General features: G+C 50.9%; 45 protein-coding genes and 1 pseudogene (1 of these 46 cut by a window edge). 15 read left to right on the forward strand and 31 right to left on the reverse strand.

Annotated elements, in window-relative coordinates; all coding sequences use genetic code 11:
* Window positions 1–234: the end of a hypothetical protein gene (locus KNP79_RS11665; protein ID WP_214763130.1), read on the forward strand. Its footprint begins 744 nt before the window's first position; 234 of the gene's 978 nt are visible here — the last part of the coding sequence; its start codon lies beyond the left edge, outside the window; its stop codon occupies window positions 232–234.
* Window positions 235–283: 49 nt separating this feature from the next.
* On the opposite strand, the gene cls is transcribed toward KNP79_RS11665, so the two are convergent.
* Together cls and KNP79_RS11675 are read right to left on the reverse strand one after the other, a co-directional pair.
* Entirely contained in the window at window positions 284–1,750 is a 1,467-nt protein-coding gene (gene cls, locus KNP79_RS11670) for a cardiolipin synthase (RefSeq protein WP_052090124.1), read from the reverse strand.
* 122 nt (window positions 1,751–1,872) lie between these two features.
* Entirely contained in the window at window positions 1,873–2,655 is a 783-nt protein-coding gene (locus tag KNP79_RS11675) for a LysM peptidoglycan-binding and 3D domain-containing protein (protein WP_034777617.1), read from the reverse strand.
* Window positions 2,656–2,863: 208 nt separating this feature from the next.
* Between KNP79_RS11675 and KNP79_RS11680 the strand changes: the two genes are divergently transcribed.
* Window positions 2,864–3,124, forward strand: coding sequence for a DUF1294 domain-containing protein (locus KNP79_RS11680; protein ID WP_232939616.1), 261 nt, complete (start codon window positions 2,864–2,866; stop codon window positions 3,122–3,124).
* 140 nt (window positions 3,125–3,264) lie between these two features.
* Window positions 3,265–4,065 (forward strand): AraC family transcriptional regulator, encoded by an 801-nt coding sequence (locus tag KNP79_RS11685; RefSeq protein WP_214763129.1) that lies wholly within the window; start codon window positions 3,265–3,267, stop codon window positions 4,063–4,065.
* 32 nt (window positions 4,066–4,097) lie between these two features.
* Here the strand turns inward: KNP79_RS11685 and KNP79_RS11690 are convergent.
* Window positions 4,098–4,857 (reverse strand): annotated as a pseudogene (locus KNP79_RS11690) (glucose 1-dehydrogenase).
* Window positions 4,858–5,051: 194 nt separating this feature from the next.
* On the opposite strand from KNP79_RS11690, the gene KNP79_RS11695 reads away from it, so the two are divergent.
* Both KNP79_RS11695 and KNP79_RS11700 read left to right on the forward strand, forming a co-directional pair.
* Window positions 5,052–5,912, forward strand: coding sequence for an alpha/beta fold hydrolase (locus KNP79_RS11695; protein WP_214763128.1), 861 nt, complete (start codon window positions 5,052–5,054; stop codon window positions 5,910–5,912).
* Window positions 5,909–6,448: a hypothetical protein gene (locus KNP79_RS11700; RefSeq protein ID WP_214763127.1), complete on the forward strand. Its 540-nt coding sequence runs from the start codon at window positions 5,909–5,911 to the stop codon at window positions 6,446–6,448. The genes KNP79_RS11695 and KNP79_RS11700 overlap by 4 nt, the downstream gene beginning before the upstream one ends.
* 34 nt (window positions 6,449–6,482) lie before the next feature.
* Here the strand turns inward: KNP79_RS11700 and KNP79_RS15750 are convergent, their stop codons facing one another.
* Window positions 6,483–6,635, reverse strand: coding sequence for an excalibur calcium-binding domain-containing protein (locus KNP79_RS15750; protein ID WP_251130076.1), 153 nt, complete (start codon window positions 6,633–6,635; stop codon window positions 6,483–6,485).
* A 594-nt stretch (window positions 6,636–7,229) separates the two neighbouring features.
* Between KNP79_RS15750 and KNP79_RS11710 the strand changes: the two genes are divergently transcribed.
* A complete protein-coding gene (locus KNP79_RS11710; protein ID WP_214711388.1) occupies window positions 7,230–7,445 on the forward strand; it encodes a hypothetical protein in 216 nt (71 codons plus the stop codon).
* Window positions 7,446–7,534: 89 nt separating this feature from the next.
* On the forward strand, window positions 7,535–8,392 hold the full coding sequence (locus tag KNP79_RS11715; RefSeq protein ID WP_214763125.1) for an AraC family transcriptional regulator: 858 nt from the start codon (window positions 7,535–7,537) through the stop codon (window positions 8,390–8,392).
* Between the two features lie 139 nt (window positions 8,393–8,531).
* On the opposite strand, the gene KNP79_RS11720 is transcribed toward KNP79_RS11715, so the two are convergent.
* The 4 genes from KNP79_RS11720 to KNP79_RS11735 form a co-directional block, all read right to left on the reverse strand.
* Window positions 8,532–9,152 (reverse strand): hypothetical protein, encoded by a 621-nt coding sequence (locus KNP79_RS11720; RefSeq protein ID WP_214763124.1) that lies wholly within the window; start codon window positions 9,150–9,152, stop codon window positions 8,532–8,534.
* A gap of 108 nt (window positions 9,153–9,260) precedes the next feature.
* Window positions 9,261–9,926, reverse strand: a complete 666-nt coding sequence (locus KNP79_RS11725) for a hypothetical protein (protein ID WP_215192454.1) — start codon at window positions 9,924–9,926, stop codon at window positions 9,261–9,263.
* Window positions 9,927–10,103: 177 nt separating this feature from the next.
* On the reverse strand, window positions 10,104–11,558 hold the full coding sequence (gene bglA, locus KNP79_RS11730) for a 6-phospho-beta-glucosidase (protein ID WP_214763122.1): 1,455 nt from the start codon (window positions 11,556–11,558) through the stop codon (window positions 10,104–10,106).
* Window positions 11,559–11,570: 12 nt separating this feature from the next.
* Window positions 11,571–13,460 carry a beta-glucoside-specific PTS transporter subunit IIABC gene (locus KNP79_RS11735; RefSeq protein ID WP_214763121.1) on the reverse strand — a complete coding sequence of 630 codons (1,890 nt, stop codon included), beginning with the start codon at window positions 13,458–13,460 and terminating at the stop codon, window positions 11,571–11,573.
* Window positions 13,461–13,622: 162 nt separating this feature from the next.
* On the opposite strand from KNP79_RS11735, the gene KNP79_RS11740 reads away from it, so the two are divergent.
* Window positions 13,623–14,333: a GntR family transcriptional regulator gene (locus KNP79_RS11740; protein ID WP_214763120.1), complete on the forward strand. Its 711-nt coding sequence runs from the start codon at window positions 13,623–13,625 to the stop codon at window positions 14,331–14,333.
* 92 nt (window positions 14,334–14,425) lie between these two features.
* Here the strand turns inward: KNP79_RS11740 and KNP79_RS11745 are convergent, their stop codons facing one another.
* From KNP79_RS11745 to KNP79_RS11780, 8 genes are all read right to left on the reverse strand, one after another.
* On the reverse strand, window positions 14,426–15,127 hold the full coding sequence (locus tag KNP79_RS11745; protein WP_214763119.1) for a hypothetical protein: 702 nt from the start codon (window positions 15,125–15,127) through the stop codon (window positions 14,426–14,428).
* Between the two features lie 14 nt (window positions 15,128–15,141).
* Complete coding sequence (locus KNP79_RS11750) at window positions 15,142–16,203, reverse strand: DUF58 domain-containing protein (RefSeq protein ID WP_251130048.1); 1,062 nt, start codon at window positions 16,201–16,203, stop codon at window positions 15,142–15,144.
* A gap of 2 nt (window positions 16,204–16,205) precedes the next feature.
* Window positions 16,206–17,129, reverse strand: coding sequence for an AAA family ATPase (locus tag KNP79_RS11755; RefSeq protein WP_214716248.1), 924 nt, complete (start codon window positions 17,127–17,129; stop codon window positions 16,206–16,208).
* A complete protein-coding gene (locus KNP79_RS15755) occupies window positions 17,126–17,353 on the reverse strand; it encodes a hypothetical protein (RefSeq protein WP_251132955.1) in 228 nt (75 codons plus the stop codon). Before KNP79_RS15755 ends, KNP79_RS11755 begins: the two co-directional genes overlap by 4 nt.
* A gap of 653 nt (window positions 17,354–18,006) precedes the next feature.
* Window positions 18,007–18,435 carry a DUF3916 domain-containing protein gene (locus KNP79_RS11765; RefSeq protein ID WP_214763573.1) on the reverse strand — a complete coding sequence of 143 codons (429 nt, stop codon included), beginning with the start codon at window positions 18,433–18,435 and terminating at the stop codon, window positions 18,007–18,009.
* 116 nt (window positions 18,436–18,551) lie between these two features.
* Window positions 18,552–19,040, reverse strand: coding sequence for a DinB family protein (locus KNP79_RS11770; RefSeq protein ID WP_128122488.1), 489 nt, complete (start codon window positions 19,038–19,040; stop codon window positions 18,552–18,554).
* Window positions 19,041–19,149: 109 nt separating this feature from the next.
* Entirely contained in the window at window positions 19,150–19,743 is a 594-nt protein-coding gene (locus KNP79_RS11775; RefSeq protein ID WP_214716246.1) for an Imm64 family immunity protein, read from the reverse strand.
* A gap of 63 nt (window positions 19,744–19,806) precedes the next feature.
* The gene (locus KNP79_RS11780) at window positions 19,807–21,069 is read right to left on the reverse strand and encodes an NCS2 family permease (RefSeq protein WP_214716244.1); all 1,263 of its coding nucleotides are present in this window, start codon (window positions 21,067–21,069) and stop codon (window positions 19,807–19,809) included.
* 286 nt (window positions 21,070–21,355) lie between these two features.
* Here KNP79_RS11780 and KNP79_RS15830 point away from each other — a divergent pair, with 286 nt between their 5' ends.
* From KNP79_RS15830 to KNP79_RS11795, 4 genes are all read left to right on the forward strand, one after another.
* Entirely contained in the window at window positions 21,356–21,478 is a 123-nt protein-coding gene (locus KNP79_RS15830; protein WP_255417482.1) for a hypothetical protein, read from the forward strand.
* A gap of 369 nt (window positions 21,479–21,847) precedes the next feature.
* Window positions 21,848–22,408, forward strand: coding sequence for a VanZ family protein (locus KNP79_RS11785; protein ID WP_214763118.1), 561 nt, complete (start codon window positions 21,848–21,850; stop codon window positions 22,406–22,408).
* Between the two features lie 20 nt (window positions 22,409–22,428).
* Window positions 22,429–23,109 carry a response regulator transcription factor gene (locus KNP79_RS11790; RefSeq protein WP_021067428.1) on the forward strand — a complete coding sequence of 227 codons (681 nt, stop codon included), beginning with the start codon at window positions 22,429–22,431 and terminating at the stop codon, window positions 23,107–23,109.
* Between the two features lie 28 nt (window positions 23,110–23,137).
* Window positions 23,138–24,241 (forward strand): sensor histidine kinase, encoded by a 1,104-nt coding sequence (locus KNP79_RS11795; protein WP_251132956.1) that lies wholly within the window; start codon window positions 23,138–23,140, stop codon window positions 24,239–24,241.
* Window positions 24,242–24,386: 145 nt separating this feature from the next.
* Here the strand turns inward: KNP79_RS11795 and KNP79_RS11800 are convergent, their stop codons facing one another.
* From KNP79_RS11800 to KNP79_RS11820, 5 genes are all read right to left on the reverse strand, one after another.
* On the reverse strand, window positions 24,387–25,892 hold the full coding sequence (locus tag KNP79_RS11800) for a PH domain-containing protein (protein WP_214716238.1): 1,506 nt from the start codon (window positions 25,890–25,892) through the stop codon (window positions 24,387–24,389).
* Window positions 25,889–26,398: a PH domain-containing protein gene (locus KNP79_RS11805; RefSeq protein ID WP_214716230.1), complete on the reverse strand. Its 510-nt coding sequence runs from the start codon at window positions 26,396–26,398 to the stop codon at window positions 25,889–25,891. Before KNP79_RS11805 ends, KNP79_RS11800 begins: the two co-directional genes overlap by 4 nt.
* A gap of 74 nt (window positions 26,399–26,472) precedes the next feature.
* Window positions 26,473–27,144 carry a WGR domain-containing protein gene (locus KNP79_RS11810; protein WP_215192456.1) on the reverse strand — a complete coding sequence of 224 codons (672 nt, stop codon included), beginning with the start codon at window positions 27,142–27,144 and terminating at the stop codon, window positions 26,473–26,475.
* 26 nt (window positions 27,145–27,170) lie between these two features.
* Window positions 27,171–27,596, reverse strand: coding sequence for a hypothetical protein (locus KNP79_RS11815; RefSeq protein ID WP_214716218.1), 426 nt, complete (start codon window positions 27,594–27,596; stop codon window positions 27,171–27,173).
* A gap of 110 nt (window positions 27,597–27,706) precedes the next feature.
* Window positions 27,707–28,798, reverse strand: a complete 1,092-nt coding sequence (locus tag KNP79_RS11820) for an FUSC family protein (RefSeq protein WP_214716211.1) — start codon at window positions 28,796–28,798, stop codon at window positions 27,707–27,709.
* Window positions 28,799–28,970: 172 nt separating this feature from the next.
* Here KNP79_RS11820 and KNP79_RS11825 point away from each other — a divergent pair, with 172 nt between their 5' ends.
* Both KNP79_RS11825 and KNP79_RS11830 read left to right on the forward strand, forming a co-directional pair.
* Window positions 28,971–29,591 (forward strand): NAD(P)-dependent oxidoreductase, encoded by a 621-nt coding sequence (locus KNP79_RS11825; RefSeq protein ID WP_131472727.1) that lies wholly within the window; start codon window positions 28,971–28,973, stop codon window positions 29,589–29,591.
* Between the two features lie 17 nt (window positions 29,592–29,608).
* Complete coding sequence (locus KNP79_RS11830; protein ID WP_215192458.1) at window positions 29,609–32,989, forward strand: dynamin family protein; 3,381 nt, start codon at window positions 29,609–29,611, stop codon at window positions 32,987–32,989.
* 160 nt (window positions 32,990–33,149) lie between these two features.
* Here KNP79_RS11830 and KNP79_RS11835 read toward each other — a convergent pair whose 3' ends face one another.
* On the reverse strand, window positions 33,150–33,716 hold the full coding sequence (locus KNP79_RS11835; protein WP_215192460.1) for a histidine phosphatase family protein: 567 nt from the start codon (window positions 33,714–33,716) through the stop codon (window positions 33,150–33,152).
* Window positions 33,717–33,933: 217 nt separating this feature from the next.
* Between KNP79_RS11835 and KNP79_RS11840 the strand changes: the two genes are divergently transcribed.
* Window positions 33,934–34,404, forward strand: a complete 471-nt coding sequence (locus tag KNP79_RS11840) for a P-loop NTPase family protein (protein WP_215192462.1) — start codon at window positions 33,934–33,936, stop codon at window positions 34,402–34,404.
* Between the two features lie 42 nt (window positions 34,405–34,446).
* Here the strand turns inward: KNP79_RS11840 and KNP79_RS11845 are convergent, their stop codons facing one another.
* From KNP79_RS11845 to KNP79_RS11885, 9 genes are all read right to left on the reverse strand, one after another.
* Window positions 34,447–35,427, reverse strand: a complete 981-nt coding sequence (locus KNP79_RS11845) for a Gfo/Idh/MocA family protein (RefSeq protein WP_215192464.1) — start codon at window positions 35,425–35,427, stop codon at window positions 34,447–34,449.
* Between the two features lie 19 nt (window positions 35,428–35,446).
* The gene (locus KNP79_RS11850; RefSeq protein ID WP_215192466.1) at window positions 35,447–35,923 is read right to left on the reverse strand and encodes a GNAT family N-acetyltransferase; all 477 of its coding nucleotides are present in this window, start codon (window positions 35,921–35,923) and stop codon (window positions 35,447–35,449) included.
* Between the two features lie 6 nt (window positions 35,924–35,929).
* Entirely contained in the window at window positions 35,930–36,412 is a 483-nt protein-coding gene (locus tag KNP79_RS11855) for an SRPBCC family protein (protein WP_215192469.1), read from the reverse strand.
* A 43-nt stretch (window positions 36,413–36,455) separates the two neighbouring features.
* Window positions 36,456–36,965 carry a GNAT family N-acetyltransferase gene (locus tag KNP79_RS11860; protein ID WP_215192471.1) on the reverse strand — a complete coding sequence of 170 codons (510 nt, stop codon included), beginning with the start codon at window positions 36,963–36,965 and terminating at the stop codon, window positions 36,456–36,458.
* A 25-nt stretch (window positions 36,966–36,990) separates the two neighbouring features.
* A complete protein-coding gene (locus KNP79_RS11865; protein ID WP_215192473.1) occupies window positions 36,991–37,752 on the reverse strand; it encodes a hypothetical protein in 762 nt (253 codons plus the stop codon).
* A 144-nt stretch (window positions 37,753–37,896) separates the two neighbouring features.
* On the reverse strand, window positions 37,897–38,544 hold the full coding sequence (locus tag KNP79_RS11870) for a DUF2750 domain-containing protein (RefSeq protein WP_131472743.1): 648 nt from the start codon (window positions 38,542–38,544) through the stop codon (window positions 37,897–37,899).
* Window positions 38,545–38,828: 284 nt separating this feature from the next.
* Entirely contained in the window at window positions 38,829–39,605 is a 777-nt protein-coding gene (locus tag KNP79_RS11875) for a hypothetical protein (protein WP_131472745.1), read from the reverse strand.
* 71 nt (window positions 39,606–39,676) lie between these two features.
* Window positions 39,677–40,360, reverse strand: a complete 684-nt coding sequence (locus tag KNP79_RS11880; protein WP_131472747.1) for a hypothetical protein — start codon at window positions 40,358–40,360, stop codon at window positions 39,677–39,679.
* Between the two features lie 92 nt (window positions 40,361–40,452).
* Window positions 40,453–40,887: a hypothetical protein gene (locus tag KNP79_RS11885; RefSeq protein ID WP_051627722.1), complete on the reverse strand. Its 435-nt coding sequence runs from the start codon at window positions 40,885–40,887 to the stop codon at window positions 40,453–40,455.
* Window positions 40,888–41,121 lie beyond the last annotated feature (234 nt).

Consider the following 41,121-nt stretch of genomic DNA (forward strand, 5'->3'; position numbering starts at 1 on the left):
CGCTCGACACGGGCCCCACGGCACGTCCGTCTGCTTGATGCCGGGAGACGTCTCGAACAGGCCCATCCCCGCCAGCGCGAAGAGACTGTTTCGGAATGGTTCGAACGAATCGGATTTACCGAAGGAAGTCGCTTTGCCACATGGCTGGAGGCGGCCGAGTACGGAGAGAAAGAAGCGCCGGCTCCAATCGTCGAGGCGTTCGAACGACATGTCACCCAGACGCTCAAAAAATAAGAGACCAGTCAGTTCGCCGGGCACTCCCGGACGGTCTGACTGGTCTTTTTTAAAGAATTGGGCTGAGCAAGCGTGACACGCTCTCTTTGAAACGGATCCATTTCGTTCGTGTCTCATAACGCTCAATCGTTAACCTGTCGGCACATGCGAGGTCGCGATCGAATGCATCGATGACAGACTGGGCCACGACCTCATCATAGACGAGCGCCGAGATCTCGAAATTGAGTCGGAAACTGCGGGCGTCGATGTTCGTCGTGCCGATCGAGGCGACCTCGCCATCGATGACGAGCGTCTTCGCGTGCAAAAAGCCGCCTTCATACGTATATACCTCGGCCCCGTAGCGGACGAGCTCGGCCGCATTCGTATACGTCGCCCAGTAGACAAACATGTGATCCGGCTTGTTCGGGATCATCAGGCGGATTTTCGTCCCGGACATGAGCGCATTGCGGCAGGCGTCGAGGAAGCTGGCGTCAGGGATGAAATAAGGGGTCTGGATGTAAATCGTCTCTTTCGCCTCGGTGATCATCTTGACGAGCATGTTTTTCAAGTGCTCGGTCGATGAGTTCGGGCCCGATGTGACGATTTGCACCGGTGATTGGGCCGTCTCAATAAGGATGGACGGCCAAATGAAATCCTCTTTCTCGGCTCGATGCTTCGTCGGTACGGCACGGTTCCAATCGAGGAGGAAACGCTCGAGCAGTTCTCGGACCGCCTCCCCTCTCATCCGTAGATGCACATCGCGCCAATAGCCGAACTGACGATTCGTCCCGAGGTATTCATTCCCGACGTTGAAACCACCGATATAGCCGATCTCCCCATCGATGATACATAGCTTTCGGTGATTCCGGTTATTGACGCGGAAGTTGATACCGAGACGTGACGGGAAGAACGATTTGACCTCGCCGCCATGCGCGAGCAGTTGTTTAAAATGGGAACGTCGCAATCCGCGGGAGCCGACGGCGTCATAGAGTAGACGGACCTTGACCCCTTCCTTGGCCCGTCGCGTCAAGGCCGAGATGAGAGCCTGACCGAGCGAGTCGTTTTGGATGATATAGTATTGGATGTTGATTTCCTTTGTTGCCACCTCGATGTCATGGAACAACGCCTCGAACTTCTGCTCGCCGTCATGGATGACTTGAATTGCATTATGATACGTCACGAGCGCATTCGTGGAGGATAAGTTCAAGCGGGCGAGGCGACGATACTTGGATAAGAGCGGATCACTGGCAAACAAGCCGCCATGGGCGTCGAGCTCAGTCAACTGGTTATGGACGTGTTCCGCGTATTCATGCCGTCGTTCCTCGTCGACTTGGTAGAAGTTATTCGATTTGATTAATCGTCCGAAGAAGATATAGATGAAGAATCCGAGCAGCGGCACGAAGAATAAAACAAGTAGCCAGGCCCACGTCGACCCGATATCGCGCCGTTCGAAGAAGATAATGGTGACCGCAAACGTCACGTTGAGGATGACCAATACGATACCGAGTATGCCTAGAATGAATTCTGTCGTGACCATCTCGATCTCCTCCTTTTGTCTCTTGTTTACCCATTCTTCGTAAGAATGAAATGCTCGTTTACAGGTAAAGGGATAGACACACAAAAAAACACCGCGCCTGCGGTGTTTTTAGGGAAAATCGATTAGTTTAAGACTTTGATTGTGATTGATTTACGACCGAAGTTGAGCGCTTGCTCTCGTGTCGGCATCAAGATATCGATTTTGTTACCTTTGATGGCGCCACCAGTATCTCCAGCGATTGCTTCGCCGTAGCCTTCAACCCATACTTTAGAGCCGAGTGGGATGACTGAAGGGTCAACCGCGATGACTTTTTGGTTCGGGTTCGAGCGGACGTCGATTCCTGTTGCCGTGATTCCTGAGCATCCTGCACAGTATGGTGTGTAAGCCGTTGCTTCCACAGTCATCGTCTTACCTGAAGCCGGAGCTTGGGTTTGCGTTGTAGACGTAGACTGTTTCGTCACTGGTGCAGATGTTGATGCTTTTGGTTTAGCGGCTGGTGCGCTGTTCGCAACCGATGCTGCTTTAGCACCTTTTACAGAGAATTGTTGACCAGGGAAAATGAGATCTGAATTAAGACCGTTCCATGTCATCAACTGTTTGACAGATACGCCGTTGTTTGTCGCGATGCGATACAACGTGTCACCTGATTTTACTGTATACGTTTTTGAAGCGCTTGAAGCTTTAGCTTCTGACTTCGCAAGCTTCAATACTTGGTTTGGATAAATCATATTAGAGTTTAAGCCGTTCGCTTGTTTGATGTCATTAACTGATACACCGTTGTTCACGGCGATACGGTAAAGTGTATCTCCAGACTGAACTGTGTGTGTTGATGCTGCCGAAGCTGGAGCAGCGACTCCTAAACTAAGGCCAGCGAGTGCCGTTAGTGTCAATAGTGGTTTTTTCATAAGAATATTCCTCCCTTTTCTAACGCCCCCTTACTGTAACACCTGTATATTTCACTGCCGTTACAGGCTGATATGAGAGTGATATCAGTTCAGTTACAGAAGCTTTCAGCGAGATGAGAGGAATCTGAATTTTTACAATCCAAATACAAATGGCTTAGTTGAGCCATTTTCAGCTATACTAAAGAGAAGAGAAAGGAGGTTTTAGTCTTTGGAACTATTACTGCTATATTACATTGTGACTAATTTCCTAGCGTTTATGTCATTTTACCTCGATAAACGTCGTGCTAAATCTGGGGAATGGCGCATTTCGGAACAAACGTTACTCATTCTCGTTTGGATCGGTGGCGCATTCGGGGCCTATCTCGCGATGCGGTTCTTCCGTCATAAGACATTGAAACCGAAATTCCGCATTGGTGTTCCAATCGCCATCTTAGTGCATGCGGGTGTCACCGGTTGGTTCATCTTTTGACGCCATTATATAGAAGGAACTTGTTCAATCGCCACGTAGAAAATTCCGATGAAATGTCTTGATAGACGCTTCGTGGTGAAAAAGAAGTGTGTCCATCCGGTGTTAAAACGAAATAAATGTTCAATTATTGAGGTGTTCGGATGAAGGTTGAAGGAAATCTGATTGATATCCAAGAGTGGACTGAAACGACGATTGAGACGACGATCAAAGTGAATCCGCTGTTTCAAATCTGGTTAATCACGAACGGACAACTCGACCTGCTCGTCAATGGGACACGGTCTCGGCTCCGCTCCGGGATGGCGTTGATCTTAGACCGTGGACAAATCGTGAAAGTTGAACCGAAAGGAGAGCCATTTCGTTTGGTCGTGATCTCCGTCGAGCCGTTAGACCTATTCTCTCCGTCGCTTGCGGAGTTGTACGTGACACCGCACGCCGAGACGTCGCGTAGTAAAGTGTTGCATCCCGGTGAACCAGGAGATAAGCCCGTCCTCGACATAATCGACAAAGTGATTCGCAGCCTGAAGAAGAAGTCCTCGTTCGCGTTGCTCGATGCGAGCTTACAGCTCGCAGTCATTTGGCGCTATTGGATTCAACAGCCGCAAAGCAGAACGAAACATCATGTTCAGGAACGGATGCGTCTCATGCTCGCCTACATACATGACCATGACACGATGAAACTGACGCTCGAAGACATCGCAGCAACGGGTGGTCTGAGCCGGGCGGAATGTTGCCGCTACTTTACAAAATGGGGCGACACATCGCCGCTCGCCTACGTCCAGAACGTCCGCATGCATCGTGCGGCGCGCCTCGTCGAGGAGTCGAAGGAACCGATCGCCGATCTAGCGCATCGTCTCGGCTACACGAGCGTGAGCCATTTCGTGCAATCGTTTAAAAAAGTCCATGCGGTGACACCATTGGCGTACCGAAAGCGACAGACATAACAAAAGCCGACAATCGTGTCGGCTTTTTCTCGTTAACGGGCGGTCCAACCGCCGTCTGCTTTCAAGACGTCTCCATTGACGAAACTCGAATCGTCGGAGGCGAGGAACAACGCGACCTTGGCAATTTGCTCCGGTTCACCCATCGGAGCCTCCCCTGCCCCTTGGATGGCTCGCATCCCGAGTTCGCTCGGCGCGGTGATGGTGGCGCCGATATTCGTATTGACCCCGCCCGGTGCGATGGCGTTGGCCCGAATCTTGTTGAACGTACCGTATGTGGCGGCGATATTTTTCGTCAGGCCGATGAGCGCGTGCTTCGAGGCGACGTACGAGGCACCGCCGCGTGTCCCGAACAGGCCACCGACCGAGGCGTTATTGATGATGACGCCGCCCGTTTCTTGCTTGTCCATGATGTTGATCGCGGCCCGGGCCAGTTTCATCGGTCCGGTCAAATTGACGGCGATGACGCGGTCCCACACCTCTTCGGTCACTTCGCCGACGGTCAAAAAGTTGTCCATGATGCCGGCATTGTTGACCAAGATGTCGAGCGAACCGAACGTGCTCGTCGCCGTCTCGACCATCTTGTCGATATCTTCCTGCTTTGTGACGTTCCCGGCGACGCCGACGGCTTCCCCGCCGCTCGCTTTAATCTCTGAGGCGACCGCTTCGACTGAGTCCCCGTTCATGTCGATGGCGACGACGCGTGCCCCCTTCCTCGGCAAACAGTTTGGCGATGGCCCGACCCATCCCTGACCCGGCCCCGGTGACAATTGCCGTTCTACCCGATAATTTCACACCGCATTCCTCCTTGTTGAGACAACTCAAGAGCGACAGAGAAAACGACAAGTGCAACCTGCTCACGTGTCATTAGTCTATACCTGGATTTGGGTGAAAACGTATCTCCGTTTGAAAGAATCTGCTTCTGTTCCAATCACTAGTCACGTACAATGGAAAGATACAGATATTGGGAGTTGGAAGGTGGGATTCAATTGAATCGTTATCATGCAGAAGTGATGGGAAGCGGGACACCCGTTATATTTTTACCGGCTGGAGGATTCACCGGAGAAGAAGGTCGTTCACTCGCTGAGGTGCTATGCGACGACTTCGAGGTGCATTTGCTGGATTTGCCAGGGTTCGGGCGAAGTGAAGGGATTAAGCAGGTCGTGACGTCCGAACAGTTGGCGGATTGGGTCAACGACTACGTCATCACACATCGAATCGGACCCGTCCATGTGATCGCGCATTCACTTGGAGGTGCGATCGCTCTCGCTTTCGCCACGCATTATCCCGAGCACGTGGAGCGGCTCGTCTTGCTCGATCAAGGCCATAAGGCGTTCCCTTGCGTTCCGTTGAGAGAGTATGGCGTGTTTGGCCTTGCCGTCCCGCTCCTGAGCGGACTTTATCGTCTGTTCGGACCTCGACTCGTCCCCAAAATCGAGACGAAGGTCATTTCAGATGAAGGTACATCTCCAGTTACAGAGGAACAGGTTAAGACTTTCTGCGCACAGACAGGCCTCTCTGAACGAAACGAGATTCGGCGCGCGTTGAACGACCCGGCTAAACTCGGACGAGGCGGATTGAATCTGCTGTTCGGCTTCTATCACCTTGACGTGCCGCAGCTTATGCGTTCACTTCAAGTCCCGACGTTACTTATTTACGGCGATTTTGTCGGACTGGACGACAAAGAAGTCCGATTGACGAAGTCAGCCATTCTGGACCTGCAACGGCATGAGCTGCCGATCACTTACATACGAATGACAGGCGGCCACTTCGTCCATTGGAACCCGGCGTTCCCGCTTGAACAGGTACGACAGTTTTTACAAGTTGAGAAAGCGAGCGGTCTGTTATGAAGCGTCAGCAAAAGATTGTCCTCATTCTTGTGTGCTTATTGTTGGTATCAGCCGGAGTGGCCTGGGCATTTGATTCGACGAAGCAGACACAATTGCCCGAGGGAGCGGAACCGATTCTCACCTACCCTGTTGATGACCGTAATATGAGTCTTCGCTTTTTCACGAACAGTTACATCGTCGAGGAATGGAGTGAAGAGCCGGTTGCGCAAGGCATAGGTCTTGAACTTACTGTCGACAATCAGGTTCAGTCAATTACATCTGAATCGCTGTCCGAGGCAGGGCTCACGTGGGCCACTTTCGGCCAATCGTGCGGGGATCGGTCAGAATGCTCCCCCTACGACATCCTTTATGGGATGAACCACGGTGATACGACCCGAGTCGTCGTCGAGTTGAACGGAGACAAATTCGAACCGGAACTGTTGAAGACAAAGGCCGGGAATGACGTCTGGTTCGTGCTCGTCGACCAAATCGAGTCGATTGAGTCCATCATCGGCTACGATGCTGCGGGAGACATATCCTACCGCTTCAACAACTAAAAAAAGAGACGGAGGACGGCTGTCCTCTCATCTCTTAGCGCTCGCAAGCGATGCCGTCCTTGTCTCGATCTTTTGATTTGTTCGCTTCGTATAACGAACTGTTGGCATAAGGCTTGTACTTCGTCTTACCACCTTTGTTTTTCGTCGTCTTCGTTTTGGCGACACCGCCCTTGTACGTCTTATTCAGTTCGGTGCAGCGTCCGCGGTTTCTGACGGCGCGATGCTCAGCGTGAACAACGCGATGCCGGCGATGGTCGCACGAAGTAGTTTCTTCATGATTGTTTCCTCCTTGATCACAAACGATATGCGTTACCATTCTCGTTCATTATAGGAGGGATTAGGATAACTAACCTGATTTATAAAATGTTCAAATGAAAGGACCATCACATTGACCTTATCACCGTTTCATATCGACAATAATAATGAACAAGTTTATCAAGGGAATTTGCTTGTCTCGGAACACGAGATAGTTGAACCGCTTACTTTGGAGTTCATCGAACGGTTGGTGTTTGGTCCTGAGGCCATCAAGTGTTTGATCACCCGACACCATTCTTCGCGGCGGATCCAGTTAGAAGAACAGCCACTCGACCAACTACAGACATTGTGGGACAAGACATTCAAACACCAGATCACCTTTGATCATGCGTTTTCTCTTGACGACTTTCCGAACGGATCTTGTTGGACGATACGCGTCTGGCAAGGATACGACTGTTGGTATCTCGTCTTTACCGAGCATCACTGATTTCATTGTTAACAAACCCGCAAAGAAAGGGAATTAGTTATGGACTTACTTATGTTGATACAGGACCGGGCTCTCCCGTTACTGCTGCTCGCACTATTTCTCATTTTGAACGTCGTGTTCGTCATCGGGATTTGGAAACGACGACGCCACTTCTCCAAAGGTTTTCTCGTGTTCGCGAGCTCGCTTGCGTTTCTACTCATGACGTCATCGATCATTCTCATCATGTTCACGATGTTCATCGGCTACAACCAGTGATGCCTTCTATCCGATGATATCCGTATCAAAATCATCGAGTGCCCCTACGACGTTCGAAGTATGATGAATGCAGAAAGGAGGGAATGCTGATGCTTGAATCATTGAACCGATTGATGGACCACATCGATCAACATTTAACAGAAGACATCACGAGTGAGGATATCACACGCATCGTCGGGGTATCCGACTATCATTTTCGACGCATGTTTTCCTACATGGCCGGGATGACGCTCAATGAATATATCCGAAATCGTCGGCTGTCAGAAGCGAACAAGGACTTGATTCATGGGAAATCGGTCACGGACGTGGCGTATACGTATGGATACCAATCCGTCGACGGGTTCTCGCGAGCGTTTCGAGACTGGTGTGGCTTTTTACCGTCTGAAGTGATCAAGAACAAGATTCAAAAGTCATTCCCGAAATTCACTTTCTACATCGACATCAAAGGAGGAATTTCAATGGAATTCAAATTAGAACATAAACCTTCATTCAACGTCGTCGGCGTGTCCAAACGCGTCCCGATTCAATTTGAAGGTGTGAACAATGCAATCGTCGAGTTGGCGCAATCAATCACGTCGCAACAGCGAAGCGAGATGCATCAGTTGGCGGACCTCTATCCGCATCAAGTGCTCAACGTGTCGTACGACTTCGATGAAGGCTATTTGGACGAAACGGGTTCACTCACGCACATGATTGGCTTCGCGACCACACAAGATAATCCGTACGAGGATCTTGAACAGATTACGATCGAGTCGAACCTGTGGGCCGTTTTCCCGAATGCCGGCCCGTTCCCGGAGACGCTCCAGGAGACGATGGCCAAAACGTATGCCGAATGGCTACCGACGTCTGGGTACGAACTGGCCGACTTGCCGAGCATCTCGTTCACGAAGCATGACGGACCATCGGACAACGTCTATAGCGAAGTGTGGGTAGCGGTGAAAGAATAAACAGTCTCCTAGTCAAAAACGCCCTCTCTAGAGTTAATATCTAGGGGGGCGTTTTCGACTCGTTTATAATTCATTCGTTAGAGTAGTTCATTGGTTTTGTGTGTTATAAATCCTGAATTGTCTACTTCAAGTCGTGTTTTCAATCCATTTCTTTAAGTTCAATCATTCGATCTTTTAAAGTCATAAATTCTGATTCGTAATCGCCTAAAAGCAATTCCACTTCAGAGAAAGGACAGAATGCAGCACCATTACTAAAGAAAATTACTAAATGATTTGTAATGTCATGTTTCTTTTTCTTAAAGACTCCCCATTCGGCACCATCTATTCTTTGCCTCAAACACTCGCCAAAATATAAACCTAAATCCATTAATAATTTGTAATCGTGAATGTCTATCATATTTATAGCGGCGTGATTCTCATTTTTTATTTTTAGCAACGAGGCTAGAAATTTCCTTTTTGATAATTCGTATGGCGCAGCATTTTCAAGGTTACAGTTTAATAGTTCTTCCTCCGTATATTCTGAGAGTTTTCTGATTTCCAGATTTTCTATGGCCCAATCAAATACTTCATCCATGACTTGATCACTAAATATTTCTTTATGCTCTACTACGCGGTTTAGTGTTGTTTGTTTTATTAAAACCCATATTCTAGTTTCTAGATTAGTCATCATGTATTCGAAATATTGATTTAACAATTTTGGAGTAAGTTCTTCATATCTTACACTAAAAAAAATTGGAGTTTTAAGTACAGGGTATTCCACTTGATGTCCCTCCCGTTATGAATGGTGATTGGCTTAGAGTTATTCATACAATGACAGTTACTGTCGTTTAGTCATAGCGTTCTATATCTCCGAGATGGCTTTGCTTCCTTAGTCCCTTATTTGTTTATAAATGTCGATTGTTCCATTCAGGACATCAACTCGCGCATTCCAATTTCGAACTTTGGAATGGATCGTGAACACGTCATCGGACTCCCAACTACTCGTTCCGAAATATAATGAGAACGAATTAGGGTTCGCGATTTCTTCAATCACTTTTGCTTGGAATAACCTCATGTCTTTTTCATAAACTTCAATCCAAAACGTAGCACCTGTCACAGAGACAATCAATTTAAAAACAGCTATCCGATTTCGTTTTTTATTTGATTTTGGAGTTTTATTTGGCAAAATGACCAACTTGTAGTCATTCATTTCGATTTGCCTCAAACATTGTTCGATGATGTCAGAAATCGCTTCTCTCTTACTGAACGTATGTACTTCTAATAGTGGTACGAGCACTTCACGAACGAGCTCAGCGAAATGACGAAACTTCTCTTTCTCGTCAAGAATCATTAAATAATTCTCATAGTTGAACGTTTTACTCGTGAACTCATGGACCAGCACCTGATTGTCTGTCTCATCAAACGTATGGTGCATATATGACTTCGTCTCATGTGCCACTAGAAGCTCTATCCCAACGAGTTCGTCGGATGTGAATCGGACCTCGTCTTGCTCGATGAATCGAGACAGATAATTCGCAAGCAATTCTTCAAACACGTATGACGAGTGAATCTCGGTGATGTGTCGCTTCCTCCAGTTCCGATCATGTGGTTGATTAAGAGTTGTACCTAAACGAATTGAGATATGTCTCATGGAGTGCCCCCATTTCTTTCTACTTACCATCATACAAAAACTCCCTTTGACTATCACTTAGAAAGTCAAAAGGAGTCATTTTTATTTTGTCACTTTGTATTCCAACGCTTCCCCGTTCGTCTCGATCACATGCTTGTACCAATCGAACGAGTCTTTCTTCATCCGCTCCATCGAGCCGTTGCCTTCATTGTCACGGTCGACATAAATCATGCCGTACCGTTTCTTCATCTCGCCCGTCGTGAACGAGACGATGTCGATGATGCCCCATGGCGTGTAGCCGATCAAGTCGACGCCGTCATAGACGACCGCTTGTTTCAACTGTTCGATATGCGCCTTCAAGTAGTCGATGCGTGCCGCATCATGGATTTTCCCGTCGACAATCTCGTCGACGGCGCCGAACCCGTTCTCGACGATGAAGAGCGGGATTTGATAACGGTCATACAACCGGTTGAGCACGTAGCGGAGGCCGACCGGGTCGATTGCCCAGCCCCAGTCGCTCGACTTGATATATGGGTTCTCGACGCCGTTCGGCAGACCGCCATTGACGATGTCACCACTGTTGTCGGCGACGACGTCACTCTTCACGGTCGTCGACATGTAGTAACTGAAGCCAAGGTAGTCGACGGTTCCGTTCTTCAAGATTTCCTCGTCCCCTTCAAGGAACGGGATTGTGTACCCTTCCCGCTCGAATTCGTTCAAGGCGTAGCTCGGGTACACCCCGCGCACTTGCACGTCCGGGAAGAAGTAACGCTGACGCATCATCTCTTCAGCAAGCATGACGTCGTCCGGGTTTGACGAGAACGGATAGATCGGCACGTGTGATACCATCGCCCCGATCTCGAAGTCCGGGTTGATCGCTTTCCCTTTCGCGACGGCGAGCGCGCTCGCAATCAACTCATGGTGCCCCGTCTGATACATCACTTCACGGGCGTTCTCCCCGTCTTCGACGATGACGCCAGAGTTCGTCCATAAGAAGAGCGGGTTGTTGACGTCCATCTTGTTGTTGATCTCGTTGAACGTCATCCAGTATTTGACCTTGTCTTTATAGCGGTCGAAACACACCTCGGCGAAGCGGACGAAATGGTCGACGACGGCACGGTTGCGGAACCCGCCGTACTCACGTGCGAGGTGGAGCGGCATCTCGAAGTGGGACAACGTGATGATCGGCTCGATGTCGTGCTTCAACAGCTCGTCGAACAAGTCGTCATAAAATTGGAGCCCTGCCTCGTTCGGCTCCGCATCGTCCCCGTTCGGGAAGATCCGGCTCCAACCGATTGACGTGCGGAGACACTTCAAGCCCATCTCAGCGAAGAGCGCGACGTCTTCTTTATAACGGTGATAGAAGTCGATTGCTTCATGGTTCGGATAAAATTCGTCCGGCTCGACCTTGTCCGTGATCCGACGCGCGACGCCGTGAGCGCCGGCCGTCAACACGTCGACGACGCTCGGCCCTTTGCCGTCGGCGTCCCAGCCGCCTTCAAATTGGTGGGCGGCAAGCGCGCCGCCCCATAGAAAGTCTTTTGGTAATGTCTTCATGGTAGTTCCTCCTTATTGATTAACAATCGTGAGCATTGGTGTCGTCGTGTCTGTCTGATTACTTGCTTGGACGAGTACGTCGGCGTATGTCGCGCTGTTCGTCACGATGACAGGTGTGATGCTTGAAATATTATGTGCAGCGATCATGTCACGGTCGAACGTCGTCAACACATCGCCCGCTTTAAAGCCGTCGCCGTCTTTGACGTGCACGGTGAACGGTTTCCCATCGAGCGTCACCGTATCGAGACCAACGTGGATCAAGAGTTCAACCCCAGTGTTCGAACGGAGACCGATCGCATGTTTCGTTGGTGCGACCATGACGACCGTCCCGTCAAACGGTGCAATGACCTTATTCCCGTCTGGCTCGACGGCATAACCTTTCCCCATCGCTCCGGAGGCGAATACGTCGTCCGGAACATCGTTCAAGGCGATGACTTTTCCAGAGAGCGGTGAAGCAATCGTCTCTTCCTGGACGAGCGTCGCACTCGCTTCTGCCGTCGCAGGTGTTTCCGTCACTTCTGTCACTTGTTTGGCCGTGTCTTCTCCGAAACCGAAGATTTGAATCAAGACGACCGGAAGGATGATGGCGATCGCTGTCCCGATTAACAATCCCCAAATCGAGGTCGGTACGTCTTCACTGATTCCGTTCACAAGGGTGAGCGGACCTGGGAGACCAGCGTAAGCGAAGTAATACGGGTTGAAGAAACTGGCCACGATGGCTCCGATGGCCCCTGAGATACATCCAAAGATGAACGGTTTCTTGAAGCGGAGTGTCACCCCGTAAATGGCAGGCTCTGTGATTCCGAATAGTCCAGTAATCCCAGCCGAGACACCGACTTTTTTGATTTCTTGGCTCTTCGCCTTCAAGATGACACCGAGGACGGCACCGACTTGGGCGATGACGGCGATCGTCTGATATGCCTGGAACGAGTCACGGCCATACAAGTCGAAGTTTGCGAGCACCATCGGCGTCACACCCCAATGGACCCCGAAGATGACGATGACTTGCCAGAGACCACCGATAATCGCGCCAGCGAGCATCGGCGCGTTTTCCGCCAAGAAGTTGTAGCCGTTGGCGATTCCGACCGCACCCATCGTCGTGATCGGTCCGACGACGAGAATCGTGAGCGGCACCATGAGCACCAAACTGAAGAACGGTACGAACAGAGGGCGAATGACCTCGTTCATGTGTCGGTTCAAGAACCGCTCGACGTAAGATAAGATCCAGACGAGGAAGAGCGGTGGTAATACCGATGACGTATACGTCGTACCTGACAAGGCGAGGCCGAGGAAACTGATCGTCTCCCCTGACGTGATGCGAGCCGCCATCTCGGCCCATGTCGGACTGACCAACGCCGCACTGGCTGCGACGGAGATGAACGTGTTCGTCTTAAAGTGTTTCGATGCCGTGATGGCGATGAAAATCGGTAAGAACGTGAACGGTGCCCATGAGATGAAGCTGAACACTTCGTACGTCCCCGTCTTGGCGAAACCGTCGAACAACAATGTCGTGATGATGAGTACCCCTTGCAAAATCCCGGCTGCGGCCAAGATATAGATGAACGGTGCGAATACGGCGGACATCGTTGCGATGATGCGGTTGAGGACGGTCCCCTTGTTTCCGTCTTCGACCTCCGTCCCTTCGATCTGTACCAGTTTCGTGAACTCATCGAACACTTCCCCGACATGCTGCCCGATGACGACCTGGAACTGGCCACCCGTCTCGACGACCGTGATGACACCTGGCATCGCCATGACTTGTTCTTTCGCTTGCGGATTCGACCGCTTCAAGACGAGGCGGAGTCGCGTCGCACAGCGGGCCGCATTGATGACGTTGTCTTCCCCTCCGACGGCCTCTAAAATATCCCGAGCCAGTTTTGAATAATCCCGAACTTTACTCAACTGAAAACCCTCCTTTGATGTAACGCTTACATTTTGTACACTCTTACTATAATTGTACCGGTACAATTAATCAATAGCGATACAATAAATAGTTTGTGAACGTTTCGTAGACATGTGTGTGGTATAATGAAGGCAACATTTTCAAGTAGATGAGGGATGAGCGTGCTTAAATATCAACAAGTGGCAGCAGAGATTGAACAGTACATCAATCAACATGATTTGAAGCAAGGAGATAAACTGCCCGTCCTCGAGCAGTTGATGAGCCAATATGCCGTCAGCAAGAGTACGATCACGAAAGCGCTCGAGTTGCTGGAACGGAAAGGCGTCATCTTTCAATTGCGGGGGAGCGGCATCTTCGTCCGGCGCCACAACCGTCCGGGCTATATGAGCCTGTTCTCGACACAAGGGTTCAAGAGCAACCTTGGTGACCGGGTGTTGACGTCGGACGTGCTCGACGTCTCGGTCACGAAACCGGACGCGATGGTCGCACAGAACCTTGGCATCGACGTGACGGATGACGTCTATCGCGTCGAGCGGGTCCGCTTCGTCGACGGCGAGGTGTTCTGTTACGAGGAGTCGTACTATGTGAAGGCGATTGTCCCGTATTTGAACCGAGAGATCGTCGCCGACTCGATCTTCGATTACGTACAAGGCGCACTCGGCGTCACCATCGGCTTTTCGGACATGTACATGCAGGTCGGGCGATTGACCGAGACGGAATCCGGCTATCTAGGTTTACAGACGGAGGACCCGACGCTCCGCATCGAGACGATTTTCCATCTTTCGAACGGGAAGCCGTTCGATTATTCACGCATCACGTATCATTACGAACACTCACAGTTCGTCGTCCAAGCGAACGGACCATACATGTGAAAACACCGCTCTACGCGATTTGCGTGGAGCGGTGTTTTTGTATGGCTCAGACGAGCGGTTTTCGCTTTAAATCAATCACTGACGTTTACATTTCACTTTCTCCATCGCCTTCGGAAAAAAAGATAAGCGAGCGGGAGCACCGCCAACAACGCGAGTCCGAGCATCCGATATGATGTTGGTTCTGTTGTCTGAACGTCACCTGAACCACCAGTAAGCGCATCCCCTGGCTGCGCTTCGGTGTTGGATTGTGTCTCGACCAAGCGTTTCTGATACATCTCGAGCGTGATCCTGTCTCCTTCGATGAACCGTTTCGCATCGGTCGTCAAGGCGGTCAACTTCTTTCCATCATAGTCAAACCAGGCATTCTCTCGCGAGGAATGGACCAATGTACCGGACACATCAGCTAAGGCAATGGCCAACTCGTCACCATACCCGAACGTGGAGAAGGCGAAGAGGCCCGGTTCCTGCTCGTACGTGCCGATGACATTTCTCGGCTCTCCATCTTGTAGGACGGCTGATACGTACTCCTTGCTCGAGACAAACGTACACATTTCGTCCGACGAATAACAGGATTGCGCGGCAATCATCACTTCATGGAGCGAACCGAACGAGATGGCGCGACTTTCCGTCAAATGATAGTTACTCGGGTCGTCACCTTCGATATGGTCGAGGACGATTGACTCGAAATGTTTTTCAGCAAAACGCTCCGCGGATCGTTCAGTCGGCGCGGCAGCTGCTGACGTAGCAACGAGCGTGAAGGCCCCAGCTAGGGCGAATGTTGTGAGGTGGCGCAACATGTTTTCTCCTTTCAACTGATAGACATCTGTTTGAGCAGTGACGCGTCAATCCGAATCACTTCCGCATGCGGATGATTCTGTCGCTCGATGATTTGATTGAACCGTTTCGAAGCGACGAATCGATCGGATTCATGGACCCACGCCAGACGTACGAGGGCGAGGCGCAATTGCTTGCGACCGTCACTCATTCGCAGGTGGTCGATATGATTCTCAGCATCGAGCCGATTGATGAACAGCTCGACTTTACAATCTTCCTTCACTAAATAGGATACCAGATAAGCGGCCTGTTGAATCAACTCTTCATAGCGCGCATGAAGGCCATTCCCTAGCGGACCGCTCAAGTCGAGCACGAGCGTGAATGTATCGAGGTTTTGGCGTTGATACACTTTCGCCTGAAGTTTTCCTGTCTTGGCTGTCGCGATCCAGTCAATCTGTTTGACCGGCTCTTGCTCATACCGTTTTGTGCTTTGAATCATCAACGGGTCGTTGAGCGGTGAATGTTTAACGAGTCGGTCCCCCATCCGTACCAGGCGTGAGTCAAATCTGTTCTGTCTCGTGATGGATGGGAGTATGATCCAGGATGGAAGCGTATGATTTGTGACGAAGATGGTGCCAAGCCAAAATGGGAGTCTGAACTGAAGTGTACATTCATTGACTTGGACGGGCCCGCGCTGTTTCGCATGAATTGGAAGCGAATAGGTCGATTCCTCACGAAGTTGAATGACATGTACGCGCTGATCTTCGTCAAACGTCAAGCCGTGTCCCGTGACCAGGCGGACCGATGTCGGGATTCCGAGTTCTTGGAGACGTTCTACACCTGTCACCTCCATTCTTAGCGAGACACGATCATTTACGAACAACAACTGCTCTTTCTGGTGGAACGATAAACGTGTCCCTTCGACAATTTTCTGCGTCAGCCATTTCCGAATCAGCATCAATCCTAGTAATGCGCCAGACAGATAGGCGAGCGGCCACACATATGGGAACCATATGAACAGAAGTAGGATTCCGGTATAGGCCGGCCATAGCTTGTCGTCTAAAAGTGACGGTGTGCTCACTTCGACTTGTCGCATCTTCACACCTTCTCGACCGGTACATCGACTCGCTCCAAAATATCAGCGAGAACTTCCCGTTTCGTCGATTTCACGTCCCCTTCGAGCGTGAGCGTCAAGCGGTGTGCCAGAACATGCGTCGCGACGGCTTGGACATCTTCCGGGGTCACGAATTGACGGTCTTCGATATAAGCGTAAGCTTGAGACGCCTTGACGAGGGCGAGCGTCGCGCGAGGACTGGCTCCGACTTCGACGAGCGGATGAAGTCGTGTCTCTTGGATGAGGGCGAGCAGATAGGTGACGACGTCGTCATGGATACGGACCTCCTCAACTGCTCGCTGCGCTGCTAAAAACGTTTCGGACGACATGAGGGCATGAACGATGTGGCGTGTCTTAGAAATTGTCTGAAGAATCAACTGTCGCTCCTCTCCTGCTTCAGGATATCCGACTTGAAGGGACATCAAGAAACGGTCGAGTTGAGCGTCGGGCAAGGCGAACGTCCCTGCCGATTCGATCGGGTTTTGCGTCGCGATAACGAAGAACGGTTCCGGCAGTTGATACGTGACTCCGCCGATCGAGACTTGCCGCTCTTCCATCGCCTCGAGCAAGGCGGATTGTGTCCGGGGGACGGCTCGGTTCACTTCATCAATCAATAAGATGTTGGTAAAGATCGGTCCTGTCCGATTTTCGAACGTCTGTGTCTGCACGTTGAAGAAGTCAGAACCGATGATATCGGTCGGAAGCAAATCGGCCGTGAATTGGATGCGCGTGAAATCAGCTTCAAAACTCTTGGCAATACTTTTGGCAAGTAACGTTTTCCCGGTACCCGGGACGTCCTCTAACAAGATGTGCCCGTTCGCGAGTAGCGCCGTGCAGCAGAGGCGCGTGATTTCAGGTTTTCCGAGATAGATTTGGTCCAATTGTTCCAATACACGTTTGATGGTCATAAGGGTGGCTCCTTTTCTAAACGAAGTAAATAGGCATCAAGCTGTTGTTTGAACGCTTCTTCACGTTGTGGCGTGATCTCGACTTTGTCATAACGGGTCTCTAAATAGCTCCGAAGCGAGGCGTCGAGTTGAATGCGGCTCGCCCAGGCGGATAACGTCTCGAACGTCCGTCGACGTTTTTCTGGCGGTAGCGCTTGTTCGAATTGAATCAAATGTTGCCGCAACGGGGAATCTGGTAGCGGATGAGCGGAGCGTTTTGCCTCTTCGAACGTTTCGTCTGTCTCTTGCCTTGAGTGGATCCTCTCGTCTATCGGAACGGCTTCCCTCCCCTTTTTGTGGAAGGGTCTACGCCACATCCATACACCAATCAAAAGAAGGAGGAAAGCGCTGACAGTGTAAGGCAACAGGGAAAGGCGATCGGATTCGCTTGTAGATGGTGTACCATATGACGGAGACGAGTTATTCTCATCTTCCCTTGGTGTGCCGCCTTCATCATCTGATGGCCCAACAACCGCTCCTGCTTCAGAAATACCGGGACCGGGATCTGCGTCACTACCATCTCCACACCAAACATCCGTATCGACGACCTCAATTATCCCAAACAACTTTCGCTTGTCATGACAATCCGTGACCCAACTTGTGATGGGGCTCCCTGAAATGTCCAACCCTTTGAAGTAGGTATAAGCAAGTTGACCTGAAAATGAAATAAGTGCGACAACCAGTAAAGAAATCAAGACTGCTGATACAAACAGAACTTTGGCTTTTCTCATGTAACGACCCGTATGTGAATATGTAGATTCGACTGCATCCCATTCAACGACTCCTTTCATTCATCGATTCCATTTAATCCTTTTTTTGGAAAATGGATTTGAAAGGATTATAGCATACGGATTAATGGAATATTCAGTTTTTTAGCAAAAAAAGTTGCCCGCTTATTGTACACGAGCAACCAGACTTCTCCACTATGCATATAATCTTCATCTTGAATCAGTTCGTGAAACCGATGCACCTCGACGTTCGCCGGAAGCATGAATCGCTGTAGGCACACAGAGCCCACTGGCAAGCGCGTCCATGTCTGCTCAGACGTATCGCGTTCCATGAACGCCTTTAGTCGTGCGTCGCTTTCAAACACGAGAAGTTCGGACTGCCAGAGCGTCGGCAAATCGAGTAAGACGACGACCTGGTATCGCTCCTCTTCTCGGTTATGCACTAGACGTGAGGCCCCTTCCATCATCACCTCGATAATCGCACGTTGAATCCGGCTGTTCTCCTGTACAGACGATAAGAACGATTGATCAATCGGGATTTTGTTATGCTAATACCCGTCGTGAAACGTCGTCGGGAACGAATAGGTCTGTTCGTCGACATCCATGCGCAACCGTTTCAGTCTTCGTCTAACACCGCGTACTTTCGCTCGTCTCTTCAAGACGTTTTCCCCAAGATGCTGTCGACTTGTTGCTGATGGTGCCGGTCGTGTTCGATGAACTCGGTGACGATATAGGCAAGTGTGTACGGAACACCGTCATGCGGAGAATGGGTCGTTCCGTTTGCCATCGTGTGAGAAGTCAGCGTCTCTTGACGTAATGACCGAAGCGTTTCTATAAGCAAGCTCCGACTCGTTTTGGCTAACTGGAACACGTTTTCTCCCGAAAGACGTTTCGCTTTTTGGGTCGCTCGCGCGTTAAATGAGTCGAATTCAGGGAAAATCATGGCTTCCCCGGTCTTGACGGCCGGGACGATGACGTTCAACAGATGATTGTCCCAATGGGCGATGTGAAGGACGATTGCTTTGATTGACCATTTGTCGGTTGCAATCGATTTTTCCCACATCGATTCATCCAATCCCGACAATGTGTTTAACCAGTCTATATAGGATGCAAACTCGTCGATGACATCTGAGGTTTTCGTCATAAAAGTATCCTCCTTCGGTTATAAGCTAAGAAAATTGTATCATGTTCCGGCCGCTTAGCACTGAGCTTCGTCAATCAAGGAATGCTTGATTGAGGTGATTGAGCCTCACTTATGCATATAACGGGATAGACCTCTTCATATTGGTTTGAGGAGTCATCCCGTCGATTGAAATTGAACCGTAAGTTACCATCACGCCTTGTGGTGACGGGACCATAAAAAGAGGGAACGTATCCAACCAGTCCGCTGATGTCGGAAACGCATCAGGTGCCCAGTCGAGCTCAAGTTCGTGCCCGGCAAGCGCGTACGAGAATGGCATATGGCGATACACGTCAACGAGCAGTCGTTCGATTTTCTGTGTGAACACGGGTCTCGATGCAGGGTGTGAGACGATATCATTCCACTTTATATCGATGAGAATCCCGACATAGGTGTCCATCTCTTGAAGGGACACGGTCATCGTCATGTCCACGTCTCCAAAATAGTTGCTTCGTAAATGGATAGATCCGTAATGCCCAACCTGAGCAAAGTCGGTACCTGTCGTTGTCGTCCAACTAGTGCCCGCCTTATCCTGACTGTATGTCACGTTTATGATTTCGCCACCGCTACTTAACAGTTCCACACATACATTTTGAGCAAGTTCAGGTAACGGATAATGGCTCGGATAAGCCATCCCGATGGAAATGAATCCGCCTGCTTGATCCATTCAAACACCTCCTTTGTCTCATCATACAAAAAAGCGGCACCGTCTACACGGTACCGCCCTATCTTACAGCCAGACTGGTAAAGAAAAGAAAACCAAGAACAATACGGTCAAGACACCGACGACCGGACTGAGCGACCGATAGCCCTTCTTGAACAAGACGATCATCGTGTAGGCGATGAATCCGAGCCCGATGCCATCGACGATGGAATACGTGAACGGAATCATGATGATGACGAGAATCGCCGGGAAGGCATGCTCCCAATTGTCGAGCGGGAGATGCTTCACGTTCTGGAACATCATCATGCCGATAATGATCAACACCGGCGCAATCGCCGTCACCGGAATAATCGCGAACAACGGCAACAACAAGAGCGAGACGACGTACAGGCCTGACGTCACGAACGAGGCGATGCCGCCCCGAGCGCCGACCGAGATGCCGGCCGCGACCTCGACCGTCGAGACGGTCGGGCTCGAGCCGAATAGGGCACCGGCCATCGTCGATAACCCTTGGGCGACGAGCCCTTTCGGGGCATCCGCATCCTTGCTGATGGCGCGCGTCTGATTCTGGATCAGGCTGATGTTCTCGATCAGCAAGACGAGCGTCAATACGCCGACGGCGACCAAGAAAATTGGTGACGCCGACTCAGCGAACGAGACGTTGCCGAACACGGTCCCGAACGACTCGAAGAACGGCGTGAGCGCGAACTCACCGGTCCAGTCGAGCGTACCCATGACGGCGCTTAAACCGACCCCGAACGCGATTGTCCATAAGAAACTGCTCGGTCCCATCTTCAAGAAGAGCAGGATGGCGACGAAGAGCGACAGGAACGCGACCTGTACCGGCCGTTCCCCGAGGTCTCCGATATGAAGCAGTGCCCCACCACCGCCCGAGACGATCCCCGCCGCCTCGAGTCCGATCAAGATAAGGAACAGGCCGAGCCCGACCGTCAATCCGTCATGAATGATCGGCGGAAAAGCGTTCGCGAGTTTCCTCGCCACTTTCGTTACCGTCAATAGGACGACGAGCGCTCCTGAGACGAACGAGACGGCGAGCGCGCCTTGCCAGCTCAGCCCCATCTGCAGGACGAGCGTGTACGTGAACAACGCGTTGATGCCCATCCCTGGTAACAGGAGCAGCGGCAAGTTGAACAGCCCTGCGATGAACGTTCCGATGACGCTTGTCAAAATCGCTCCGACGAGCGCTCCCTCGAACGGGAGTCCGGCTTGTGTCAAGATTGCCGCGTGAACGGCCGGGATGTATGCTGTCGCCAGAAAGTTCAGCACGCCCCCGTATGTTTCTGTTTTCCATTCTGTTTGTTTTGCCATAGGAATCAATCCTTTATTGGCACCCTCACCCACCCATGTGGTTATACACACGAGATTGATTATATCCTGTCTGACCTCTGACATACAAGCTATTATTGGTTCAAATCCATCTTTGGACCCAGTCATGAGACCCATTCGGACGAAAGGTTCATTTTATAAAATAAGAACAAACGTTCCTGTTTTTAGCATCTTTTTTGACAAGAATCTGCTATAATGAAGAGGCAGGTTAACGCAGCAATAGTGGGGTCAGCCGCCAAGTCCACAATGGAGGAAGGCGGTGGTGCGGATGGAACAACTATGGACCTGGGTCGGCGATTATGTGATCGTCCCGATCCTCGCTCCGATCATCGTTCACTTGGTGTTACATCAAACATCCGATCGTGCAACGTCTGAACGCACAAAAAAATGACCCCCTCGGCGCAATGAGATGGGTCACTTTCTGATTCACTAACCATTGTGGCGGCTGGGCCACTCTTAAAGTGGTAACCTGTACGCCAGAGGCCGGTGTGTCCAGCACCGGTCTCTTTCTACTTGCATCATACCATACTTGTTCCCATTTTTCAGTAACAGAAACACGAAAACGGTGAAGTTGACGTGACGAATGATATCGGGACGCCCGACATTATTCCGAGAGCAAGCTTCTTGATTGATTGTTCTACAGTTCGAGACAACGCAAAGCGCTTTGCCTTTTTTAGATTTCATTTATGACTCCTTTAAGAATTCTTTAAATCTGCCATCTACACTGAAGACAGTTCAAATTCTTAGGAGGTTTATTCCCATGTATAATCAGAATTATTCAGTTATGTTCACAATCGAATCAGGAGTCGTTCTCATCCCACTCGCCATCCTCGGACTCATCACGTTACTCGTCTGGTCGTTTCGCAAGAAACATGTAAAAGTCACACAAACCATTTTGCTTCTGTCATTCGGGATATACTTATTAGGTGTCCTTCACTTCGTGTTTTTCCCGATTGACGTCAATTTAGGAAAATATGCGAACCAAGTACCATGGTGGAAAACGATTAATTTTATTCCGATTTTGACCATCGATGTGTATTCGTTTGTGTTGAATATCGTGATGCTCCTCCCGTTCGGCTGTTATCTTCCATTTTTGAAACCGTCGATCACGAAAAAAGAAGTACTTAAATTAGGATTTCAGTTTAGTCTGATTCTTGAACTGATTCAATTATTGGTGCGTACGACACTAGGCAGTGGACGAAGCACGGATGTGAATGATTTATTGGCAAATGCGTTCGGCGCGCTCTTAGGGTTCTTACTCGTTCGCTTCGTCGTCCAATACGCTCCGTTCCGACGTTTGTATCAGAATTTCCAACTTTAATTCGCGAGGGAGTTTCAAGCATGACAAAAATCTTGTTAGTGGATGATGATGTCCAAATCGCAGAACTGATTGATGTGTATGTAAAAAATGACGGGTATCACACGACGATGGCAACCGACGGGGAAATGGCGCTTGACTTGTTCAACCAAGAATCGTTTGACTTAATCATTTTAGATTGGATGATGCCTCGGATGGATGGGCTTGAATTTTGTAAGCGGGTGCGCCAGACGAGCCAAATTCCGATCTTAATGGTCAGTGCCAAAGTTGGTGATATGGATAAGATATTGGGATTGACGACGGGAGTCGATGACTACATCATCAAACCGTTCAATCCGCTCGAGTTGATGGCACGTATTAAAGCATTGCTGCGCCGTTCAAACTATAACCGACCAAGCGAGTCCTCAAGTGTACAAGCTGGCCCTTTCCTCATCGATCGAGCCAGCCACACCGTCATGATGCAAGAGCAGACGATTCGATTGACTGCACGTGAATTTGAGATTTTGTATTTACTGGCGAAACATAAAGGCCGGGTGTATAGCTCTGAAGAAATATTTGAGGCTGTCTGGCAAGAGCATGGCGTCGGGTCGAATCAGACGGTGATGGTTCATATCAGTAACATCCGTGAGAAATTACATGCCGTCGTGCCACATGAGGTCATCATTCATACGGTGTGGGGAGTGGGATATAAAATTGAGACATAATATATGGCGCGTCATAACGTTCATCCCGATGTGGAAACGTCTGCTGTATGTATTGATTGCGTTTGGGGTCGCCACACTGAGCGGTGCTCTGTTACTGCCTGCCGTCTGGTACTTCGAGGAGTCATCACGATTTATGGAGAGTCTGATCATCGTGTTGTCGTATTTCCGGGAAGGTGTCATCGTCATGTTTTACAGTCTGATGGTCATCGTTTGTCTCGTGTTGATCTATCAATATGAGCGTAAACGGTATTTACAGTTTCACATTGAGCGGATGACTTCACTTGTCGAAGAACTCCACGCCGACCGGGATTCGGTTGAACCATCTGTCCCGCCAGAGCTAGAACGATTGATGGCAACCGTACGCGCCATCTCGGACAGTGCGGCAAAAGCGGAGCAGGAAGTGCTTCAAGCGGATCGGTTGAAACATGAGCTCGTGACGAACGTCGCCCACGACTTGCGCTCCCCCCTCACGTCAATCACGGGTTATCTTGACTTGATTCACAGCGACCGTTACCGGGACGAGGTGGAGTTGCGTCATTACATCCAAGTCATCCATGAGAACGCGACCCATCTGAAAGGCTTGATTAACGATATCTTTGACTATACATTTCTACAAAACGACCGGATTGCCCTCCAGACAAGCGAGGTCCGTCTCGATGAATTGCTCAATCAGCTCATCATGCAGTCGACGTTACGTCTCTCGGAAGTTGGAATGGAAGCTCGATTCAGCTCCTCAGCCGAACGTCCCATCGTGGAAGGGGATGCGTTGAAGCTCGTCCGTGTGTTTGAGAATATACTCGAGAATGCGATTCGTTACGGGCGTGACGGAAAGTATATCGATACATTTGTCGAAGATACGGATGAAACGGTTCTTATCAACATGACGAATTACGGCGAGGAGGCCATCCCCTCACGTGACATCCCATACGTGTTTGAACGATTTTTTAGAGTGGAAAAGTCACGCGCACATTACACCGGCGGATCAGGTCTCGGTCTCGCCATCGCCAAGTCCATCATCGATTTACATGAGGGCGAGATTCACGTGACGAGTCAACCAAGAAAAACGACGTTCACAATCATTCTCCCAAAAGTCTCTTCCAATGCTGTTCATGAAAAATCATGGCCCGTGTGACCTACACGCGCCATGATTTTTGCATTCACACAAAAGAGGATCAACTTCAAGCTTATGTCGGAGCGAGCCCCTCAAGCCGATTTAAAAAGACGAGCCCACTTGCAACACGCGAGTGGGCTCGTCGATCACCTGGCCGGGCTATCCGTTAGCCCGGTGTTTTCATGTCTTCCTCTACCGTATAACGGGAGAACCACTTCAACATGGCTTCTGCCTCGTGTTTCGGGATGTCCTCGATCATCTCATTCGATAACAAGCCACCCCGTGTCGAGAACAGGACGTTACATACATCGAAACGGCGTTGGAGTGGCGTCTGTGTCACTTGGACCTGTTCGATCCGCGGCTTGTCCGTCAAGAATGAACTGACGTTGAAGGCCCCTGTCCGCAGCTCGATGAACTGACCGTTGCGAGCGTAGCGCGTCGTCATATAGCTCAATAGGCGACCGCCGATAATGATGGCCCACAGGAGGACGAGCCACCAGGCGTAATCGCGGAAGAAATACAAAACGACACCCGAGACGATGAGTCCGACCCAGCTGATGCGTAGCAGTTTGACCCAGAGCGAACGTTTTGGCAAGCGATGAAGCGTGTCAGACCAGACGAACTGGTCGAAGTGCTCGTTCAACACGGTCATCGCCCGCTCCCGTTTCACGAACGGGAGGATGGTTGACGATTCGTCTTTCAACTCGTCCATCGTCCCGGCCGCGACGAGTTCGACACCGACGATGTTGAACCAGCGCCGAATGAACGTCTCTTTGACCCGGACCGCTTGAATCTTCTCGTATGGGATCTCTTTAGCGGAACGGTTGAGCAGTCCTTTCTCAACGCGGATGCGGTCCCCGCGTCGTTCGAGCCGGAAGTTCCCGTATTTCAAGAAGTTGATGACCATGCCGATGACGACCGACAATATCAGGACCGTCAGGACGAGCACACCAATCGCGATGATTGACGCATGGACGACCCAATCTCCGATCGTATCGAACGTCCCGTCGAGATTGATGAAGTCATCAATCGACGAGATGATCGTCGAGGCGACCGGGAAGATGGCGAACACTGACAATGACGTCAGCGAGGCGATGATGATCTCCCGGGTTGAGAGGGCGTACAACAAACGGCTCGCCGGTTTTTCAATCGCCACCGGTGCAATTGTCCCGTCCGTCTCCCCTTCTACCGGTATGTCGGTCTCGGTCTTGCGATGACGGACCTGGTCAAGGATGTCCTCGAGCCGCTTCGCCTCGTTCGGGAAGACGCCGGCCAGTTTGAACGAGGCGTCGTCACTGTTCGCGTTCGTGTCGAACGTCAACTCGACGACCCCGAGCAACCGGTACAAGAACGGGCTGTTCGAATGGACGCTTTGAATCTTATACAGCGGAAGCGACTTCTCTTTCTTAATCCAATTGCCATCGATGATATATACCGTCTTCTCATCGAGCGCATACCGGAAGTTGAGCCAGCCGAAGAACTTCTGCAGGACATCGAGCCCGAGGAAGAGCAGGATTCCGACCCGTAAGATGATGCCGAACGTGGACTCCCAATCGTTGTTGACGACGAACAATAACACGAGTGGGATGGAGAACGACTTGATGACCTCTAATACCCGTAACAGTAAGACGCGACTCGGCAGCCGATGCCACGTGAGGGCGGCTTCCGTCATACGACATCCTCCTCTTTGATGCGAGCGTAGACCGCAATCTGTTCACGGAGCGTCTTCGCGAACGATTCTTCAATCGCGTAGATGTCGTGTGACCCAGCGGCCGTTCCGATGGTGATTGTCTGCAAGCCGTATTTTCGAAGCAGCGGTCCTTGCTGGGCGTGGACGTATTGTACTTTCGTCATCGGAATCAAGACGTCGTGCGTCGTGATGATGCCGTGATGCAAGCGAATCTCGAGTGGTTTCACGTCATACGTGAACCGCTCTTGCTTCCACTTTTGGAAGACGACGATATCGATCACACTATAGATGAGGTCGATGGCGAGTAAGGCGTACATCATATATTGCAGCCATGTCGGCCAGTCAAAATAAAACGCGGCCGCGACGAGTCCCCCTGTGATGACGAGGCCGATGAGATAAAAGATGGCGCTCGACAGTCGGAAGACGACGCGTGCCTCGATTGGCAGTGTGCCGCTGAATGATGTCGGTGTTGTTTCTATGTCTGACATTGGTGTTTCCCCCTAACGATTCGGAACTGATGTCCGTTCTACCTCTAGTATACGGGGCGATTCCTAAAAAAGTTTCAAAATGAGGTCGGGAAACTGTTCAACTGCAAGCTCATCGATTCAAACCGCGGTCTGCCTTCTGATTCGACTTGCTGGATGAGGCGCTCGAGTGCGGAGACATCTTGCTCTTGTAGCGCAGCGTCTAGATGACCGGTCAGTTTAATCGACGTGAACGCACTCGACATGACGGCGACGTCACAGTCGAAGCCGTATTCATATGTCGCCCAGTCGTCAGGGCTCGATACATCCCGCTCCATCCAGCCTGAAGCGATGTCGTACGCACCGACGAGGAAGTCGATGTTCCGGTCTTTTCGGATTGCGTCCTCGAACATCACGAGCACGTCGGCACCTTCATCGCTCCCGAATCGACTATATTCATCCGTGCAGTCCAAATAATAGTCCTCTTGGAAGTGAGCATTGAACCGAGGGTGTGTCGTGAGTCGGTTCGGTCCGACTTCAGGGTCGTCGACATAAATCAAGTCGTCCCAATCGGTATCGGTCTCGACGTACCCTTTCCGGAGTTTCTGACGAATCAGCTTGTCCGCTTCTTTGCGGCAGATACCGTCGGATTCAAAATACTTAATTTGAACTTTACCAATCGTCCCGAGTTTTCCGTAATGGACGGCGAACTCGTCGGAACCGACGCGGATGTTCCAAAACTTCTTGGTGTGTTGTAGGTACGTTTTCATCAAAACCTCCAGAATGATATATGAGTTCAGTCAAGTGCGGGTAGAACAAAGAGACGTTTTCTTGGTTTGAACTTCAGAATTTCCTCATGAGTTTTCCCTTCTTCTTCTACAGAAATTCGTAGCGTGTAGACACTGGTCGGATTCGGTTCAGCACCTAAAAATGCAAATTCATACGAGTTGCTTTGATCCATCTCAATTGGATGGGTCATAATATCCCCCGTCAGTTGGATGTCGTTCTCATAAAAAGATAGATTGACGAGGACACCGTCTGACTCCTCCCATTCCACCTGACCCGCCCACGTCTCTTTTAAGGAATGAGAAACCGTATAAACCGCATCAAACTTCCCGTCACTTGAACTCGCAATAAGCTTGGGCGGAAGGGTCAATGAGACAACCATCCAAATTACAAATAAAAGAATAACAAGGCCTATACTTACTTTCTTATTCATCATGCTGATCCCTCCCTCATTACTGCACGCCTCTCATACATTCAGCGACAACTTCCGGTATTCCTTTTCGCTCCATAAAAAAAGCCAAGCCGCTTCTGCGACTTGGCGATTTGTTAGTCTTCAAAGAACCACTTCTTACGCGGTTCCACTTTCAGGTTGTCCCCGTGCTTCTTCATCTCGGTGATGAGGTAGCGTTCGAGCTCATTCATCGCCTTGACCCAATCTGTCATTGTCGCGACGAGCGGGACGACGGTCAGGATGAGGTCCTCCTCCTCCTCACGCATTCTCTCAATCATTAGCTTGGCGAAGTCGAAGTTCTCGTGAATCAAGTCCTCTTCCCGGTCGATGATGTGCTCGTTCTCTAATTCATAAGCCGAGAATAGACGCTCATGCCGTCTGAGCAAGTGCCGCATATGACGCATCAGTTCGTCCTCGAGCTGAGGTGGTAGATGTTCGAGTGTCAGAAAATCGTCATGCAGCTTGTCGAGCACGTGGATAGCGGCACTGTTCGTATCAATCATCTTCGACTTCAAGACGGCCCGGCGATAAATCGGCGTCTTCTTCTCGAGCCAGCGGTTGGCTTTAATCTCTTCTTCAAAGAAGTCGTACGTCGTCTTTGAGGCTCGATGTTTCTTTTTCGTCTCATCGAGTGACTCAAATGACGAGCGTCCTCCCTCTGTTTCCGAGAACAGTCGCGCGATGCGGACGGCCATTTGGGAGACGGTCGCGATCTCGTCCTCAAGCTTCCGCTCATAGCGCGGCGGGAACAAGAGCGCATTGACGACAAGCGCCACGGTGATCCCCATCATGATGAGCAAGTAACGTTCCCCGGCGAACATCCAGACGGGCATGTCCGACTGGTTCGCCCCTTCCATAATCAGAATCGTCGTCAAGATGACGGTCCGGGTCGTCGACTCGAGGTTCAAAAAGAGAAGGATCGAGATGGCGATGATGATGACGACTCCGATGGCGATCGGTGTCGGGTTCGGCGTCAACATTAATGAGAAGACGGCGAGCAAAGCCCCGATCAAGTTCCCTTTTAGTTCTTCTAATAGCCGGACACCCGTCTGATAAACGGACGGCAATAATGCGAGCGAAGCCGCGAGTGCCGGTACGACAATCTGTTGAAATTGAAATGCCTCGGCGATGAGCAATACCAAGGCGACGGATATCCCGGTCTTGATGGTTCTAGCTCCAAATCTCATGCGGTGTCGACAACGAAGTGTCTTCCTCCCTTATACACGTCTTAACTTTTTGTATCCCACTTACCCTGCCCTGAAACCTCACAACTTCAAGCCGTTGTCTCCTGTTTCGATAGCGCTTCCGTGGTATGATGGCGTTGGATATTTTCTTTAATCTTGATTGGGAGGGGTTTACTTGTCAACCATTGCTTTATTTGGAGGGAGCGGCCGCACGGGGATGCGGTTGCTCGAACGTTTATTAGAAGACGGACACGACGTCCGACTGTTGTCACGCCGCGAGGTCGAACCGAGGGATCGTCTCACAGTCATCATCGGGGACGCGACCGATGCGGATGCCATCGCAGAAACGGTGAAATCGGCCGACGTCGTCATGTCGGCGCTCGGTACGGATAAGCAGGACGTCTTGTCCCACTTCACACCGCTCATCATTTCAGCGATGCAAGCAGCCGGGATCACGCGCATCTTGACGGTCGGGACGGCCGGCATCTTGCAGGCACATGATTCTGACAACTATCGTTTCGAGACCCGCGAGTCGAAACGGTCGATGACGACCGCGGCCGAGGATCACGCCCGGGCATATGAACTGCTCGATGCATCGCCGCTCGATTATACAATCGTCTGCCCGACCCAATTGATTGAAGACGCGTCCGTCGGGAACATCGTCATCACAGCTAACGTGCTCGGGACACAGAACTCGGGACCAATCTCGCGTGACGATGTGGCGGATCTCGTCATTCAAGCCTGGGAAAACAGCACATATCGTAGACACCGCGTCGGCATCACGACGGAATCATAAGTAGGGGATGGGGATTTATGAACGAACAACGCATGCGCCTCGCGCAATTGACTGACGTATTTGACATGCAAGCTGAGACCGAGTCGGCTCGTCTCGCCAAGACCGCGCTCCGAAAAGTGACACAAAATGAGATTTGGATTGCCGTCTGTGGCCATTTCTCGGCCGGGAAGTCGACGCTCCTCAACAATTGGCTTGGGGATGGCGTGTTACCGACGAGTCCGATTCCGACGAGTGCGAATATCGTGACGCTTCGACATGGGGAAATCGGGGCATCCGTCGCCATCAACGGCACAGATTGGATTCGACTCGCGCCGAATGAACTCGACCGTTTGAGCGACTACTGCAAAATCGAAGAGATTAAAGAAGTCGAGTACGCCCTGCCCCGCTTCCCGTTCGGAAGCGACGTCGTCCTTATGGACACGCCTGGGATCGACTCGACCGATGAACGGCACCGTCAAGCGACGGAACGCTCGCTCTTTCTCGCCGACCATCTGTTCTTCATGATGGACTACAATCACGTCCAGTCCGAACAAAACATCAAACTGATGAAACAGTTTAGCGCCGAAGGACGTCCCTACTCGATCATCATCAACCAAATCGATAAGCACGATGAAGGAGAGCTTCCATTCAGCACGTTCAAGCGTTCGCTCGAGACCGCCTTCACCCGTCACGCCATCAATCCGGACGATATGTTCTACATCTCGCTCCGTGAGCTCGATCACCCGGAAAATGAGGTCGAACGCCTCCGGACGTACGTCCAAACCGTCATCGACGCCGCGCGGGAACATGCGGAAGCACGCGCCGACTTGCTCGTTGACACGTTGCTCGCCCGGTCCACTGGTGCGCACGACGCGCTCCTGAACGAGTTGCCGGTCATCGAGAAGCAGCCGACGGAGATTCAAGCCCGCCTGCAACGTCTCGACAAAAAATCGATATGGCTCACCGCGTTCCGCCGCGAGTTCTTCAAACACCAGACACCGATTGTCGCGAGCGCGCCGATCATGAACTACGAGTTCCGCGAACTGTTGCGGGACTATCTCGAGAGTTGTGCGCCGGAGTTCAAGGTCGGCCTCTTCTTCTCAAAAGACAAGACGCGCCAGGAACGGCTGCGTCGCGAAGACATCGCCGTCAAGGAATTCAACCGGTTGATTGATACGAACCTTCGCCCCCACTTGATCAAGTACGCCGAAGACATCGTCCGCGATTTGAAACTGCCCGAGGCGATTTTGTCCCGTCCGGATACGTTACCGACTGCACCGAGCACGCTCATCAGTGACCAAGTGAAGTCCGGCGCATCGCTCAGCGGTGACACGGTGCTTCAATTCAGCCGCGACATCGAGTCGGCTCTCGCCTCTTGGGTGACGAAAGTGTCCGAACCGTGGGTCACGTCCGTCGAAACGTATCTTGAGGCCGAAGGTAAAGACCGAATCCATGCCATCGAGACCGAGCAAGACGAATTATATGACATGCTCGACACGTTGGCGCTACAACGTCAGCTGGCCGAACAGAGAGACGAGCTCACTCATTACACGACACGTGACCTCTCGGATTCGCGTTTGACGGACCTTGAGACCCGTCACTACGTCACGGCCGACCAATTACCGCAGAAACAAGTCGAACATCAGCAACAAGAAGTTGCCTCGACCTCGCTTCTGGTGGATGATATCACCGCTTTGTCGTTTGATTTTTCGTATGAATATGCGGTATGTGAAATATTAGAGAACCATCCGTTATTCAAGTCACGCGTCAAGTCGCTCCGTCATAAATTGGCCCGGGCCGAATCCGAGACATACACGCTCGCCATCTTTGGGGCGTTCTCGTCCGGCAAGTCGTCGACATTGAACGCGTTGCTCGGTGAGACGGTGCTCCCGACGTCACCGAACCCACTGACGGCGTCGATCACGAAAATCGTGCCGCCGAACGGCCGCGCCAACAAGAGTGCGTTGATCACGTTCAAGACACGTGCCGAACTCGAGGCCGAGCTGAACGGTTACGGGGCGTCACTCGACGCACTCCATCTCGACCACCCGTTCGTAAACGCCGTCAAGAACGCTCCCCTGTCCTATCTCGGTAGCCAGGAGACGGTCGACTATGACACGTTCTGCTCGTTCGTCACGGAGGAAGAGAAGAGCTGTATCGTCAAAGAGATCGAGCTCGCCATCGACTCCCCTTGGGCCGAGCGTGGCATCATCTTCGTCGACACGCCAGGTGCCGACTCGCAGTTCAACCGTCATAGCGAAGTACAGTTCGGTTATATGCGTGACGCCGACGCCGTCCTGTTCGTGACGTATTACAATCACGCCTTCACCGAGGCCGACCGTGAACTCGTCATCCAGCTCGGACGTGTGCAAGGGACAGGTGACCATCACATGTTCTTCCTCGTCAACGCGTCCGATTTGGCGGCGGATGAGGCGGAACGGCTCGCCGTCACCGATTATGTGTCGAACCAGTTGACGAAGCTCGGAGTCCGTCATCCGACGGTGCTACCGATTTCGAGCCGGAACGCCATCCAAGGCACGGACGCCGGGTTCGACCGATTCTCGGCCAAGCTCGAGCAATTCGTCGACCACGATTTGCGTCAGGCGAACGCGGTCCGCATCAAAGATGAGGCACATACCCTCGTCACCGCGTTCGAGGACGTCGTCCGCGAGGCCGAAGCGGATGCGAGCGTCAAGGCGGCCCGCCGTGACAAGCTCGAACAAGTGCGCACGTCTGACAATCGTCTCAACGTCACGACGCTCGAAGACCCGTTCAAGCGTGAGACGGACGAGTTGCTCGCCCACCTCGAGACCCGCTCGCTCCTCCGGCTGTCGGACTTCGTCAAAGAGACGTTCCATCCGGTCGAGGTGGATGGGTCGAAGGCGAGCCTCGAGCGCGCCCTCAGCCGGACACTCGACAAGTATGCGTATGACATCCATCAAGAGCTGCAAGTGTTCCAATATCGGCTCGAGCGCTTCTTGAAACGGGAGACGGAACGCTTGATCGAGCGCGAGACGCTCAAACTGCGTTCGCTCCTGCCGACACTGTCGTTCGAGGGCACTGTCGACATCGATTGGCTCCGCGACGCCGTCGACCCGGTCACGTTCGAGGCGGCCCCGTTCCGTCACGTCTTGAAGCACTATAAGAATGCGAACCAGTTCTTCGAAGGCGACGGCCGGACGAAGTTGCGCGACGACTTGAGCGCCTTGTTGAAGACGGCGGTGCGTGAGCAACTCGCGCGCGTCGGAAGTCATCAAGTCGAACGGACGGCGACGCACCTTGCCGCGCTCGAGACGACGCTCAGCCAGGACTGGGACCGTGAAGTGAACGACCTCGTCGCCGGTGAATTGAGCGTGCTCTCGGACGGACAATTGTTCCAAGACATGACACAGCGCCTCGCTGCGCTCAGAAAGGACTGAACGCATGGGTTCTTTGTTGCTCGTCGGATTGATTCCGGCCGTCATCATGACGGTCGCACTCGGCTTGTTTATCCGCCATCTGTATTTGAATAGAGAGTAGACTTTGAAGGATGGGACCGAAACCGGCCCCATCCTTTTTTCACGTCGTCATAAACCGACTTCAAACCACTCGTTGACGGTCCCAAAGCTTTTCGACGCTCAATAGTTCTTGTTGATTGAACGTCACTTTATATACGTCCGGCATATCGAGTTCTTTCCAGAACGTATAGCCATACTGTCCATCAAAATAATTAAGGATCAGCACCATGATATTCCCGTGCGTACCGATTGCGATTCGCTTTCCTTCGTATTGGTCGAGTAGTGACTGAATCGCACGGACTCCCCGCTGTTGAGCGACAACGTTCGATTCGCCGCCTTCCCATGCAAAAGTAGGATCTTCCCACACTCTCGTCATCGCCAGGGTAAAATTCTCGGCCGGCTCTGTCGTCAACATCCGTTCCCGCAAATCGTCCATGAGTAGCACTTCTGTCCCAGTCTGGTCAGCGATTCCTTGTACCGTTTGAATGGCTCGTTTATATGGGCTCGAAACGACGAGATCAATCTTTTCTTCACTCAAGGTGTTCGTGATGTTACGGACGTCTCTCTCTCCCTTTTCAGATAAGGGTCTCGTCCATTCATCGGCTGTATATGTAGAGTGTGCATGTCTTACGAAATATAAGGTCGTCATGTCATCGTCTCCCGTTCTATGGATGTCATCATTCACTATTATTCCACTGAAACTTATTGTAAAATTATCCAGCGTGACTTCATTATAATCCTCAAAAAAAGGATAACGCCTACATATTTATCCGATGAAGACGAACATCGAAGTTGGAACGGTGAGAATATACCGTGGGAGTTCACGATGTAAGCCGCATAAATATAGGTTGATGGGAGAGGCAAACATGAGAAGCAGAATTCACATACTCGGCGCTTCGGGCTCCGGCACGTCAACACTTGGCGACGCGTTGGCGAACGTCCTGCCGCATACTCATCTGGATACGGACGATTATTTCTGGATCAACAAGTTCACCGCACCGAGACCTGTCCCTGAACGACGCGAGATGCTCAAAGAAGAGTTGCTACAATCTGAACGGTGGATTCTATCAGGATCTCTCGCAGGTTGGGGCGACTGTTTCATGCCCTATTTTGATTTGGTTATCTTTTTATGGATCCCACCAGATGTTCGTTTGGCCAGATTGCAACAACGGGAGCTCGAACGCTATGGAACGGAGGCACTCGCTGGCGGTAGCCTATACGAGGAATCACAAGCGTTTTTGAAATGGGCCGCCCTGTATGACCATGCCGGGACGGAAGTGAGAAGCAAGACGTTACATAACCAATGGCTTGCTGAATTTTCTAAAAGAGGATTTTAGTCATAACAAATGAGCCCCGAGCACAATGCTCGAGGCTCTTTATTATGCGTCAGCCGGGTACCGCACGTCGATGCGCTGCCGGATATCGGTCATGACGTCCGCGAGTGTGAGCATATCGTCAAATGAGTGAATCTCGGTCTCCCGCTCCCCTGCTTCAATCATGTTCACGAACGTCTGAATCTCATACGTCATATGACTCGCCTGTTTTGAGCCGAGATCGACGGTCGTCGCATCGCGGCCAACGAATGTCAAGCGGTCGAGCGAACCGATATCGTCAATCACGATGCGTCCCTCTTCCCCGATGATTTCGGACGGAGCGTCCGTTCCGTGAATCTTCGAGTGGAGCACGATGATGTCCATGCCGTCATACGACAAGATGGCCGAACCACTGCCGTCGACACCCGACTCGAGCTTGACCGCGTTTGCTTGCACGCCGTCCGGTCGACCGAACAGTTTCAAAGCCGGGCCGAGGCAATAGACGCCGAGGTCCATCAGCGAACCGTTCGAGAAGGCGGGATTGAACGTGTTCGGGTTGTCCCCGAGCTTATACAAGTCATAGCGTGACGAGTATTGCGACTTGTTCAAGATGACACGCCGGACCGGTCCGACACGATGGAGTTCTTGACGCAACACATCGAAGTTCGGCATGAATAGGTTGCGGAGCGCTTCGAGCAAAACGACGTCATGTTCGCGCGCCGTCTCAAGCATCTGTCTGACTTCCTCGACGTTCGAGGCAAACGGTTTCTCACAGAGGACGTGCTTGCCGTGGCGGATGAACAGCAGGCTCTGCTCGGCGTGGAGCGAGTTCGGGCTCGCGATATATACCGCATCAATCAACTCACTGGACGCCATCTCCTCGAGCGAGGTGAACGTATGTGGAATATCAAATTCTTCAGCGAACGTTTTCGCGCGCTCGTCTGTCCGGGAATAGACGGCGGACACGGATGCGCCTTCGACTTCATGGGTCGCTTCAATGAAAGAACGGGTGATAAAGTTCGTGCCGATGATACCGAATCGAATCATAGGAAAATCCCTCTTTTCTTTAAGTTGTGATGACTTTGATAAGCATGATTTCGTCATGGAGCGGGATACGGTGCTCCCCGATGACGGGAATCGACGGTTTATGTAGTCGGGCCGCATCGACCGCACCCGGGATGATCCGTGCGAAGCGCCAGCCTCGGCGTTGGTAAAATGCGAGCGCTCCCAGATTGTCGTTCGTCGTGATGAGCGACAGCCGTTCGAGCTGATGTTGCTTGGCCACTCGCTCCACTTCATCGAGGAGTGCCGAGCCGATGCCACGTTTCTCCTGGAGACTGTCGAGCGAGATGATCTCAATCTCGTCTTCCCGAATGACATACGTGACGAGGCCGATGATGACGTTCGTTTCCGACCAGATGAACCCGTCAAGCTTGGCGCAATCATACGTCCCGGTCGAGATGACCATCTCAGGTGAGCCCCAGGCATCGATAAAGAATGCACGGACCGCGTCACGCGTCGAAGAGGTAATCGGTTCAATCATCGCAAATCACTCCGCCTCTCGGGCAAGTGACGGTTTTGGCGCACTCGCCTCGGCGTAGATGCGGAACTGTTTGAACTGTTCATCGTAAATCAGGCGAATCGCCCATTTGAACGCCTTTACATACAGGGCATATAGCCATGACGAAGGGATGAGTGAGATGCGAATCGTCACATCCGTCCCGTCTGTCGTCTCGCTCAACGTATACGTCGCAATCGACACCCCTTGATTCGTCACCGCCTGCACCTCGCATTCGTGAGGACGATTGACATGGGTCAACTCGGATTCGACCCGAATCTCTTTTTTCTCGAACTGTTGGACCGAGATGAACCGTTTTCCCGTCACGAGTGAGGCGTCACCGTCCTCATAAATATTTTCGATCAAATGGTCGTTCCATTTGATGATATGTTCGTCTTCTGCGAGACAAGCGAACGTGTGGTCAATCGGTGCGTCGATTATCATCGTATATGTAGCCACTTCGAGTTGTTTCACATCAAATCCTCCTTCATCGATCGACATTCTTTTTTTCATTACGTTAGACAAGTTCTTTTTCAAAACAGACATACCGTTCATGCCCTTTCGGTTTCGAATCGAAATGGACGCTTCCACGTTCCACGTAGCCGTGTCGTTTGTAAAAGTTGCAGGCTGCCCCATTTCCTGAGAAGCTGTCGAGCCGGATGCTGGTGTAACCTTCCGCTTTCGCCAACTGTTCCGAGGCATGCAACATGGCTTTTCCGATGCCTTGACCTTGCCGCTCCGGGTGCACCATCAAGGAATGGATGACGAGCGGATTATCGTGACTCCAGTCGATCGCCTCCCATTCGGGCGACTGCCATTGATCGAGTACAACGACTCCGAGCAACTCCTCACCGTGTTTCATGATATAGACAGAATCGTCTTTGATACATTCCTCAAAATAGGCGCGGTTCGGATACGTGTCGTCCCATTGAAAAATCTGTCGGGTGAGCAAATCGTCTTTACAAGCGAGATACAGTTGTTCAATTGCAGTTAAATCTGATGGTTTGGCTAATGCGATTGTGTTCATTCCAATGCTCCGTTCTTTATGGTGACTATCTTTTATTGATGATCCGCTCGTATTTTTTATACTCGTCGTGGTCCATGCTTAGACCGAGCAGCTCAGCGATTGTGTCTTGTCGCCACGTGGTCGGATTAAAATACTGCGATCCCGTGTTGAACCAGCGCCCCTTTTGATCGAATCCCCACGTATACTTCACCCGGTCAAGCCCTTGCTGTAGAAGCATCTTTCCTTCTGCTGGATGGGCTCGCAAGCGATGTTCGCCGAGACGCATATATGGTTCGACGGCCCACGGGCATCGTTCAATCGCTCGTTGAACATATGTATAATCGAAATGATCGATGTCTCTCTTCGCCAACGCAATACAAAGCAAGCCGCTCACTTCTTCCGGTCCTTGTTCGATGAGCGACTCTGCCAAAGCGACATCCTCGTCTGTGATGACAAAGTCATTCCAACCCGTCCAATATAAGGCGAGCGCGAAATAGAACGGGTCATTCGGATGAAACCTATAGGCAGTGAGACCGAAGCTATTCACCCGGGCAAAATCTTCGATGGTATCAATCAACTCATACCCGATGAGCATGTCCCATCGGCTGTTATCGGTCGGGTCCATCATCACATGATCAATCAACATCTGCTCGATGCCTCGGGTTTGTTGAAGGTAATGTTCAAGCTGTTTGAACTGGTTTGCCTCAACGTAGGCGTCGATGCGATCCATCATCGCCTGTTGCTCCACCGAGAGGGTCTCGTTGCCTGAATACAGCTCAAAGATATTCCCTACGTTATAATCATTCAAAGATGTGTTCTCCTCTCCCACGTCGCTTTCCACGATGAGCGCTAGTAATTCTGTCGATATGATTGCGTTTTTAGAAAAAGAATTTATCATATTCGTTGCTATATTTTTTTAAAAAAGATATCACATGCGGTATTTGAAATAAAATTATTCAAAATACTCTAGAATGGTTTCTGGGTCATATTCCAACCCTACCAGCTCGCTCGACCAATCGAGGCCGCACAGCAGCTCATCATCCGACATGTTCGGCAACCAGCGTTCAAGGAATAGCTCGACCGGCAACTCGATCACATGATAGTCGGCCCATTCTTTAACCCGGCACGCGAGCGCAAGCTCTCGTGACGAAAAGAATAACAGGACGTCTGTGTCTTCGACGTGCGATGGTGCGTACGCCCACCCCTCGTCTTGCTCCGCAGATAATCCGAAGACGAGTCCATTCTTCTCGACTCGTTCGCAAAACGTCTCGAGCACGTCGCTTTCCGCCTGCGTCACTTCGACGAACGCCTCAAACGAATGCGCCGCCACCTCGAGGTCATTTATCTCGTGCCACCAGGCGTAAATCGTCTCCCGGTCGTCTTTCAAAAAACCGAGCTCATCACCGGATCCGTTCGTCGCAAGCGTCACGAACCCATGCGGTAACTCCTCTTGTTTCAATTCGTTGGCTCGAATGACGTCATCCCATGTCTTATTGAAAAACCGCTCGTCCTTGATCGGATAAAAGAACCAATCCCCAAGTTCGAACTTGTTCTCATGACCCCATGCGTCACGTAAGCCGTCCGGGAAGCGTGACCCCACTTGTTACTCTACCTGTTCAATCGTTTCGACCGAAATTCCTGAAAGATTCGTATCAAGCCTCATCTCATCGCCTTCTTTCTAACATCAATAACATGAGTATACTGAATTTACAAAAAAGAGGGAATTGATTCCGACAAGTTGATTCAATAATGATCACGATTCTGTTGCGCCAAACGTTTGTAAAACGTAAAAAAGGACCTATAGACAAGGTCCATCGTCACGAGAAATCATTCGGTTGTAAGTTGTAACTTCTTAGTCGATTCAACGACTACCTATATGCGTCATCACTCGTTAACGAGCTGAACGCCGCTCACTTCATAATCACCGATTTGAATGAAGTGGAACCGTTCACCCTCCCCTAACCCTCTAGCAGTTCCCGAAAACTCAGCTACAACGTCAGGGCGTTTGCGTGCACCGAACGGCCACTTGTACAACAACCCGTCTTTTACGAAGTAGCCGACCTGTCCTTGAATCGTCAGCGCCGAACTGTCGTGAAGTCGCTTCGGCGTCTTATACTTGTTGAGTCGACCGGTTAAATCAACATGAATCAAGTCATACCAAATCGACGGACAGAACCATACCCCGGTTTGATTTGCTTGCAACAATTCGCAGTCGACAATGGTCGGCGGACGTACAAAATCTGACTGATAGCGTTGTAACACTTCCCCTGTCCTCGAGAAACAGACGAGTGCCTCGGTGGATATCCCTTCCCCGAACACCCCTTCATCGGCATAGCCGATCCAAATCCCCGTGTCGTTGACGGCGACAGCTCCGATGGCGTTGCCCGCATGGAACGAATGAAGTATCGACCCTCGCCCATCGATAACCCAGGCGTTGCCGGGTGTACCTTCGTGCGTCACATCGACGACGAGAAACGTTTCTGAATCAAGTAGACGGATGAATGGCGAACTCAAATGAAACGGCAGTCGTATCATTCGCTCATTCCAATAGACGACCTGGCCATCCTGATCCACCAGAACAATCACTTCACCACCTGATAAATCGGCATCAATTATGCTAAGCCTATCCATTTTAAATAACGTCTCAACTTGTAGCTCCATCCAGTTTCACCTCCCATATTCACTGCTATCTTGTTGTTCAATCGAACACGATGAATCGTTTATACGTTTACTCAACGAGCTAGACGGTCTTGATACTGCTCGAGCCTTCTGCGGAAGCGGTCAACTTCTTTCGGTGTCACCGAATCTGTCATTCCATAGCGCTCTTCCAAATATGGCTTGAAATCGATGTCCGTCAATTCGATGCGCCGTGCCCACTCTAAAACCGTTTCTGTCGGCAACCATTTCTTCGCCGGCGGTAACGCCTGATTGAACGTGATGAGCGCGTCTCGAATCGTCACACCGGTCCAAGCCGGTTCTTCGACACTCGTCATCGAGCTCGGGACTGAATGACGCGAGAACGTCCGCGTCGTGAACGAAGCTGTTTCGTCAGCTCGCTTGCGGTGCTGAAAACGAATGTTAGCGGCAAAAATCAGTACGCTAAGCAATACACAGGCTAGTATCAACACCCAATAGAAGAGGCCATCGCCTCGTTCGATGACGGTAGTCACAGAATCAATCGTATAATCCAAATAGTCCAGTTTCAGACGAGACTGTTCTTCTTCTTTCGGTATCCTCATCTTTCCTTCGGACGACTCCATCAAATACTCAGATTCTGCCGGTGTCGGTCGCAACTTTAACCCCGAGGTCGGAGGCTCATACCACCATTCCATCAACAAGCTGATGAGACGAAGTCCAATAAAGACCGTTCCTACTGTCAGCACTGCGGTCAAACCAAGCCGAATCATCCAACGCATGTTGTCGCCTCCTCTAGGGATGACTTACATCACATTGTATCATTGGACGTTTCCACTTGGAATAATCATTCAGCACGACTCTAGTCATCGTTTTACAGAAGATGCATCTTAGCGACCTGACTTGTTGGCCGCAGCTTTAGAATCTCGGTCGCTAATTCGTTCGCTTCATCATCCGTCATTAATTTGTCGGGAATCGCATTGAAAAAGAGCAAGTATTCCTTTAGATCTATGCGACTAGAATCAAGCACGACAGCACGTTTCGCATGTTCGTAGGCCCGTTCATAGGCATGAGGATGGTGACAGAACGGTTGGCTCATGAGAAGCGACGCAGCCTCTTCCCAATCCGCAGTCTGCTCAACTTGAATCTGATCGCATACGATTTCGTAGACCGCTAAATCATCCGTATCAAACGCAACTTCAAGAAATGTATCTAACACCACTTCGTGAGCGAGCGGCTTCACTAGACGTTGAACGGTCGCTCGGTCATTTGAGAGGATCGCCTTGTGTAGTTGTTTTTTCAGGCTCATTTGAACGCTTGCCCCTTCCTTGATGATTCATCAACGCTCTTTTTTTCATTCATTTCCGTTTAAAACCTAGCGCGATGGAACGAAGAATCCTCGATTTGTTTCCGCAACTATCACACGCTATAATCATTGGCTCATCACCATAACACGTGGTTGCTATTTTAACGACCAAGCTCGAAGCGTAATCTCAAAAAGAAACGTTCGAGGTTTCGGTAGCCATAACCACGGCGTTTGATA

This window comes from Exiguobacterium sp. s7 (genome assembly GCF_018618195.1).
GTDB classification, from domain to species: Bacteria; Bacillota; Bacilli; order Exiguobacteriales; family Exiguobacteriaceae; genus Exiguobacterium; species Exiguobacterium mexicanum_A.

Bases quoted from the DNA above. Each gene is read 5' to 3' on its own strand.
- cls (WP_052090124.1), bottom strand. From the start codon at position 1,750: ATGGTCACGACAGAATTCATTCTAGGCATACTCGGTATCGTATTGGTC.
- KNP79_RS11675 (WP_034777617.1), bottom strand. From the start codon at position 2,655: ATGAAAAAACCACTATTGACACTAACGGCACTCGCTGGCCTTAGTTTA.
- KNP79_RS11685 (WP_214763129.1), top strand. From the start codon at position 3,265: ATGAAGGTTGAAGGAAATCTGATTGATATCCAAGAGTGGACTGAAACG.
- KNP79_RS11700 (WP_214763127.1), top strand. From the start codon at position 5,909: ATGAAGCGTCAGCAAAAGATTGTCCTCATTCTTGTGTGCTTATTGTTG.
- KNP79_RS11710 (WP_214711388.1), top strand. From the start codon at position 7,230: ATGGACTTACTTATGTTGATACAGGACCGGGCTCTCCCGTTACTGCTG.
- KNP79_RS11715 (WP_214763125.1), top strand. From the start codon at position 7,535: ATGCTTGAATCATTGAACCGATTGATGGACCACATCGATCAACATTTA.
- bglA (WP_214763122.1), bottom strand. From the start codon at position 11,558: ATGAAGACATTACCAAAAGACTTTCTATGGGGCGGCGCGCTTGCCGCC.
- KNP79_RS11750 (WP_251130048.1), bottom strand. From the start codon at position 16,203: ATGCGACAAGTCGAAGTGAGCACACCGTCACTTTTAGACGACAAGCTA.
- KNP79_RS11755 (WP_214716248.1), bottom strand. From the start codon at position 17,129: ATGACCATCAAACGTGTATTGGAACAATTGGACCAAATCTATCTCGGA.
- KNP79_RS11770 (WP_128122488.1), bottom strand. From the start codon at position 19,040: ATGACGAAAACCTCAGATGTCATCGACGAGTTTGCATCCTATATAGAC.
- KNP79_RS11775 (WP_214716246.1), bottom strand. From the start codon at position 19,743: ATGGATCAAGCAGGCGGATTCATTTCCATCGGGATGGCTTATCCGAGC.
- KNP79_RS11780 (WP_214716244.1), bottom strand. From the start codon at position 21,069: ATGGCAAAACAAACAGAATGGAAAACAGAAACATACGGGGGCGTGCTG.
- KNP79_RS15830 (WP_255417482.1), top strand. From the start codon at position 21,356: ATGGAACAACTATGGACCTGGGTCGGCGATTATGTGATCGTCCCGATC.
- KNP79_RS11785 (WP_214763118.1), top strand. From the start codon at position 21,848: ATGTATAATCAGAATTATTCAGTTATGTTCACAATCGAATCAGGAGTC.
- KNP79_RS11790 (WP_021067428.1), top strand. From the start codon at position 22,429: ATGACAAAAATCTTGTTAGTGGATGATGATGTCCAAATCGCAGAACTG.
- KNP79_RS11795 (WP_251132956.1), top strand. From the start codon at position 23,138: ATGTGGAAACGTCTGCTGTATGTATTGATTGCGTTTGGGGTCGCCACA.
- KNP79_RS11800 (WP_214716238.1), bottom strand. From the start codon at position 25,892: ATGACGGAAGCCGCCCTCACGTGGCATCGGCTGCCGAGTCGCGTCTTA.
- KNP79_RS11805 (WP_214716230.1), bottom strand. From the start codon at position 26,398: ATGTCAGACATAGAAACAACACCGACATCATTCAGCGGCACACTGCCA.
- KNP79_RS11810 (WP_215192456.1), bottom strand. From the start codon at position 27,144: ATGAAAACGTACCTACAACACACCAAGAAGTTTTGGAACATCCGCGTC.
- KNP79_RS11815 (WP_214716218.1), bottom strand. From the start codon at position 27,596: ATGATGAATAAGAAAGTAAGTATAGGCCTTGTTATTCTTTTATTTGTA.
- KNP79_RS11820 (WP_214716211.1), bottom strand. From the start codon at position 28,798: ATGAGATTTGGAGCTAGAACCATCAAGACCGGGATATCCGTCGCCTTG.
- KNP79_RS11830 (WP_215192458.1), top strand. From the start codon at position 29,609: ATGAACGAACAACGCATGCGCCTCGCGCAATTGACTGACGTATTTGAC.
- KNP79_RS11835 (WP_215192460.1), bottom strand. From the start codon at position 33,716: ATGACGACCTTATATTTCGTAAGACATGCACACTCTACATATACAGCC.
- KNP79_RS11840 (WP_215192462.1), top strand. From the start codon at position 33,934: ATGAGAAGCAGAATTCACATACTCGGCGCTTCGGGCTCCGGCACGTCA.
- KNP79_RS11845 (WP_215192464.1), bottom strand. From the start codon at position 35,427: ATGATTCGATTCGGTATCATCGGCACGAACTTTATCACCCGTTCTTTC.
- KNP79_RS11850 (WP_215192466.1), bottom strand. From the start codon at position 35,923: ATGATTGAACCGATTACCTCTTCGACGCGTGACGCGGTCCGTGCATTC.
- KNP79_RS11860 (WP_215192471.1), bottom strand. From the start codon at position 36,965: ATGAACACAATCGCATTAGCCAAACCATCAGATTTAACTGCAATTGAA.
- KNP79_RS11875 (WP_131472745.1), bottom strand. From the start codon at position 39,605: ATGGAGCTACAAGTTGAGACGTTATTTAAAATGGATAGGCTTAGCATA.
- KNP79_RS11880 (WP_131472747.1), bottom strand. From the start codon at position 40,360: ATGCGTTGGATGATTCGGCTTGGTTTGACCGCAGTGCTGACAGTAGGA.
- KNP79_RS11885 (WP_051627722.1), bottom strand. From the start codon at position 40,887: ATGAGCCTGAAAAAACAACTACACAAGGCGATCCTCTCAAATGACCGA.